The following is a 54034-nucleotide window of genomic DNA, read 5'->3' on the forward strand; positions in this document are numbered from 1 at the left end:
GCGACCGCGAGGCCGCCCGCTTCCGCCGGGTCACCGAGGCCGCCGTCGACATCCTCGGCCTCCAGCTGCCCGAGGACATCGCCGCGATGGTCCACGACCAGAAGCGCTGCGAAGAGGCCTTCGTGCTCTGGGACATGGTCCACGACCGCACCCACAGCCACGGCGACCTGCCGTTCGACCCGTTCATGATCAAGCAGCGCCAGCCGTTCTGGATGTACGGCCTGGAGGAGCTGCGCTGCGACCTCACCGCCTTCAAGGAGGCCGTGAAGCTCCAGGCGGACGGCGTCCCGCAGGCCCGTGACGTGCAGTACGCGGTGCTCTTCGACCGGATGTTCCGCTTCCCGGTCACCGGCGACCGCAACCGCAACTACGACGGCCTCGGCGGCCAGCTGCTCTTCGCCTACCTGCACAAGCACGACGTCGTCCGCTGGACCGACAACAAGCTCTCCATCGACTGGGAGCGCGCCCCGCAGGTCACCAACGAGCTGTGCGCCGAGATCGAGAAGCTCTACAAGGACGGCATCGACCGCCCGAAGCTGGTGCACTGGTTCGCCGGCTACGAGCTGGTCTCCACCTACCTCGCTCCGCACCCCGGCTCCACGTGGGCCAAGGGCCCGGACGCCCTGGACCTGACCCAGCCGCCGCGCAAGCTCGTGGACGACGTGCTTCCGGACGAGTTTCCGCTCAGCATGTTCTACGAGGCCCTGTCCAAGAAACTGAAGAATGTGATCGCCTCCACCAAGGGCATCACGGCGGACAGCGCCGAGCCGGTCGCCGCGTGAGCGACCACCTCATCCAGAACACTGCCTCAGAGGGGAAGAACGTGGGGAACAACGGGTCTCTCAGCGGTGCGGTGATCGCGGTGGCCGGCGCGGGCGGACCGGCCGGGCACGCGACGCTGGTCCGGCTCGCCGAGGCCGGCGCGGTCGTCGTCGGAGCCGACAACAACCCCGAGCGCCTGGCGGAGGCCGTGGACGCGGCCCGCTATGCGCGCGGCGGTGCCACGGTCACCGGGGAGACGGTCGACCTGCTCGACCTGGACGACACCCGGGCCTGGGCCGACCGCATCGAGAAGGAGCACGGCCGGGTCGACGGTCTGGTCCATCTCGTCGGCGGCTGGCGCGGCAGCGCGACCTTCGCCGAGACCAGCCTCGCGGACTGGGAGCTGCTGGAGAAGCTGCTGATCCGTACCGTCCAGCACACCTCCCTGGCCTTCTACGACGCCCTGCAGCGCAGCGACCGCGGCCGCTATCTGCTGATCAGCGCCGCCGGCGCGTCGAATCCCACCGCGGGCAACGCGGCGTACTCCGCGGCCAAGGCCGCCGCGGAGGCGTGGACGCTGGCCATGGCCGACGGCTTCCGCAAGGCGGGGGGCGAGACCGGCCCGCGTTCGGCTGCTGCCATCCTGGTGGTGAAGGCGCTGGTGCACGACGCGATGCGCGCCGAACGCCCCAACGCGAAGTTCGCGGGCTTCACGGACGTCAAGGACCTCGCCGAGGAGATCGAGGGCGTCTGGGGCAAGTCCGCCGCGGAAGTGAACGGAAACCGTCTGTGGCTGACCGAGAAGCCGTGAACCCTCCGAAGACCGACGCGCGTCGCCATCACGACCCCGAGGTCCGCGGTTTCGCCAGTGACAACTACGCCGGGGCCCACCCCGAGGTGCTGGCCGCCCTGGCCCTTGCCAACGGCGGCCACCAGGTGGCGTACGGCGAGGACGCGTACACCGAGAACCTCCAGCGGATCATCCGCAGCCACTTCGGGGCCACCGCGGAGGCCTTCCCGGTCTTCAATGGCACCGGCGCGAACGTGGTCGCGCTCCAGGCGGTCACCGACCGCTGGGGCGCGGTGATCTGCGCCGAGAGCGCCCACATCAACGTGGACGAGGGCGGTGCGCCCGAGCGCATGGGCGGACTGAAGCTGCTCACCGTACCCACGCCGGACGGCAAGCTCACGCCCGAGCTGATCGACCGGCAGGCGTACGGCTGGGAGGACGAGCACCGTGCCATGCCGCAGGTCGTCTCGATCACCCAGAGCACCGAGCTGGGCACCCTCTACACGCCGGACGAGATCCGCGCCATCTGCGAGCACGCCCATGCGCACGGCATGAGGGTGCACCTGGACGGCTCCCGGATAGCCAACGCGGCCGCCTCGCTGAACGTGCCGCTGCGGACGTTCACCAACGCGGTCGGCGTCGACATCCTCTCGCTGGGCGGGACCAAGAACGGCGCCGTCTTCGGCGAGGCGGTCGTGGTCCTCAACCAGGACGCGGTGCGGAAGATGAAGCACCTGCGGAAGATGTCGATGCAGCTGGCCTCGAAGATGCGCTTCGTCTCGGTGCAGCTGGAGGCGCTGCTGGCGAAGGACCTGTGGCTGCGCAACGCCCGGCACGCCAACGAGATGGCCCAACGGCTCGCCGAGGGCGTGCGCGCGGTGCACGGTGTGGAGATCCTCTACCCGGTGCAGGCCAACGGCGTCTTCGCGCGGCTCCCGCACGACGTGTCCGAGCGCCTGCAGAAGCGGTTCCGCTTCTACTTCTGGGACGAGGCCGCCGGGGTGGTGCGCTGGATGTGCTCCTTCGACACCACCGAGGAGGACGTCGACACCTTCGTGGCGGCGCTCAAGGAGGAGATGGCGCGCTAGACCCCAAGGATGCATAGGTATGCGGTCACCCGAAAAGTCATTGACTGTCGGGTGATCGCTTTCCTATGCTCTGCGGGCATGGAGCTGATCCAGAACACCGCCGATCTGTCCGCGTACTTGGCCGCGGACGAGGTCATCGACCATCACCACCCCGTGGTCCGGGAGACGGCCGGAAGGCTGGCCTCCGGGGCTGCCGACTCGTATGCCTATGCGCGTGCCGCCTTTGAATTCGTGCGGGACACCATCCCGCACTCCCAGGACTCCGGCGACCTGCGCGTCACCTGGCGCGCCTCCGACGTGCTCGCTCTCGGCACCGGCATCTGCTACGCCAAGGCCCACGCCCTGGCCGCCCTGCTGCGCGCCGAGGACATCCCGACGGCCCTGTGCTACCAGCGGCTGACGCACGACGAGGGCAGCGGGCACTGCGTGCACGGACTGGTCGCCGTCCGCTTCCACGGCGCCTGGCACCGGCAGGACCCGCGCGGCAACAAGCCGGGTGTGGACGCCCGGTTCTCCCTGGACGGCGAGCGGCTGGCCTGGATCCCCGACCCCGCGGCCGGTGAGCTGGACCATCCGGTGCTGTACGCCGAACCGCATCCGGTCGTCCTCGGCGCACTGAAGGCGGCCCCGGACCGGCCGCAGTTGTGGAAGACGCTGCCCGACGCACTCTGAGGGCAGGGGGCACCCCCGCCAGAACGGTCTCGGTCGCACTCGCTGAGGAAGACGCATCCGCCGGTCCGCGGAAGGCAGGTGCCGGCGGTTCTCCGGGCGAGCAGGTGGCCTCGGGTCCGGCGGCCGGTTCGCCCGGCTGCGGAAGCACAGCGTGCTCGCCTCGGCCGTGGCGCCGGCGCTCGTCGCGGGTGCCGTCGCGGTGCCGCTCGCGCTCGGCGCGTGGGACGACCCGTGCAAGGAACTGCCCGCCGCCACCCGCAAGTCGGCGGAGGACCCGGCGGCGGCGCCCCACGCCCTCGACCCCGGCACGACCTGTCCCGCTACGACTCCGTCGCCACGCTCCTGCCGTCCGGCACCCGAACAGACCGCTCAGGCGCCCCTGGCCCGTCCGGCCGAAGCGCCGCAGGCTACCGCGCTTCGGCCGCCCGCAGCTGCTCCACCGTAGGTGCCGTACCTCCCAGATGGGCGGGCAGCCACCAGGAGTCCTCGGGGCCCTTGGGGCGGCCCGGGTAGGCGCGCTGGGCGGCGTCCAGCAGTTCCTGGACGGCCTCGCGCAGCCGGCGCGTTATGGCGCCCGCGTACTGGTCGCGGGGTGCCTCGACCATCTCGCCGACGCGGATGGTGACGGGCAGGTGGCTGCGCTTGAAGTTGCGCGGCTGGCCCTTCGTCCACAGCCGCTGGGTGCCCCACACGGCCATCGGGACCAGCGGGACGCCCGCGTCCTGGGCGAGCCGGGCCGCACCGGACTTGAAGCTCTTCAGCGTGAACGACTGCGAGATGGTGGCCTCCGGGAAGACCCCGACGACCTCACCGGAGCGCAGCGAGTCCAGCGCGTGCGCGTAGGCCGCCTCGCCCTGCTTGCGGTCCACCGGGATGTGCTTCATGCCGCGCATCAGCGGACCGGAGATCCGGTGGCGGAAGACGGACTCCTTCGCCATGAAGCGCACCAGACGCTTCTGCGGCAGGGCCGCCAGGCCGTTGAAGACGAAGTCCAGATAGCTGATGTGATTGCTCACCAGCACGGCGCCGCCCGAGCGCGGGATGTTCTCCGACCCCTGGCAGTCGATCTTCAGATCCCAGACCTTGAACAACGTCTTGGCGAAACCGATGACGGGACGGTAGACCAGCTCTGCCATGGGCGGGGCGGACCCTTTCTGCTCTGCTCGGGAAAGGGGCTCCCGGCGGGAAGTTACGCAGCCGTAGGTTTACGGCGTCTCGCAGATCGTGCCCCAAGAACGGACGGGTAGCCAGTCCTGGTGCCCCGCGGCGGCGAGATCCTCGTCACGTCGGCCTACATCCCACCTCGGATCTTTGATTCCCCTTTACTCCACCCGTACGGTGGCCCTCTTCAGAAGCAGGAACATCTCGCACCCCAGGCAGTAGCCGAACGCCGCGTTCAGGAACGCCGCGGCGAGCGCGGCCCCGGTCGCGGCCAGTCCCAGCCACTGCGGTCCCACGGTGAACCCGACGAGCCCGAGCCCCGCGAACACCAGCCCCACGGCCTGCGCGAACCGCGGCGGCTCCGGCGCCTCGAACTCCCTCGGCGGCCCGAGCCGCGGCCGTACGGCCGTGCGGAACGCCCAGCCGTACGGCGAGCGCTGCACACCGGCGGCCGCGCCCACCGCGAACGCCAGCGTCTGCCAGCCCAGCACCCAGGGGCTCCGCAGGATCAGTGCCAGGGCCAGCACGGCCGTCGTCACGGCCGCACCGAAGCGCGGCCCCCTCACGTCGATGTCCATGAACCCAGCATTCCGCAACGGAAACTCCGGGGGGAGGCGGGAATCTTTGCAGTCTGATGAATGCTTGTGCAGGTGATGACCGGAGTGGTGGTGTGCGTGGCGGTGCTCGTCGTGGCGAGCGCCTTCGGAGTACTGCACAAGCGGCGGAGCGGGAGAGTGCGGGTGCGCGGGCGGGACGAGGGCAAGCGGCTGGGAGCCGTGGAGTTGGGCGGCGAGCTCGGTGAGCGGGCCACGCTGGTCCAGTTCTCGAGCGCCTTCTGCGCGCCCTGCCGGGCCACCCGGCGGGTCCTCGCCGAGGTCGCCGGAATGGTCCCCGGGGTGGCCCACATGGAGATCGACGCCGAGGCCCGTCTGGACCTCGTACGCGAACTGGACATCCTCAAGACGCCCACCGTGCTGGTGCTCGACGCCGACGGACGGGTCGTACGCCGTGCCACGGGACAGCCCCGCAAGGCGGACGTCATCGCGGCACTGGGCGAGGCCGTGTGAGGGGGCCTCAGGTGAGGGTGCGGTGCCTTCCGCATCCCGGACCGTGCTTGACTGGGCGCACCAACTATCGTCAGCCTGACCGTATGCCGACCGAACTCCTTCTCCACGGGCGGGTCCACGTCGACCTCGCCCACACCGCGAGCGCCATCTGTCCGGGCTGTTGAGCACCGACGCCCCGGCTCGTGACCTCCAGCAGAAGGACAACTCCATGACGGCCTCGCCCGACCTCGGCACCGTTCAGCTCGCCTCGCCCGACCTGTTGCGCTCCACCTTCCGCCGGCACGCCGCCGGCGTGGCCGTGATCACCGCGCGCGGCGCCTCCGGGCCGGTGGGCTTCACCGCCACCTCCCTCACCTCGGTCTCCGCCGAGCCCCCGCTGGTCTCCTTCGCCATCGGCACGGGTGCCTCCAGCTGGCCCGCGATCGCCGAGACGGAGCACATAGGCGTCCACATACTCGGTGAGCACCAGCGCGATCTGGCTGCGACCTTCGCCCGCAGTGGCGCCGACCGCTTCGGCGCGCCGACCGCCTGGCGTGAAGGCCCGGAAGGCGTACCGGTGCTCGACGATGTGCCGGCCTGGCTGGTCTGCCGGATCGTCGGCCGGGTTCCCGCCGGTGATCACCGCATCGTGCTGGCCGAGGTCGTCCTGGGCGACCCCACGGGTGCCGGCCGCCCTCTCCTCTACCACCAGGGCCGCTTCAACGGTCTGCGGGATTGATCACGCTTCCCGGTCCTGCGAAGCCGTCGAGTTCCGGTTACGCTGCGTTGCGAAGGTCACAGTTCAAAGCGCTTGCTTAGCGGGCATGAACTGGGTGTACTGACGAGTAATATTCCGGTCGGAGCGCGCGGACGCCCCGACCGGGATCGGCCGCTTGAGGCGCCTATGCTGCCTGCAAGAGGCAGCCCGGAAATGACGATGCAGTAGGAGAGCCGGCGTGAGCTTGAGGATCGTTGTCACTGTGAAGTACGTGCCCGACGCCACTGGCGACCGGCACTTCGCCGATGACCTGACCGTCGACCGCGACGACGTGGACGGTCTGCTCTCCGAGCTGGACGAGTACGCGGTCGAGCAGGCCCTCCAGATCGCGGAGGACGCGGACGACGCCGAGGTCACCGTTCTGACGGTCGGCCCCGAGGACGCCAAGGACGCGCTCCGCAAGGCCCTGTCGATGGGTGCCGACAAGGCCATCCACGTCGAGGACGACGACCTGCACGGCACCGACGCCATCGGCACCTCCCTGGTCCTGGCCAAGGCGATCGAGAAGGCCGGTTTCGACCTGGTCGTCTCCGGCATGGCCTCCACCGACGGCACCATGGGCGTCGTACCGGCCCTGGTGGCCGAGCGCCTGGGCGTCCCGCAGGTCACCCTGCTGTCCGAGGTCTCCGTCGAGGACGGCGTGGTCAAGGGCCGCCGTGACGGCGACGCCGCCTCCGAGCAGCTTCAGGCCTCGCTCCCGGCGATCGTGTCGGTCACCGACCAGTCGGGTGAGGCGCGTTACCCGTCCTTCAAGGGCATCATGGCGGCCAAGAAGAAGCCGGTGGAGTCCTGGGACCTGTCCGACCTGGACATCGAGGCCGAAGAGGTCGGTCTCGAGGGTGCGTTCACCAAGGTCGAGGCCGCGAACGAGCGCCCGGCGCGCACGGCCGGCACCATCGTCAAGGACGAGGGCGAGGGCGGCAAGCAGTTGGCCGAGTTCCTGGCGAGCCAGAAGTTCATCTAGGGGTCGGTGGCGCGGGCCGGTTGCAACACGACCCGCGCCCCGGTGGATTGCTGCTTCGCAGGAGAGCAATCCCGTGACTCCGCCCGAAGGGGCTTCTCGCTCGGCCGAGACGGCCTCACGACGGACAAGCCCTGCCCGATGCCGAATGGCATGAGCGGAGCGTAGCAGTCAACGTGTCTTCCCCCGACCGAAGTTCGGGGTATTCGCCCAGGAGTAGTAATGGCTGAAGTTCTCGTCTACGTCGACCACGTGGACGGCGCCGTCCGCAAGCCCACCCTCGAGCTGCTGACCCTGGCCCGCCGCATCGGCGAGCCCGTCGCCGTCGCCCTCGGTGCCGGCGCCGCCGACACCGCCGCCACGCTCGCCGAGCACGGCGCGGTGAAGGTCCTCACCCACGACGCCTCCGAGTACGCCGATTACCTGGTCGTGCCGAAGGTGGACGCCCTGCAGGCCGCCTACGAGGCCGTCTCCCCGGCCGCCGTGCTGGTCCCGTCCTCCGCCGAGGGCAAGGAGATCGCCGCCCGTCTGGCGCTGCGCATCGGCTCCGGCATCATCACCGACGCCGTCGACCTGGAGGCCGGCGACGAGGGCCCGGTGGCCACCCAGTCGGTGTTCGCCGCGTCCTTCACCACCAAGTCCCGTGTCATCAAGGGCACGCCGGTCATCACGGTCAAGCCGAACTCGGCCGCCGTGGAGGCCGCCCCGGCCGCCGGCGCGGTCGAGGCCCTCGCCGTCTCCTTCTCCGAGAAGGCGACCGGCACGAAGGTCACCGCGCGTACGCCGCGTGAGTCGACGGGCCGTCCGGAGCTGACCGAGGCCGCGATCGTGGTCTCCGGCGGCCGTGGGGTCAACGGCGCCGAGAACTTCTCGATCATCGAGGCGCTGGCCGACTCCCTCGGTGCGGCCGTCGGTGCCTCGCGTGCCGCCGTCGACGCCGGCTGGTACCCGCACACCAACCAGGTCGGCCAGACCGGCAAGAGCGTGTCCCCGCAGCTGTACATCGCCAACGGCATCTCCGGCGCGATCCAGCACCGCGCCGGTATGCAGACCTCCAAGACGATCGTGGCCGTCAACAAGGACGCCGAGGCCCCGATCTTCGAGCTGGTCGACTTCGGTGTGGTCGGCGACCTCTTCGACGTCGTCCCGCAGCTGACCGAGGAGATCAAGACCCGCAAGGGCTGAGCCCCGGCTCCTCCACGAGGCCCCCGTGACCTGCGCGGTCATGGGGGCCTCGGTGCATTCTGGTGACGTGCCCACGGCCGCTGTTCCACTGTCCGAGCGGGTGTTGACCAGTGGGAACCTCCCGGATAACTTCATTCTACGGATTGTTGATTCCGTACAGTGGAAAATTGGAGGGTGTGGGATGGGTCAGCAGGAGAAGGTGGCGACGAGCCTCGCGGGCGCCATGAGCGAGGAGATCAGCGCCTCCCTCGCACCGGTCGACGCGGAGCTGGAGCGCCGCTACCCCGGGGACCCCGGCACCCGGCAGCCCGTCCACACCGTCTACGTCCCCGGTGACGCCTTCGCCGCCGACACCATCCGCTCCTGGGGCGACCAGGCCCTCGCGGCACTCGACGCACACGCCCCGGACGCCGCCTCCTTCGCCGCCGTCCTCGGCCTGTCCGACGAACTCGCCGAGCCGGTCCACTCCCGTGTCCGCGCCAAGCTGGAACGCGAGCCGATCGAAGACCTGCGCGTCGACTTCGAGGACGGCTACGGCCCCCGCCCCGACGCCGAGGAGGACGCCACGGCGGCCCGCGCGGCCCGGCTGATCGCCCAGGCGTACCGGGACGGCACGGCGGCGCCGTACATGGGCATCCGCATGAAGTGCATGGAGGCCGCGGTACGCGACCGGGGCATCCGCACCCTCGACGTCTTCCTCACCGGCCTGATGGAGAACGGTGGCCTGCCCGAGGGGCTGGTGCTCACCCTGCCGAAGGTGACGTACCCCGAGCAGGTCACCGCCTTCGTCCGGCTCCTGGAGGCCTTCGAGAAGGTGCACGGCCTGGACGCCGGCCGGCTCGGCTTCGAGATCCAGATCGAGACCAGCCAGTCCATCCTCGCCACCGACGGCACCGCCACCGTCGCCCGGATGATCCAGGCCGCCGAGGGCCGTGCCACCGGGCTGCACTACGGCACCTTCGACTACAGCGCCTGCCTCGGCGTCTCGGCCGCCTATCAGGCCAGCGACCACCCGGCCGCCGACCATGCCAAGGCGGTCATGCAGGTCGCGGCGGCCGGCACCGGGGTGCGCGTCTCCGACGGCTCGACCAACGTCCTGCCCGTCGGCCCCACCGAGAAGGTCCACGACGCCTGGCGCCTGCACTACGGTCTCACCCGCCGCGCCCTGGCCCGCGCCTACTACCAGGGCTGGGACATGCACCCCGGCCACATCCCGACCCGCTACGCCGCCGTCTTCGCCTTCTACCGCGAAGGCTTCGAGCAGGCCGCCGGCCGCCTCGCCCGCTACGCCAACCGGGCCGGTGGCGACGTCATGGACGAGCCCGCCACCGCCAAGGCCCTCAGCGGCTATCTGCTGCGCGGCCTGGACTGCGGTGCCCTCGACATCGCCGAGGTCGCCCGCCTCGCCGGCCTGACCCGAGCCGACCTGGAGGGCTTCGCCGCCCCCCGGCGCGGCGACCTGACGGCCTCCGCGCAGCAGAAGTAGCGGACCGGTCACAGCCCGCGGCCCAGGCAGTGGGCCCACGCCGCCGCCCCGTACGCTGGACGTCACGCATCGACCGGGCGCACGCGACAGACGACGACAGGAACGGGGCGGCGGTGTCTTCGGGGGAGCAGGGACCGGAGGAGTACGGGCACACGGACGACGGGACCGGCCGGCTCCTGGCCGGGCGCTACCGCGTCACCGCGCGGCTCGGGCGCGGCGGCATGGGCGTGGTCTGGCGGGCGGTGGACGAGGTCCTCGGCCGCGAGGTCGCCGTCAAGGAGCTGCGGACGTACACGGACGCGGCCGGACCGGAACTGTCCGAGCAGCGGCTGCGCATGCAGCGCGAGGCCCGGGCCGCCGCCCGGGTCCGTCACCAGGGCGTCGTCGCCGTGCACGACGTCGCCGAGGTCGACGGGCGCCCACTGATCGTCATGGAGCTGATCGACGGGCCCTCCCTCGACGACGTGCTGCGCGAGCGCGGCACCCTGGACCCGTACGAGGCCGCGCGCGTCGGTGCCGAGGTCCTCGACGCGCTGGCCGCCGCCCATCGCGCCGGCGTCCTGCACCGCGACGTCAAACCCGGCAACATCCTCCTGGACCGCTCCGGCCGCGTCGTCCTGACCGACTTCGGCATCGCCACCATGGACGACCCCGGCGACGGCTCGGCCACCCGCCTCACCCGCAGCGGCGAACTCGTCGGCAGCCTGGACTACCTGGCCCCCGAGCGCGCCCAGGGCGCCGAGCCGGGCGCACCCGCCGACGTGTGGGCCGTGGGCGCCACCCTCTACGCGGCCGTCGAAGGTGCCTCGCCGTTCCGCCGTACGTCCACCTACTCGACGCTCACCGCGATCGTCTCCGAGCCGCTGCCGGAGCCGCACCGGGCGGGGCCGCTGGCGCCGGTGCTGCGGCGCCTGATGGACAAACGCCCGGACGCCCGACCGGACGCCGAGGAGGCCCGCGAGGCGCTGCGCGAGGCGGCTCGGGCGCGGCTCCCGGACGTGCAGACGACCACCCTGCGCCCGGCGCCGCCGGTGCACCCCACCCCGCCGGGGCCCGGCGCGCCGTCCCCACCGCCGCACTTCGGCCCGGTGCAGCCGGGGACGGGCGGTCCTGTACGGCCGGGCCCGACCGGTCCGGCCGAGCAGGCGGCCGACTTCGGCCCGGCTTCTCCAGTCGGGCAGGGAGACGTACATGGGCCTGGTTCTCCGGCCGGGGCGCACCCGAGGCCGGCTCCCTCCTTCGCCCAGGGTCCTGGCGCTCCCACCGGACCGACACCCGCTCACCCGCCCGGTGCTGCCACCGGTCCCATGACTACGGCGACGGGCTCGCCCCGCCGCAGGGGCCGCGCGCTGCTCGCCGCCGGTGCCGTCGCCGTCGTCCTCGCCACGGCCGGGGTCACCGCCGCCCTGGTGCGCGACCGGGGAGCGCCGAGGACCGACTCGGCGTCGGCCGCGTCCCGCTCCGGGGACGTGACCACGAAACCGGCCGGCACCGAGCGGTCCGCACAGCCGAGGAAGTCGCGTGGGGACGGCGGGAAGAGCGCCGAACCCAGCGCGACGGCGAGCGGCGCGGGCCACACCGAGCCGTCCTCGCGTGCCTCCGCCGCCGCGCCCGGCAAGCCCTCCGACAGCCCTGGTCCGACCGGTGGTTCGAGCCCCGGCTCCGGTCCGGCGACTGCCTGTCGGTCCGTCGGCGGCGGCAAGTACGACTGCCAGGTCTGGCGGACCGCCACGTCCTACACGGCCGCCGGCACGCAGGCCGGGACCCTGAACGCGGGCACCGACTACTTCTACTGCCAGGCGCATCTCGGCCGCCGGGAGACCTACGGCCGGTGGACGAACGTGTGGTGGGCGAAGACCGACGACGACAGCGGCAACACCGGCGTCTACGTCAGCGACGTCTACCTCAAGGGCGGCAACAACGACGAACCGGTGCCCGGGCTGCCGGCCTGCTGACCGTCGGCGTACGGTTCGAAGCCCGACTTCGTCACCCACTTCTGCTCGGCGAACAGCAGGGTGCCTCGCACACACAGCCCGGGGTCGCGGCGCGCCCGCGCGCAGAACTCCTCCGGCGTGACCCCGAACAGCTCGCGCAACCGAGCCGATCCCACGAGGAGTTCGCCGATCAGGGCGCGCTGGTCGCCGGGATGGCGGCGTGGCGCACCGGTGCCGTCCAGCAGTACGCCGTGCCGGTTGACATAGGCGAACGCCCCGGTGAGCCCGGAGCCGTCCGGCAACTCGATCCGCACCTCGGGCGCGGGCAGCCAGGCCCGCCGGAAGTGCGGCTCGCTGGCGTCGATCACCTCCAGCTGGCGCCGGTCCAGCCAGATGACGAACAACTCCCGTAACGCCTGGGGGGACTTGACCGGAGACGCGGAGACATACCCCAGGATGCTGACGTGTGCCGAGACGCCCACGTCGAGCCCGGACACCCGCGACCGCACCATCGGCACGGGGGAGTCGATCCCGAACTCGTCCATCTTGTAGCGCAGTTGACCTGGGCAGGCGTTGGACCCGACGGCGAGCACCGGCACCCGGTCGTCGTACACCAGGCGCTCCAGCGGGAACATCCGGTCGCCGTGCAGCAGCCCGGAGTCGTCGGGCCAGGCGCCGGGATAGGTCAGCGGATGGTCGCGGGGAGTGTCGGCGAGACCGAGCTCCGCCAGGGTGCGGCCGGTCACGGGCGGCTCAGTCGGCCGGCGGCAGCTCGCCCGAGCCGCGCGTGATCAGCCGGGTGGGCAGCTCGATGCGCTCCGGCGCGACGAGACCACCGTCCAGCCGGCGGAACAGGCGCTCGGCGGCGGTGCGGCCGAGGGCGGCCGCGTCCTGGGCGACGACCGTGACGCCCGGCTGGAGCAGATCGGCCAGCTCGATGTCGTCGAAGCCGACGAGGGCGACCCGGCGGGAGTGTTCGGCCAGCACCCGGATCACGGTGACCGTCACCCGGTTGTTGCCCGCGAAGATCGCGGTGACGGGGTCGGGTCCGCAGAGCATCTCCTCCGCCGCCCGGCGTACCCGTTCCGGATTCGTCTGCCCGAGGGACATCCAGGCGTCCTCGACCGGTATCCCCGCGTCCTCCATGGCCGCCCGGTAGCCGCGCAGCCGCTCGGCGGCGGTGTGGATGCGCGGCATGTCGCCGATGAAGCCGATCCGGCGGTGGCCGTGTGCGATGAGGTGGGCGACGCCGTCCCGGGCACCGCCGTAGTTGTCGGAGAGGACCACGTCGGCGTCGATGCGCCCGGCCGGACGGTCCACGAACACGGTCGCCACGCCGGCCCTGATCTCCGGTTCGAGATAGCGGTGGTCGTCCCCGGCCGGGATCACCACCAGACCGTCAACCCGCCGCGCGCACAGGGCCAGCGCCAGCTCCTGCTCGCGCTCCGGGTCCTCGGCGCTGGAGCCGTTGATCAGCAGGGCGCCATGGGCCCGGGCCACCTCCTCGACGGCGCGGCTGAGCGGACCGTAGAAGGGGTCGGCGAGGTCCTCCAGGACGAGCCCGATGCTTGCCGTACGGCCCTTGCGCAGCACCCGGGCGCTGTCGTTGCGGCGGAAGCCCAGCGCGTTGATCGCCTCCTGCACCCGGCGTTCGGTGTCCGGGGTGACGCCGGGCTCGCCGTTGACCACCCGGGAGACCGTCTTCAGGCCGACCCCGGCCCGCGCCGCCACGTCCTTCATGGTCGGGCGGTTGCCGTACCTGGTGCCGGAAAGGCTGTCTGTGCGGCGGGTGGTGTCGGGCACGATGCGGTGTCCTGTCCTGTCGTACGACTTGTCCACGAGGTGGTGCGTCGATCCTCGGTTTGTATGAGGATGTGGCGTCGAGCATAGAGCCTGGACAACGTTGTCAGATGCGAGAGACACTGTCCAACGCTGTCTGTCGGCCTGCGCCCCCACCGCTTGACCGGCCTGCTTTCCTTGGTTTGCGAGCTTCAACGGGGAGTCTGACTCTGATGCACACCGACCTCGTGGCGGCCCTGGACATCGGCGGTACCAAGATCGCCGGCGGTCTCGTGGACGGCCACGGACGGATACTGGCCCGAGCCCAGCGCGCCACTCCCGCCCAGCAGGACGGCGAAACGGTCATGCGGGCCGTGGAGGAGGTGCTCGACGACCTCGCCGGTTCGCCGCTGTGGGAACGCGCCGGCGCCCTCGGCATCGGCAGCGCCGGCCCCGTGGACGCCTCGGCGGGTACGGTCAGTCCGGTGAACGTGCCGGGCTGGCGGGACTTTCCGCTGGTCGAGCGGGTGTGTGCGGCCACCGGCGGGCTCCCGGTGGAGCTGATCGGCGACGGCGTCGCGATCACGGCGGCCGAGCACTGGCAGGGCGCCGCGCGCGGCCACGACAACGCGCTGTGCATGGTGGTGTCGACCGGCGTCGGGGGCGGCCTGGTCCTCAACGGCCGGCTGCACCCAGGGCCGACCGGCAACGCCGGGCACATCGGTCACATCAGCGTCGACCTCGACGGCGACCCGTGCCCGTGCGGCTCGCGCGGCTGCGTGGAGCGGATCGCGAGCGGGCCGAACATCGCCCGCCGCGCGCTGGAGGAGGGCTGGCGTCCCGGGTCCGACGGCGACACCTCGGCCGCCGCCGTGGCCGCCGCCGCTCGCGAGGGCGATCCGGTCGCCGTGGGCTCCTTCGAGCGTGCGGCACAGGCGCTGGCCGCCGGGATCGCGGCCACCGCGACCCTGGTCGAGATCGACATCGCCGTGATCGGCGGCGGCGTCGGCAAGGCGGGCGACATCCTTTTCACCCCGCTGCGCAAGGCGCTCACCGACTACGCGACCCTCTCCTTCGTCCAGCGACTGACGGTCGTCCCCGCGCAGATGGGCACGGACGCCGGGCTGGTCGGCGCGGCTGCCGCTGCGCTGGTGCGGCGGCCGGACGCTACGGCGGGGGTCTGAACCGGCGGTTGGAGCGCAGTTGCGAGCGCCCCGAAGGGGCGCGGGGAACTGTGCGATCAGCCCCCGCGCACCCGCGGGCGCGTACGGTCTCAACCGCCCGGCGGGCGGGCGCCCTCAGCAAGTCAGCCTGGCGTCGGCCCAGTCCGCATGGTCGGAGTCGTTGCCGTCTCCCGCGTCGGTGACGACCAGGTCGATCACCTGGGCGCCGGTGATGTCGGCGGTGAGGGGCTGGGCGGGCATCGCGTTGGTCAGGACGCCGGTCGAGGCGACCTTCGTGCCGTCGGCCCAGATCTCGAAGGTGACGGTGCCCTTCGTGCCCTTCTCGTCGTCGACGCCGACGTCCGCGGTGACCCTGGCGCAGGCCTTGCCGGTGTAGAAGGAGACGTCGCTGGGGGCGTGGGCGCCGAGGCCCTTGGCGTACACGGTGCCGCCGATGGTGATCGGGTGGCCGTCGCCCGCGTCGCTCTCCCCGTTGCTCGTGTCGCGCTCCACCGGGCCCCAGCCGCTGGTCGCCGACAGCCACGGCAGGTCGCTGAGGTACGACGTCCCGGCGGGCGGCCGGACGACGACGGACGCGGTCGACGGCAGGGTGCTGGTGACGCGTTGTCCGCGCGGTGAGAGATAGCGGGCCTGGAGGGTGAGGCCGTAGGAGCCGGTCGGTGTTCCGGCCGGTGCGGTGACGGTCCAGCGGGTGCGCAGGGTGCCGCCGGTGGCCAGGCTGCCGGCCGTGGCCGGCGATACGGGCCGTACGGTCCACCCGTCGGGGCCGGTGAGGGACACGGACACCCGCCGCGCCGGGGTGCGGCCGAGGTCGGTGACGGTGCCGGTCAGCGTGGCCGGGGTGCCCGCCTCCAGCAACGGACTGCCGTCCAGGCCCAGTTCGGTGGCGGGCGGGTACGCGGCCCAGTGCGGGTCGGCCGAGACGCGCAGCAGGACCGTGCCGTGGGCGGGGACGGTCGCCGCGAGGGTGCCGGCGGAGTTGTAGCTCCTGTGCTGCCACAGGTCCCGCAGCGTGTACGCGGAGGCGTCGGGGAGGCCGACCGCGGCCGCGGTGGTGGCGATCCGCCGCGCGGTGCCGGACTCGTTGAACAGGGCCACCGCGCGGCTGCCGTCCTTCATCTCCTTGGCGATCACCCAGCGTCCGCCCGCCGAGGAGACGACCGTGCCCTGCTTGCCCAGGGGGTCCTGGTCGACGGCGATGACCTCCTTGTTGTCGAGGATGCCGAAGGTGGCAGGTGAGGCCTTGCGCAGGTCGGTGCCGATCAGCAGCGGCGCGGCCATGACCGACCAGAGGGAGAAGTGCGAGCGGTACTCGGTGTCCGTCATGCCGCCGTTGCCGACCTCCAGCATGTCGGGGTCGTTCCAGTGGCCGGGTCCGGCGTACGGCGCCAGCGGCAGGTTCTGCTTCAGGATCGACACCATCGAGGACCAGCTGTCGCTGATGTCACCGGTGGTCCGCCACAGATGCCCGACGCCCGAGGCCCACTCCCAGGGCTTGTTCTCGCCCCACTCGCAGATGCTGTAGACGATGGGTCGCCCGGTCGCCTTGAGCGCGTCCCGCATGGTCGTGTACCGCTGCTTCGCGTCCACGCCCTGGTTGTTGCAGTTGTCGTACTTCAGATAGTCCACACCCCAGTCGGCGAACTGCTGCGCGTCGCTGTACTCGTGGCCGAGCGCGCCGGGGAACCCCGCGCTGTTGCAGGTCTTGGTACCGGCACTGGTGTAGATGCCGAGTTTGAGGCCCTTGGAGTGGACGTAGTCGGCGACGGCCTTGATGCCGTTCGGGAAGCGGGCCGGGTCGGGCACCAGCTTGCCGGCGGCGTCGCGCTGCGGCAGGGCCCAGCAGTCGTCCAGGTTGACGTACTGGTAGCCGGCGTCCTTCAGGCCCTTCGCCACGAAGAGGTCGGCGATGCCCTTGACCATGGTCTCGTTGAAGTCCGCGCGGCAGTGCGTGGAGTTCCAGTTGTTGAAGCCCATGGGCGGCGTGAGGGCGAGACCGTCGGCCAGGGCGGGGGCGGCCGGTTCCTGGGCGGGGGCGGCGAGCGCGGGGCCGGCGAGGCCGGCCGCGCCCAGCAGGCCTGCGGTGAGTGCTCCGAGGACTCTTCGGCGGGTGGTGCGGGTGTGAGGGTGACGCATCGTTGACGTTCCTCCGACTCGCGAAAGGTGGCTGACGACAGGGCGGCGCCAGGGCGTCATGTATGGGTCAGCTGTGCGCGATTACGGTAGGACCTGTCGGACTCTGTTGGAAGAGGTGTGGCTCGACTGTCCGATATCCCGTCAGACGGGTTGACGACAGCAGGGTTTGACTCCTTGACTGCTGTCCGGCGTTCGGATGTGTTCGCTTCCGGAGCTCACGCCTCGTCGTCGACGCGGCCCCAGCCGGGCAACGGCGGCTGCGGCCACGCGGGCGGGGCGGGGAGCGGAGGGGCCGGGCCGTCGACCGTCAGCGCATCGGCCGGAGTCCGTCCGCCGAGCCAGCCGAGCACCTGGTGCCCGGCCCCGGCGAGGGTCCCCCCGACGTCATGGACCAGCGCCGGCCGAGATCCACGGCCTCCACCGAGGCGAGTGGAAAACCCTGGGCGCGCAGCGTGGTGAGGGTGTCGTCCAGCGCCCAGGAGACATAGCCGTCGGGCCACTGCTCCGTGCCGTGGCCGACGCCCAGGTCGAGGTGGTGCGTCTCCAGCTCCCGCAGGCAGCGCAGCAGGAGGTACCAGGCCGGGTGCCGCCAGCCCGCCAGCGCGGGGACCAGCTGGTCCCAGGCGGCACCGGGCAGCGCACGTGCCTGCGCCGCGAAACGGTCCAGGCTCTCGCGCAGCCGGGTCGCGAGCCGCCCGGCGGACAGCGCAGCGTCCCGCTCGACCGCCGCGGCCAGCATCGCCGCGTCCGCGCGGGGGCCGGGTGCGCGGCCGGTCCGCGCGAGCCGCAGCAGCCAGACGTAGGCGTCGACGCTGTGGGCGACGTGGGCGAGCACATGACCCCGCGTCCACCTGGGCAGCCCTGACGGCGCGCGGAGTTCGGTGCCGGACAGGTCGGCCGCGGCCCGCACGAGGCCGTCGCCGGAGCGCACGACCTCCTCGATGCGACCGGCTCCGGCGCGGAAGACCGGGAGCCCGTTCACCGGAACTCCCCTACGACCTCGATCCGGCCGACGACATGGGCGTTGAACTCGTCCAACTCCTCCGCCGGAACCCGCAGTTCGAGCATCGTCTCGCCGCCGGCCTGCCGGACCGGATACCGGCTGAGGAACTCCGTGTCGACCTCGAACCGGGTCACGAAACCGGCGCCGTCGTGCTGGACGTTCCAGTCCCGGGCGATACGGATCGCGTGGTCCTTGTTGAGAACCGGGTAGAAGACCGGCTGTTCGGGGAGCCGGGGCGGCCAGGACCGCCAGTCCAGCTCGCGGACCAGCTCCAGTTCCTCGGGGCCCGTGGGGCGCCAGAGGGTCGTCGTCAGGGGCGGGCTGGTCATGATCGCGTATCTCCGGTCGGGGCCCGCGGAGCCGGCGGGCAGGTCGGAACGTCGACGGACGTTACCGGCCCCGCACGGGAGCGGGCCAGCGGATTTCGGCAGGAAGCGTGCCGGCCAGGCCGGACGCGGCGGACAACATGCTGTGCACCGCCGCGGCGTTGCCCTGCGCCTCGCCGTGGACGTCACCGGCGGACTCGTCCACGCGCCCTGCCACCGGGTCGGTGACCTGGTCCGCCCACCGGGATGGTGATCCGGTCCACCCACCGGGACGGTGACCCTCCCTCGCCCCACCGGGACGGTGCCCCGCCCCCTCCAGGACGGTAACCCCGGTCGCCCACTCGCAGGTATCCGCGTGACCCTCGGCCCGGTTCGTAGTTGATCAGCGCATGAAGAAGCGCAGCATGCTCGCCATCGCCACCCTGGCCACCGGATTCGTCGTGGCCGCCGTCACGCCCTCCCACGCGGCGGACAAGAGCCCCACCGGGATGTCCCTCGACGGCCTCGACGTCTCGAACACGCTCGACTCGGCCGCCGGCCACCCGGTCTCCCTGGACAGCTTCACCGTCGACGACCACGCCCCCAGGGCTCAGCACTAGCCCCGACGGCCGACGGCGTGTGTGCCGGTGCCCTCGACGCCCGGGGGCGCCGGCACTGCCGTTCCGGCGCCCTCACCGGGGCGGGGTTTCCGTGGCAGGGTGGAGCGGGCAAGCCTCAGGGGGCCAACACAAGAGGGGGAGTCCGTGACCGTCGTCTGGATCAACGGCGCGTTCGGTGCGGGGAAGACCACCACCGCACGGGAGCTGATCGAGCTGATCCCGAACAGCACGCTCTTCGACCCCGAGGTCATCGGCGCGGGGCTCACGCACCTTCTGCCGGCCAAGCGCCTCGCCGAGGTCGGTGACTTCCAGGACCTGCCGATCTGGCGCCGGCTCGTGGTCGACACGGCGGCCGCGATGCTCGCCGAACTCGGCGGGACCCTCGTGGTGCCGATGACACTGCTCCGCCAGGAGTACCGCGACGAGATCTTCGGCGGCCTCGCCGCCCGCAGGATCCCCGTGCACCATTTCCTGCTCGCCCCGGCGGAAACGATCCTGCGCGAGCGGATAGCCGGGCGGGAGGTCCCGCCGGACCTCCCCGACGGCGAGATACGGGTGCGGCAGTGGGCCTACGACCACATCGAGCCCTACCGCGCCGCCCTCGCCGCCTGGCTCACCGCCGACGCCCACCTGCTGGACACCGGCGACCTCACCCCGTACGCCACCGCCGTCCGCGTCGCCGATGCCGTCGGCAGCGGTGCCGTACCGCCCTGCGACATCGTGCAGACCCCCGAGCCGACCGCCGAGACCCTCGCCGCCGGGGTGCTGCTCTTCGACGAGCACGACCGGGTGCTGCTGGTTGACCCCACCTACAAGCCCGGCTGGGAGTTCCCGGGGGGCGTGGTGGAGCGCGGCGAGGCGCCGGCCCGCGCCGGGATGCGTGAGGTCGCCGAGGAGACCGGGATACGGCTCACGGAGGTGCCCCGGCTGCTCGTCGTGGACTGGGAACGGCCCGTACCGCCCGGCTTCGGCGGACTGCGGCTGCTGTTCGACGGCGGCCGGCTGGAGTCCGGCGAGTCGTCCCGGGTGCTGCTGCCGGGCCCGGAGCTGCGCGACTGGCGCTTCGCCACCGAGCAGGAGGCGGCCGAGATGCTGCCCCCGGTCCGCTACGAGCGCCTGCGCTGGGCCCTGCGCGCCCGCGAGCGCGGGACCGCGCTGTATCTGGAGGCGGGGGTGCCGGTCGGCTGAGCCGCCGGCCGGCGCCGTACGGTCAGCGGGCGCTCGCCACCCTGCGCAGGGCCGCGGCGGCGCCGCCCACGACCGGATCTCCGTGCCCGAAGCACGCCACCTCGGCATCCAGCTCGGCCAACGTGCCCAGTGAGACGAGGAGTTGAGCGCGGTCGAGGTTCAGAACCCCGGGCATGACCGTGCCGTCGACCGGCGAGGCGGCCACCGTGTCGCCGGTGAACAGCACGCCGTGCTCGGGCAGGAACAGGGCGATGCTGCCGTCGGTGTGCCCCGGGACGTGCAGCACCCGGGCGCCGCCGCCGACGTCCAGGACATCGCCCTCCGACACGGTGGTCAGCGCGGCCGGCGGCACCGGCCTGCCCTTGGGCAGCTGTCGGAGCGCCGCCGCGTGGATCGGCAGTTCCCACTCCTCGAACCGCGGGGGCGGGCCGGGGAGTTCACCCCGGACGAACGGCGCCTCACGGGGGTGCGCCAGCACCTCGGCACCGCTCAGCGCGGCGAACTCGCCCGCCCCGCCCACGTGGTCCTCGTGGAAGTGGGTCAGCACGATCCGTCGTACGTCGCCCGGCGCGTGCCCCAGCGCCGTGACCGCGCCGGCGATCTCGTCGCCCGCCCCGATCGGGCCTGCGTCGATCAGGGTCGACTCCGCCCCGTCGCGCCAGAGATAGGCCTGGCCGACGGGGAAACGCAGGAGGTGGAGCCGGGGGAGCAGTTCGATGACGTCCATGCGCCGACCGTAGGCGGCGCCCCCGCGCGTGGGCGAGGGCGCTCTGCCGTGGGCAGAAGGGCTCAGCCCGCCGCGTAGTTGCGCAGGAACAGCGCCTCGGCGACCGAAAGCCGCTCCAGCTCCTGCGGGTGGACGCTCTCGTTGAGCGCGTGGATCTGCGCCTCCGGCTCGCTCAGGCCGATGAGCAGGATCTCCGCCTGCGGGTAGAGCCCGGCGAGGGTGTTGCACAGCGGGATGGAGCCGCCCTCCCCGGCGTACTGCATGGTCTCGCCCGGGTAGGCGACCGCCATCGCGTCGGCCATCGCCTGGTAGGCCGGGCTGGCGGCGTCGGCGCGGAAGGCCTGGCCCTGGCCGATCTGCTCGGTGGTGACCCGGGCGCCCCACGGGGTGTGCGCCTGGAGGTGCGCCTGGAGCAGCTTGGTCGCCTCGGCCGCGTCCACGCCCGGCGGCACCCGCAGGCTGACCAGCGCCCGGGCGTTCGCGTGCACGGACGGGGTGGCGCCGACCACCGGCGGGCAGTCGATGCCGAGGACGGTCACGGCCGGGCGGGCCCAGAGGCGGTCGGCGACCGAGCCGTCACCGATCAGCCCGACCCCGTCCAGCACCTTGGCGTCCGCGCGGAACTGCTCCTCGGTGTACTCCAGGCCGTCCCACGTCCCCGTGGCGTCCAGCCCGTCGACCGTGGTCGAGCCGTTCTCGGCGCGCAGCGAGTCCAGCACGCGGATCAGGGCGGCGAGCGCGTCCGGAGCGGCACCGCCGAACTGGCCGGAGTGCAGGTTGCCCGCGAGGGTGTCGATCCGTACCCGGACCAGGGTCATGCCGCGCAGGGTGGTGGTGACCGTCGGCAGGCCGACGCGGAAGTTCCCCGCGTCGCCGATCACGATGGTGTCGGCCTCCAGCAGCTCCGGGTGCTGCTCGGCGTACCGCTCCAGGCCGCCCGTGCCCTGCTCCTCCGAGCCCTCGACGATCACCTTGACGTTCACCGGGACGCCGCCGTCGGCCTTCAGGGCGCGCAGGGCGAGCAGGTGCATGATCACGCCGCCCTTGCAGTCGGCGGCCCCGCGGCCGTACCAGCGGCCGTCGCGCTCGGTCAGCTCGAACGGCGGGCTGGTCCAGCCGGCCTCGTCCAGCGGGGGCTGGACGTCGTAGTGCGCGTAGAGAAGAACCGTTTTAGCACCCTCCGGGCCCGGCAGGTAGCCGTAGACCGACTGCGTGCCGTCCGGGGTGTCGAGCAGGGCCACGTCAACGAATCCCTCGCCGCGCAGCGCGTCGGCGACCCAGTTCGCGGCGGCCTCGCTCTCGCTCTTCGGGAACTGCGTGAAGTCCGCCACCGACTTGAAGGCGACCAGCTCGGCCAGCTCCGCCTTCGCCCTGGGCATGAGCGAGGCGACGGTCTCGGCGACCGGATTCGACGACATGGGCACGCTCCTCGTGGGTGCGACGTTGAACAGCTCGAACAGGGTATGTGCCCCGATACTCCCACAGTGGCCTGCGACGACGGCCGCCGTAGGATGCCAGGGACACCACGGCAGCGGCTTGATCGGAGCGGTAGACCAACGTGAGCGGCGAGAACTCTTCGGCGGACGACGTGCAGCGGGTGTGGGACGTCGTCGTGGTGGGCGCGGGACCCGCCGGGGCTTCGGCGGCCTACGCGGCCGCGGTCGCGGGCCGGCGCGTGCTGTTGCTTGAGAAGGCCGGCTTGCCGCGCTACAAGACGTGCGGCGGAGGCATCATCGGGCCCTCCCGCGACGCGCTGCCGCCCGGCTTCGAGCTGCCCTTCCGCGACCGGGTGCACGCGGTCACCTTCTCGAACAACGGCCGCTTCACCCGCACCCGCCGCTCCAAGCAGATGCTCTTCGGTCTGATCAACCGGCCCGAGTTCGACCAGCAGCTGGTCGAGCACGCCCAGAAGGCGGGCGCCGAGCTGCGTACGGGCGTCACGGTGCAGCGGGTCGAGCAGCACGGCTCGGCGGTCCCCGACCGGCGCACGGTCGCCGTGGTCCTCCAGGGCGGCGAGACGGTGCTGGCCCGCGCGGTCGTCGGCGCGGACGGCAGCGCCAGCCGCATAGGAGCGCACGTCGGGGTGAAGCTGGACCAGGTGGACCTCGGCCTGGAGGCGGAGATCCCGGTCCCGGAGTCCGTCGCCGACGACTGGAGGGGACGGGTGCTCATCGACTGGGGGCCGCTGCCGGGCAGTTACGGCTGGGTGTTCCCCAAGGGAGACACCCTGACGGTCGGCGTGATCTCCGCACGCGGTGAAGGCGCTGCCACCAAGCGGTACTTGGAGGACTTCACCGCCCGCCTCGGCCTGTCCGGCTTCGAGCCGTCGATCTCCTCCGGCCATCTGACCCGCTGCCGCGCCGACGACTCGCCGCTGTCCCGGGGCCGGGTGCTGGTCTGCGGTGACGCGGCCGGGCTGCTGGAGCCGTGGACCCGTGAGGGCATCTCCTTCGCGCTGCGCTCGGGCCGGCTCGCGGGGGAGTGGGCGGTGCGCATCGCCGAGGCGCACGACGCGGTCGACACCCGCCGCCAGGCCCTGAACTACGCGTTCGCGATCAAGGCCGGGCTCGGCGTCGAGATGAGCGTCGGCAAGCGCCTGCTGACCGTGTTCGAGAGGCGCCCCGGTCTCTTCCACGCGGCCCTCACCGGCTTCCGCCCCGCATGGCGGGCCTTCCGCGACATCACCCAGGGTTCGACCTCCCTGGGCGACATCGTCCGCACCCATCCCTTCGCCCAGCGCGCCCTGACCGCGCTGGACCGGGGACCGGCGGTCCCGGTGGAGGATCCGGCGGCTTCCTGACCGCGCCGGACGGAGCCCGTGCGGACCGGGCCGGTGGGGGGACGGCACCGGTCCGCGCCGAGCCGCGACGGGCTCCGGTCAGTTCGCGACCGTGATGTGGAAGACCGGGTGGTCGGGGGCGATGCGCCGCAGGTCCTCGTCCGGTGAGTCCGGGCCGACGCCGTTGAAGAAGACCCCGACCTCCGCCTTCCAGCGCTTGAGGTAGGCCCGCAGCAGCGGGACCTTGTCGTCGTCGGCGACCTCGACGGCGGTGAAGACGTCCACGCTGTTGCCGAGCCGCAGCTCGCCGCCGCCGGCCGCCCGCATGTTGTGGGTCCACTGGACATGGCCGCGCGGGGCGAGCAGGTACTGCTGTCCGTCCACCGTCAGCAGGTTCACCGGAGTGGTGCGCCACTCTCCGCTCTTGCGCCCGCGCACCGCCAGGACCCGGGAACCCCAGACACTGACGCCGCGCCGGGTGAGCCAGGCGACCGCCCGGTTGAAGACGTTCACGGTGAACCAGCCGGGCTTCTTGACGTGTGTCGACATGGTGACCCCCACGATTGGGAGAGCGGTGCTCTCGGTTGACTCCAGTGTGGGGGAGGCAGGCGCCCTGGCGCAAGAGCACTGCTCTCTTTTCTGTTCGGCGCTCTCTGTTGTGTGCACTGCTCTCCGGTCGTGGCACACTGCTGGCATGAGCACCGCACAGGGCGCCCGCGCACGGGCCAGGATGGAAGTCACGGCGGCCATCAAGGAAGAGGCGCGCAGACAACTGGCGGAGGAAGGCGCGGCCAAGCTCTCGCTGCGGGCCGTCGCCCGCGAGCTGGGCATGGTCTCCTCGGCGCTCTACCGCTACTTCCCCAGCCGTGACGAGCTGCTCACCGCCCTGATCATCGATGCCTACGACTCCCTCGGCGAGGCGGCGGAGACGGCCCACGCGGCGGTCGCGGGCGCGGATCACGTGCGGCGCTGGACGACCGTGTGCGAGGCGGTGCGGACGTGGGCCCTCGCTCATCCGCACGAGTACGCCCTGATCTACGGGTCCCCGGTGCCCGGTTACTCCGCCCCGGAGACGACGGTCCCGGCCGCCGCGCGCGTGGGCCTGCTCCTCATCGGCATCGTCCGTGACGCCTTCCAGGGGCCCGGCCTCGCCGATCTCCCCCTTCCCGCCGAGCTGCGTCCCGAGGCCGAGCGCATGGCGGCGGACTTCGCACCCGACCTGCCCCCCGAGGCGGCCGTGGCGCTGGTGGCAGCCTGGTCCCAGCTGTTCGGGCTGGTCGGCTTCGAGCTGTTCGGGCAGTACCACCGGCTGGTGGAGGACCGCGAGGCCTTCTTCCGTCATGCGGCGGCCCGGCTCGCCCAGGGGGTGGGGCTGATCGGCACGTGACGCCGGGCGGCCGGGCACCTGGTGATCGAGTTGGCGGAGCCCGTCCTCCTCCGTGCGCTGCGGGGGTTCCGGGCGTCGATGGGGGGCGACGGACGGCCGATGGTGCCGGGTGCGGCGCAGCTCCCGGGCGCAGCCTAGGCACCGGGAATCAGGACGACCTTCCCGGTCACCGTGCCGGACTCGGCCAGCCGCATCGCCTCCGCGACCTCGGTGAGCGGCAGCCGGGCGGCGATCCGTGCGGTGACCTCGCCGCGTTGCAGGGCGTGGAACACCTGGGTGAGGTCGGTGCGCAGCCGGCTCCGGAAGCGGTCCTTGGCCAGGGCGCGACCGGCCCACACGTTGAAGAAGTACGCGCGGCGACCGTTGGGCAGCGCGTTCCACCACCACACCCGGCCCAGGATCTTCAGCACGGGCCACTGCTTGGAGCCCGAGTCGTCCCGGGTGGTCGCGCTGCCGTAGGCGACGAGGGTCCCGCCCGGGGCGAGCAGCCGCCAGGAGTCGGTGACGCTCCGCCCGCCGAGATGGTCGAAGACGGCGTCGACCCCGCCGGGGGCGAGTTCCCTGACCCGGGCCGGGATGTTCTCGGTGCGGTAGTCGACGGGCGTGACGCCCAGTTCGCGCAGGGCCTCGTGATGGCGCGCGGACGCCGTGCCGATCACCTTCAGGTCGGCGGCACGCGCGAGTTGGACCAGGACCGTGCCGACACCGCCGTTCGCGCCGTGGACCAGGACCGTTCCGCCGCTGCGCACCCGGGCCCTGCGATGCAGCATCTGCCACGCGGTGATCCCGTTGACCACCAGCGTCTCCGCCTCCGCCGCGCCGATCCCGGCGGGCACCTCCACCGCGTCGGCCGCGTCGAGCACCACATGGCTCGCCCATCCGCCGACCTTCACCAGCGCCGCCACCCGCTTTCCGGCGAGGCCGGGTGAGACGCCCGCACCGGCCGTGAGAACCGTACCGACCAGGTCGTAGCCGGGCACGAACGGGAACGGCGGCTGGTCGTAGTAGCGGCCGCGGCGCATCTGCTGCTCGGCGAAGGACACCCCGGTGGCCTCCACCCGCACCACGATCTGCCCGGCACCGGGCAGCGGCACGTCCCGGTGCCGCAGCTGCAGCCCTTCCGGCTCGACCGTGCCCGGCAGGACGACCTCCACGAGTTTCCTGTTCTCCATGACGACCTCCAGGTCGGAAAGGGGTGGCTGATGCGCCGCGCACAGCTAGGCGGCATCGCTTGAGTTACAAGCTATAACTAAAGTGACTTCATCTAGTTCTGATGTCAAGCCCTCTCTGTCCGGTCTGTTACGCCCTCTTTCGCAGGTGATAGGTTGAAACACACGACGGCCAGGAGGGCGAAGGCGATGACGGCAGGCGCGGCAACTCCCCGCGAGCGGTATCGGAGTCAGGTGCGGGCGGAGATCAAGGCGAAGGCCTGGGAGCAGATCGCCGCCTCGGGTGCGTCGGGACTGTCCCTCAACGCCATCGCCAAGGAGCTGGGCATGAGCGGCCCGGCGCTCTACCGGTACTTCGGCGGCCGGGACGACCTGATCACCGAGCTGGTCCGGGACGCCTACCGCAGCCTCGCGGACACCTTTCGCGCCGCGGCCGACGCCGGCTCGGGGCTGTCCGGCCTGGCCCGGGCGATGCGCCGGTGGGCCCTGGAGGACCCCCAGCGCTACTTCCTGGTCTACGGCACCCCGGTTCCCGGCTACCGGGCACCGGACGACACCACCACGATCGCCCGGGAGATCATGGCCGCCCTGCTGGACGTCTGCGCGGCCGGGGAGCCCCGGGCCGCGTCACCCGACGCTCTCGAGACCCACCTCGCGGATCATCGCGGCTGGGCGGGCGACCACTCCGCCCCACCGCCCGTGCTGCGCCGGGCGCTGGCGTTCTGGACCCGCCTTCACGGGGTGCTCTCCCTGGAACTGGCCGGCCACTTCACGGGCATGGGCTTCGACCCGGAGGTGCTGTTCACAGCCGAGGCGGATGCGGTGGCGGACGGAGACTGAGCGGAGGAGGCTGCCGTGCTTCCCCGGCCGTACTTCCCGGCCGTACTTCCCCGGAAGTACACGTGATCACCTCGTCCGGCTGACGTCCGTGTCGCCCGGCGGCGTCTACCGTGGCCTGCATGGAAGAGCAGCGCGCCCCGGGGCAGTGGGGGCGGTACCGGCCGCCGTGGCGGAGCGCCCCCGGCGAGACGGAGCCGCACCGGGCCCACTGGCCCTGGCGCACCACCGTGCTGCTCACCGTGTTCGTCCTCGTCGGCACCCACTTCGCGGCCCACAGCCAGCCCCTCCGCGTACCCCTGGACGGGTACGCGCGCGTGCTGCTGCTCGTCGACTCGGTCCTGCTGCTGTGGCGGCACCGGTATCCGGTGGCCGTGGCCTACGGCACCGCGACGGTGACCCTCGTCTACCTGGCCGCGGGCTACCCCTACGGACCGGTCTTCCTGACCGTCGCCGTCGGCTGCTTCAGCGCGGTCGTCGCCGGGCACCGGCGGGCGGCCTGGGGAGCCGTCGGCCTGCTGTGGGCCGGCCACGCGCTGATCGCCCTGTGGCTCTACCGCTGGCTCCCGCCCTCGGGCGACAAGGGCGGCAGCGTCTACCAGGAGATCGGCATCGCCGCCTGGGTGCTGGCGATCGTCGCCCTCGCGGAACTGGTCCGGGTGCGGCGTGAACAGTGGGCGCGGGAGCGCGCCGACCGGGCGGAGGCGGCGCGGCGCCGCGCGGACGAGGAACGGCTGCGGATCGCCCGCGAGTTGCACGATGTGCTCGCGCACAGCATCTCCGTCATCAACGTCCAGGCCGGCATGGGGCTCGCCCTGCTCGACAGCGACCCCGAGCAGGCGCGCACGGCACTCACCACCATCAAGGCCGCCAGCAAGGAGGCGCTCGGCGAGGTGCGGCAGGTCCTCGACACCCTGCGCGCCCCCGGCGCCGCCCCGCGCGCCCCCGCCCCCGGCCTCGACCGGCTGCCCGAGCTGGTGCAGCAGGCGGCCGCGGCCGGACTCACCGTGGAGATCGAGGGCGAGCCGCCGCGGCTGCCGCCCGGCGCCGACCTCGCGGCCTTCCGTATCGTGCAGGAGGCCCTGACCAACGTCGTACGGCACTCCGGATCGCGGCACGCGCGCGTGCGGGTCGCCCATGACGGCGACACGCTGCGGCTGCGCATCGACGACGACGGGCCGGCCACCGGCGCCGACGCCGGAGGCAGCGGAAAGGGGCTGGCCGGCATGCGGGAGAGGGCCGCCGCGCTCGGTGGCACCATCGAGGCGGGCTCGCGCCCCGACGGCGGCTTCAGGGTGCTCGCCGTACTGCCGTCGCACACCAGGGAGGACCGGTGATCCGGGTACTGCTCGCCGACGACCAGTCGCTCGTACGGGCCGGCTTCAGGGCGTTGCTCGACGCCCAGCCGGACATCGAGGTGGCCGGGGAGGCCTCCGACGGCGAGGAGGCGTTGCGCCTGGTGCGCGAACTGCGGCCGGACGTGGTCCTGATGGACATCCGCATGCCCCTGCTGGACGGTCTCGCCGCCACCCGGCGCATCACCGGCGACGCGGAGCTGACGGACGTGAAGGTGGTCATGCTCACCACCTTCGAGCTGGACGAGTACGTCTTCGAGGCGATCCGCTCCGGCGCCTCCGGTTTCCTGGTGAAGGACACCGAACCGGACGAACTCCTGCGTGCGGTACGGGCGGTGGTGCAGGGGGACGCGCTGCTGTCACCGGGTGTCACGCGCCGGCTGATCGCGGAGTTCGCGGCCCGCTCCAAGGAGCCCGCGACGGCGGACACGCTCGGCCGGCTCACCGAGCGGGAGCGGGAGGTGATGGCGCTGGTCGGCATCGGCCTGTCCAACGAGGAGATCGCCCGCCGGCTGGTGGTCAGCCCGCTCACCGCCAAGACCCATGTGAGCCGCACGATGGTGAAGCTGGGCGCGCGGGACCGCGCCCAACTCGTCGTGCTGGCCTACGAGTCGGGGCTGGTACGGCCCGGCTGGCTGGGCTGAGCCGCCCGCCGGAAGCGCACCAGCACGCTCACCACCCGGGCCACGAACACCACCGGCGCGACCGTCATGCCGAGCCGCAGCAGGCCCAGGGACAGCGGGCGCGGCAGGTCGAAGAGCAGCGCGGGCCCGGCCACGGCCCCGAACAGCACCGCCGCCGCGAAGGCCGCGCTCACCAGCGCGTAACCGATCTCGACCGTCGCCGCGTCCTGTTGGGCCTTGGTGCGGCGTCCCCCGTATGCGTACATTCCCCCAGCTTCACAGACGTGCGCCCGGCGGGGCAATCGCCCCGCCGGGCGCACGGTGGGAGGCTTCCCCCTAGTCACGGACCGCCACGCGCTCCGCTTCCGCCTCCGCCACGGTGGACCTGGCGACCACGAGGGACTGCTGGGTACGCCTGCCGCGCAGGCCGGTGAGGGTGATCAGCAGACCTGCCGCCGCGACACCGGTGACGACCATGAAGCCCGGCCGGTAGCTGTCCAGGACGGCCTGCGCGGTGGCGTGCGCGGGGGCGTTCGCGGTCACCACGGCGGTGACCACCGCCAGGAAGATCGCGCCGCCCACCTGCACCGAGGTGTTGAGCAGACCGGAGACCATGCCCTGCTCATGGTCCTCGACCCCGTTGGTGGCCTGGATGTTGAGCGAGGGGAAGACCAGTGCACAGGCCGCGCCGATCAGCAGCATGGACGGCAGGACCACGGCCGCGTACACCGGGTCGAGGTCGACGCGCAGGAACAGCGCGTAGCCGAGGACCATGAGGGCGAAGCCGGTCGCGATCAGGCGCGGAGTGCCGAACCGGTCGACGATCGCACCGACCTTGGTGGAGGACACCGCCACCAGCGCGCCCGCCGGCAGGAACGCCAGCGCCGTGTGCAGCGCCGACCAGCCCAGCAGGGACTGCATGTACAGCGTGGTCAGGAACTGGAAGCCCACGTACGAGCCGAAGAAGGCGATCGCGCCGAGCTGGGCGCGCACCTGGCTGCCCGAGCGCAGCACGCCCAGCCGGATGAGCGGGCTCGGCGAGCGCCGTTCGACCAGGACGAAGGCGGTGAGCAGCACCGCGACGGCGAGGAAGGACAGCAGCGTGCGGGCCGAGGCCCAGCCGGCGGCGGGTGCCTGGACGACGGTGAAGACCAGCAGCAGCATCGCCGCGGTGCCGAGGACGGCGCCGGGGATGTCGTAGCCGTCGTGGGTCTCCTCGCGGGCGCTGCGCGGCAGCAGCCGGAGGCCGGCGAGCAGCGCGAGGAGGGCGATGGGCGCGGGCAGCAGCATGGTGAAGCGCCAGCTGGCCTCGGTGAGCAGGCCCGAGAGCACCAGGCCCATGGAGAAGCCGGTGGCGGCGCAGGTGGTGTAGATGGACAGGGCGCGGTTGCGCAGCGGGCCCTCGGGGAACGTCGTGGTGATGATCGACAGGCCGGCCGGAGCCGTGAAGGCCGCGCTCAGCCCCTTGACGAACCGGCTGGCGATCAGCAGCGGACCCGAGTCCACGAGCCCGCCGAGCAGCGAGGCGAGCGCGAAGACACCGAGGGCGACGAGGAACACCTGACGCCGGCCGAGCAGGTCGGCGGTGCGGCCGCCGAGGAGGAGCAGGCCGCCGTAGCCCAGGATGTAGCCGCTGACGATCCATTGGAGCGTCGAGGTGGACAGGTGCAGGTCGGAGCCGATGGACGGCAGCGCGACGCCGACCATCGACACGTCCAGCGCGTCCAGGAACATCGCCGCGCAGAGCACCAGCAGGGTGCCCCACAGCCGGGGGGTCCAGCGAACCGCCGGGGACGGTGCGGTGGAGTGGGTGAGCGGAGAGGTCATGCCGACGAGACTACATGCGCATGCATCGAATGCAAATGCATTTAATTCCGATGCAATAATCTTGCTTCTCTGCTACGGTGCGCCCATGGCGTCGAACAGGGCCGAGCAGGCGCTCGTGGAGCAGTGGCGGGACATCCTGGGACTGCATGCCCGCACCCAGTGCGAGCTGGACCGGGCCCTGCACGGACACGGCCTGTGCGCCAGCGATTTCGAGGTCCTCGACCTGCTGGCCGAGGGCGCGGCGGCGGACGGCGGCTGCGCCTACCGCGTGCAGGAGATCTCCGAGCGCGTCCATCTCAGCCAGAGCGCGCTGTCCCGGCTGATCGGACGCCTGGAGAAGGACGGCCTGGTCGAGCGCGCCATGTGCGCCGAGGACCGGCGCGGGGTCCGGGTGGCGCTCACGCCGAAGGGGCGCGCGCTGCACGGCGAGGTACGGCCGGTGCAGCGCGCGGTGCTGACCCGGATGCTGACCGAGGGCGACTGACCGGACGTCAGATCCCGCTCTTCTCCTGCCAGAGGGCGGCGAGGGAGCGGTCACCGGACACGTTCGGCACGGGCCTGCGGTTCCACAGCGCGAGGTACAACTCGTCGGCCGGACCGGACAGTTCGGCCTCGGCCTCCCCGCTCTCCGCCCGCACGGTCACCGGTGGCTCGGCCGTCAGCCGTACGGTCCACACCGCGTCCGTCCCCGCGTCCAGCGCCCGGACGCGCAGCAGGCGCGGCCTGTCGGTACGGACGCGGCTCCTGGGGCGGGCGTGGAAACCGCGCAGCAGCTCGTCGATGCCGTCCACCGCGAAGTTCGTTGCGACCGGCGACGCCGTACCGCCCTGCGCGGCCTCGGCGTCGTACCGGTGAACGGTCGTCTCGTGCGCCTGCCGCCGGGTCCAGAAGGCCAGCGGTGAGGGGTTGGGTGCCGGGTGGAAGGTCCAGCACTCGAGGTCGGCGGGCGCGGCGGCCAGCGTGTCGACCAGCAGGCGGTGACTGTCCCGGTACCAGTCCACCAGTTCGTCACCGTCCAGGTCCGGGGGGTCGCCGAAGGGGCGGGGCTCCATGTGCCCCTCGGCGACGAGGGCCGCGGCCCACCGGTGCACCGCGCCGGTGTGCCGCAGCAGGTCGCGCACCTGCCACTCCGGGCAGGTCGGTACCTTGGCATCGGTCCCCGCCGCGGCGGCGGCCGCCGCGAGCAACCGGCCCTCCCGGTCCAGGGTCTGAAGGAAGTCGGCAGTGTTCATGGGGGTGAGTGTGCCGGATGGGCGTGCTCGCGGGACCGGCAATTCTCGGCGCCGGGCCGACCGGGCTTCCGGGGAGACGCCGGCCGGGCGTTTTCGTGGCCGGGGCGAGCGGGGGGTTTCGGTGCGGGGCCGACCCGGTTCACCGTTGCAGCGGACCGGAAGTCTGCCGTGTGGGGCCGGTCAAGTGCTCATGTGTGGAGCGGAGCCGGGCTTTCCGGGCGCGGCGGTCCGGGCGGTCTCCTGACGGCGAGCCGACCGTGTGCCGGTCGGCGCGGACCTCCGGACGCTCGTCGGCGCTGCGGCCGGCCGGTCGTGGCCCTGCGTGCGGAGCCGACCGGGTGCCTGCGGCGCGGTCGAGGTCGGCCGCCTCGGGCCGCCCCCGCAGGTGCCCATCGTCCCCGCATGCACACCCCGCTCAGGTGCCCATCGTCCGCCGTGTGCACACCCCGATGGCCGTGGCGACGGCGGCGAGTGCCGCGACGCTGGTGAGTGCGGCCGGCAGGGAGAACCAGTCGGCCATGAAGCCGATCGCGGGCGGCCCGAGCAGCATGCCGCCGTAGCCGAACGTCGAGGCGACGGCCACGCCGGACGGGCCGGTCAGCGCGCCCGCCCGCTCCACGGCGACCGGGAACAGGTTGGCGAGGCCGAGCCCGGTGACGGCGAAGCCGATCAGTGCGGCCCAGACGGACGGCGCCAGTGAGCCGAGCAGCATGCCCACCGCCGCCACGGTGCCGCCGGTGATCACCGTGCGGGCACGGCCGAGGCGCTCCAGGAGGGTCGTGCCGGTCGCCCGGCCCGCGGTCATGGCCAGCGCGAAGCACGCGTACCCGGCCGCCGCCACGCCGGACGACGCCGCGAGGTCCTGCTGCAGGTGGAGCGCGCCCCAGTCGGCCATGGCCCCTTCGCCGTAGGCGGTGCACAGCGCGATCAGCCCGAAGACGGCGACCAGTCCGCGGCCGCCCGTCCGGCGCGCCGCGGGACGGTGCGCCTCCGGCAGCGAGGGAGCGCGGTCCGCCGGGACGGGCGGCTCCTGCAGCAGCAGGACGCGCCCGGCGACGGCCGTGACGAGGAGCCCGATCAGGGTGAGGCCGAACAGATGCCGCGTGGGGGAGAGGTCGCCGGCGACCAGTCCACCGAGACCGGCGCCGATCATGCCGCCGAGGCTGAACGCGGCATGGAACGACGGCATGATCGGCCTCCGCAACGCGGCCACCAGATCGACGGCGGCGCTGTTGAAGGCGACGTTGATACCGCCGTAGGCCGCGCCGAAGACGAGGAGTACGGCGCCGAGGGCGGGTGCGGAGTGGGTCAGCGGGGGCAGGCTGACGCTGAGGGAGAGCAGGACGGCGCAGACCACGGTGACCGGATGACTGCCGTAGCGGCGGCACAGCCGTCCGGTCAGCGTCATCGTGATGACGGCGCCCGCGGAGACGCCCAGGAGGGCGAGGCCGAGGGCGCCGGCCGAGGAGTCGGTCTGCTGCTTGATGGCGGGGATGCGGACCACCCAGCCCGCGAAGACGAAGCCGTCGAGGGCGAAGAAGGCGGTGAGCGCGATGCGGAGCCGGGCGAGATCGCGGCTGCCACCCGGCACGACACTGTGCGTTCGGGGTTTGTTTATTTGCGGCACAAAGTCAGGCTAGGTGGGACGCGGGGATGGGGCAAGCGATATGCCGGAGGGGTGCGGCAGCCCGGCGGCGTGGTGGAGGCGAGGGTGCGAGGGAGGCGTACACCGGACGCGTTCGCGCCGGTGTCCTGCACGGTGGGCGGGGCCCGGCGGGTGGGACACGGTGGGTGGGGCATGGCGGCTGCCGTGCCCTCCCGCCTGCGTGCGCCTCGGCTCGGCGGACTCCGCACCCACCCCGGACCCGGCAGGCTCATTGACCCAGGACTGGAGCCTGACTGTCCATGAACCGGCCGATGTGTCCTTGACCTGCACCTACTTGTGCTCGCTCCGGCAGGCGGCGGCGTCAACGCGACGGAAAGGCATGCCCCGTTCGGTGTCCTCCGCGGGTGTCCGCGCGCGTTCCGCGGTCGGATACAGGTCGGTTAATGCTTGCTCACGATCTGGTTGCCGACGGGTGAGCGGGCCATGATGGGCCCATGACGTTGGCCTCGCGCGCGCTCGCGCAACTGGCGACCTGGCCCGACCTGAGCCAGGCGGTCCCGAGCTGCGGCCTGGGACAGGCGGTGAGTTCGGCCCAGGGGGAGATCGCCCACTTCCACTCGGACCGCGATGTGGATCTGCGGCTGACCGACCGGGCGATCCGGCGGTTCGCCAAGGACCTCAGGGGCTCGGGCGCGATCAGGATCGTGCCCGGTTCCCAGTGGGTGACCCTGCGCCTCGACGCGGCGAGCGACGTCGACCTGCTGCTGACCCTGGTGAGCATGGCGCTCCAGGCCCAGCAGACCTGGCCCGACCCGCTCGACCGCCCTCCGGTGGGCTGCAACGACCAGCGGGGCGCGGGCTTCGTGAAGGCCGACCTCGGCGGCCTCTGAGCCCACTCCTGCGACGAGTTGCCCCTCACACGGTGACGACCCGGACGCCCGCCTCCTCGAAGCGGCGTACCGTCTCCTGCCCCACCGCCGTGTCGGTCACGAGCGTGTCCACCAGCTCCGCCCCGCAGATCCGGGCGAACGCCCGCTGGCCCAGCTTGCTGGAGTCCGCGGCGACCACCACCCGCTCGGCGCGCTCGCACAGCAGCCGGTTGATCGCGGCCTCCGCCTCGTCATGGGCCGCCGCGCCGTGCGTGACGTCGAAGGCGACGACTCCGAGCACCGCCACGTCGAGCGTGATCTGACCGAGCACCCCGTCCGCGAGCGGGCCGATCAGCTCGTAGGACTGCGGGCGCGCCACACCACCCGTCACCACGATCTTGAACTGGGGCCGTACGGCGAGCTCGTTGGCGATGTTGAGCGCGTTGGTGACGATGGTCAGCGCGGGCGATCCGGTGGACAGATCACCGCGTACGGCCAGGGCGCGGGCCACCTCCGTGGTGGTCGTGCCGCCGGTCAGCCCCACCGCCTCGCCCGGCGCGACGAGTTCGGCCACAGCCTTGGCGATGCGCTGCTTCTCCGAGGCGCGACGGGCCGTCTTGTAGCGCAGCGGGAGTTCGTACGACACCCCGTGCACCACCGCGCCGCCCCGGGTGCGCACCAGCATCTGCTGCTCGGCGAGCTGGTCGAAGTCCCGGCGGATCGTCGCCGCCGAAACCCCCAGCTCGGCCGCCGCCTCCTCCACCTCCAGCCGGCCGCGCTCGACGAGCAGTTCCAGCAGCGCCTTCCAGCGGGCGTCCCGGGACATCCGCAGCCTCCGTTCCGAAGTGTTCCCGGTGACCCTAACGCACCTCGCTCTGCGCACGAATGCTTGATTGTGCTCGAAAGCTCGCTATATCTTGCAGGAACAATCAGCAAGGGGAGGGTGTGGGCATGACCCATGTCGAGGACGAGCTGAACAGCCAGCCCGAGTGCTGGATACGGGCGGCCGAGAAGGCGGGGCGGCACCGGGACGCGCTGCCGGGGCCGGGGGAACGGGTCGCGATCGTGGGGTGCGGGACCTCGTACTTCATGGCGCAGGCGGCGGCCGGCCTGCGCGAGGCGGCCGGCCGGGGCGAGACCGACGCGTTCGCGGCCTCCGAGTTCCCGTACGGGCGCTCGTACGACCGGGTGGTGGCCCTCACCCGCTCCGGCACGACCACCGAAGTGCTGGAACTGCTGGGCGAGTTGAGGGGGAAGACCCGAACCACCGCCGTCACCGGCGACCCGGACACCCCGGTGGCGTCGGCCGCCGACGACCTCGTGGTGCTGGACTTCGCCGACGAACGCTCCGTCGTCCAGACCCGGTTCGCCACCACCGCCCTCACCCTCCTGCGCGCCCATCTCGGCCTGCACACCGACTCCGTCGTCACCGACGCGCGTACGGCCCTGTCCACTCCTCTTCCCGAAGAGCTGGTCGCCTGCACCCAGTTCACCTTCCTCGGACGCGGTTGGACCGTCGGGCTCGCGAGCGAGGCCGGGCTGAAGATGCGCGAGGCCTCGCTGTCCTGGACCGAGGCGTATCCGGCGATGGAGTACCGGCACGGCCCGATCAGCATCACCGCCGAGGGCAGGGCGACCTGGATGCTCGGCGAGGCACCCGCCGGCCTCGACCGACAGGTCCGGGCCACCGGCGGACTGTGGGTCGGCGGCGGACTCGATCCGCTCGCCGAACTCGTCCGCGTCCAGCGGCTCGCCGTCGCCGTCGCCGCCGCCCGCGGCCTCGACCCCGACCAGCCGCGTCATCTCACCCGCTCGGTGATCCTCGCCCCCTGAGCCCGACCCGCGCCCGGAAGGACACCGCACGTGCCCCTCACGTCCACCGGTGAGCTGGTCACCGCCGCCGCCGGAACCAGATCCGCCGTCGCCGCCTTCAACGTCATCACCCTCGAGCACGTCGAGGCCGTCATCGCCGGCGCCGAGGCGGCCGGCGCGCCCGTCGTGCTCCAGGTCAGCGAGAACGCCGTCAAGTTCCGCTACGGGCGGCTGCTGCCCCTGGCCAGGGCCGCCGTCGCCGCGGCCGAACGCGCCACCGTGCCCGTCGCGTTGCACCTCGACCATGTGCAGAGCGACCACCTGCTGCGCCAGGCGACCGACGCCGGGTTCAGCTCGGTGATGTACGACGCGGCCCGGCTGCCGTACGCCGACAACCTCTCCGCCACCCGGGCCGCCGCCGACTGGGCGCACGCCCAGGGCCTGTGGATCGAGGCCGAGTTGGGGCAGATCGGCGGCAAGGACGGCCGGCTCCCGCTGGACGCCCACGCGCCCGGCGCCCGCACCGACCCGGACCAGGCCCGCGACTTCGTGGCCCGCACCGGTGTCGACGCCCTCGCCGTCGCCGTCGGCAGTGTGCACGCGATGACCACCCGCACCGCCGCGCTCGACCACGGCCTGCTCAAACGCCTGTCCGCCGCGCTGTCCGTCCCCCTGGTCCTGCACGGCTCCTCCGGGGTCCCGGACGACGGCCTGATCGAGGCGGTGGCCGGCGGCATCGCCAAGGTCAACGTCGGCACGGCGCTGAACGCCGCCATGACCGGCGCGATCCGCGAGTTCCTCGCGGCGCATCCGGAAGCCGTCGACTCCCGTACGTACCTGAGTGTGGGACGGGAGGCCATGGCGGGGGAGGTGCGGCGGATCATCGGGGTCCTGTCCGGGAGGCACTAGCCCCTCTTGACGGCCCTCAGGACCACGAACTTCGGGTCGGAGGCGACCAGTTCACTGTTCCCGAACAGTCGCCTCAGCTTCACGTGATACCCCAGATGCCGGTTCCCGATCACCCACAGCTCACCCCCTGGCCGGAGCGCGCGCCGCGCCCCCGTGAACATCCGCCACGCCGTCGCGTCGCTCGTGGCCTGGTGGGAATGGAACGGCGGGTTGTTCAGGACGAGGTCCACACTGCAGGGCGCCACCCCGGCCAGCCCGTCGCCGACCCGGAACTCCGCGTGTCCGGGCACCCCGTTGGCCTTGTAGGTCGCCTCCGCCGAGGCCACCGCCTGGAAGGACTCGTCCACGAACAGCACCTCGGCCGCCGGATCGGCGAGCGCCGTCGCCGTACCGACGACGCCGTTGCCGCACCCGAGGTCCACCACGCGGCCCGCGCCCGGTCCGGGCAGGTGCTGCAGGAAGAAGCGGGTGCCGATGTCGAGGCGGTCGGCGCAGAACACCCCGGCGTGGTTGACGACCGTGCGCCCGGAGACGGCGCCGATGCCGTCCGGGAGCGCGTAGCTGTACGGCCACGGGTTCGCCGGCCGCTCCAGCGCCGGGTCCGGGGTGCAGAAGATCAGCCGGGCCTTCTGCTGCGCGTGCGAGGTCCGGGTCGGGCCGAGGATCCGCTCGAACAACTGCAGCGTGGAGGTGTGGATCTCCTTCACCATCCCGGTGCCGACGACCACCGTGCCGGCGTGCACGGCGGGCGCCAGCCGCAGCAGCTGGTCCTCCAGCAGCGCCAGGCTCTTGGGCACCCGCACCAGCAGGACGTCCACCCGCTCCGGCGGCGGGTCCTGGGTGGTCAGCAACTGGACGCAACCGGGCTCGACACCGGCCCGCCCCAGATTCGCCCGGGTCGCCTCCTGGCCCAGGAAGGAGTCGGTGATCTGCGCCGGCCGGTGCTCGGCGAGCGCCGTGGCCAGCGCCCCCCAGCGGTCGCCGAGCACCACGACCGAGCCCGTGAGCGGCACCCCCTCCTCGGCCAGGTGGCGCAGAAGGTACGCGTCGGAGGCGTCCCAGGCGCGCAGCCGGTCGCGGGGATCCTCGGGGAAGCGGGACAGCTCTGCCTCGCCCCACGGTGTCGTCATACGGTCGCTCATCGTGCCTCCCAGGCTAGCGGAGCCGCAGCTCAGCAGCGGTGGGGCAGGATGGGTGCATGGAGGACGAGCTGTTTGCCCGGGAGCGCGCGGAGGTCGCGCCGGGCGCCGTGCACGTCCCGGACTGGCTGGGCGCCGACGGACAGCGCGAGCTGCTCGCCGCCTGCCGCCGGTGGGCGCGGCCGCCCGCCGGACTGCGCACCGTCCGCACCCCGGGCGGCGGCACGATGACCGCCCGGCAGGTCTGCCTCGGCCGGCACTGGTACCCGTACGGCTACGCCCGCACGGCCGTCGACGGCGACGGCGCGCCGGTGAAGCCGTTCCCGGCCTGGCTCGGCGAGCTGGGCCGCCGCGCCGCCGCCACCGCGCTCGGCCCGCAGGAGCCGCACGCGTACGACATCGCCCTGATCAACTTCTACGACGGCGACGCCCGCATGGGCATGCACCGCGACAGCGACGAGAAGGCGGACGCGCCGGTGGTTTCGCTGAGCCTGGGCGACAGCTGCGTCTTCCGGTTCGGGAACACCCGGACACGGGCCAGGCCCTACACGGACGTCGAACTGCGCAGCGGCGACCTGTTCGTGTTCGGCGGCCCGTCGAGGCTCGCCTACCACGGGGTTCCGCGGGTGTACGGGGGCACCGCACCGTCCGAGTTGGGCCTGTCCGGTCGGCTGAACATCACACTTCGGGTCAGCGGCCTGTAGGCCGCCGCACCTGCGGATCATGGGAGACTCGCCCTCATGAGCGGCAAGGCGGAGCCCCGGACGGCAGGGGAGAGGACCACCTCGAGGGCGCGACTGGACCGGGGGCGCGGAGCGCTCGGACCCGCGCTGGAGCTGGTGCACACCGGACGGGCGCCGACCCGGGCCGTGCTCACCGCGGAACTCGGGGTGACCCGGGCGACGGCCGGGGCGGTGGCCGCCGAGCTGGAGGCGCTCGGGCTGATCCGGGTGGACGCCCGGCCGGGCGCCGCGGCCGGCTCCCAGGGCCGCCCCTCGCACCGGCTCCAGGTCGCCGAGGACGGCCCGGTGGCGCTCGCCGCGCAGGTCCACGCCGACGGCTTCCGGGCCGCGCTGGTCGGCCTCGGCGGGCGGATCGTGGCGACCGCGCCCGGCTGCGAGACCGTCGACGCCGACCCCGCGAAGGTGCTCGGCTCGGTCGTCGAGGCGGGCGCGGAACTGCTGCGCACGACCGGCCGCCGGTGTGTCGGCGCCGGGCTCGCCGTACCGTCCGCCGTGGCCGAACCCGACGGCCTCGCCCTCAACCCGCTGCACCTGGCCTGGCCGGTCGGCGCCCCCGTACGGCGGATCTTCGCGGAGTGCGTGCGCGCGGCGGGCCTCACCGGCCCGGCCTTCGCGGGCAACGACGTCAACCTCGCCGCCCTCGCCGAACACCGGCACGGCGCCGGCCGGGGCGCCCGGGACCTGCTGTGCGTGGCCACCGGGCACCGCGGTGTCGGCGGCGCCCTGGTCCTGGACGGCCGCCTGCACACCGGGAGTTCGGGCCTCGCGCTGGAGGTCGGACACCTCACGGTCAACCCGGAGGGCCGCCCCTGCCACTGCGGCAGCCGCGGCTGTCTGGACGTCGAGGCCGACCCGCTGGCGCTGCTCGTCGAGGCGGGCCGCGAGCCGGGCCCCGAGGTGTCGTTGCTCCAGCAGGCCAACGACCTGCTGCGCACCCAGTACGACGACCCGGCCGTCCGCACGGCCGCCGAGGCCCTGATCGACCGCCTGGGCCTGGGCCTGGCCGGACTGGTCAACATCCTCAACCCCGACCGCATCATCCTCGGCGGCCTCCACCGCACCCTCCTGGACGCCGACCCCGGCCGGCTCCGCGCGGTGGTCGCCGACCGCAGCCTGTGGGGCCAGAGCGGCGGCGTGCCCATCCTGCCCTGCACGCTGGACCACAACAGCCTGGTGGGAGCGGCCGAACTGGCCTGGCAGCCGGTCCTGGACGACCCGCTGGGGGCGCTGCGTTGACGGCGGTCCCGGCGTCCCCGGTGGGACCGCGCGCACGTGAAGGCCGCCGGAGAACCCCGGGCCGGGCCGGCCGGGGGACAGGACGTCACCGCCAGTCGACCGCGAAGGCCCTCCTCGGATGCTCGGTGAGGATCCGGTCCGCCGACTCCGCACCCAGCTCCGCCGCAAGCCGCGGCCGGACCCTGTCCAGCAGATGGCGCATACCGGGACCGCCGTCGACCGAGCGGGCCCCGGAGACCACCGTGTCGCCGCCGAGCAGGAGCCGGTCACCGAAGCCGGCGTCCGCCAGGGCCCGTACCGCCTCCGGCATCCGCCAGTCGGTGGCGTGATGCGCGCGGGAGGGGCCGTCGAAGGCGAGCCAGCAGCCCGAGGCGGCGGCCTGCCGCTGCACCACCGGGTCGGGGAAGCGGTTCAGATGACCCAGGATCACCCGGTCGCCGGGTACCCCCAACTCGCCGCACAACAGGTCGATCACGTCCAGCGCGGCGGTGCCCAGCTCCAGGTGGACGGCGATGGGCGCACCGGTGGCGTGGTGGGCCTCGGCCGCCGCGGCCATGGTCCGGCGGGCGTGCGCGTCGAGCGCGTGGAAACCGCCCGCCACCTTGATCAGACCGGCGCGCACCCCGGTCGTGCCGATGCCCTCGGTCAGCTCGGACACGAACAGCTCGGCGAGGCCACCGCCGCGCAGCCTGTCGAGCAACTGAGGGTCGTAGTGCGCGGCTTGGTGCAGCCCGGTGGCGCAGACCAGCCGCACACCGGTGGCCCGGGACAACTCCGGCAGGTCCGCCGCCCGCCGTCCCATGCCGTACGGCGTCCACTGCACGACGGCCGCTCCGCCCGCCGCCCGGAACGCGGCCAGTTCGGCCCGGGCGGCCGACAGGTCGTTCAGCTCCTGGCCCGGCAACTGCGGGCTGCTCAGGAAGAGATGGTCGTGCGCGTCGCACACGCCCAGCTCCTCGGGCCGGATGTCGCCGAGGACCGTACGGACGTGGCTCACCACTGCCGCCCGCGCGGGAGCCGGTCCCGGCCGGGCGCGGACAGGTGCAGCACCCGGTAGAGATCCCCGTCGGCCTTGGGCGCGTCGTGCTCCCAGAGCGAGAAGTGCACCAGCTCCCACGCGCGCGTGTCCACGGCCGCCGCCGCGAGGACCGCGCCGTCCTCCGCCGCCAGCCGCCCGGCCTCGGCCGCCGCGTCCGCCATGAACGCGGCCAACTCCACACCCTCCGGCACCGGTTGGCGTCGCCGCACGGCGAACGCGGGCGCGGACCCGGCCGCGGCGCCCTCCTCGAACGCCAGGCCCGTCCACTGCCGTATCGCCGGCCGGCCGAAGTCGTTCACGGGCCCCTGGAACGCCCCGCCCCACAGGAAGCTGTTCATGCCCTCCACGGTGTTCCAGAGGTAGAACGGCCCGTACTGGTTCACCGGCGAGCCGTGCGCCCCGCGCTCGCGCAGCACGTACGTCTTGATGCCGAGGCCGTCCCAGTCGTCCAGCAGGTGCGCGACGCGGGCGACGCGGGAGCGGATGATGCCCATGTCGTAGTCCGCGGGCAGGGTGAACTCGTACTGCATGGCGTGCATGTCCTGCATCCCTTCTCAGGCGGGGTGGTCGTCCACGTGCGGGTGCCACTCGGTCGTCGTGCCGTCCTCGGCGGCCTCCACGGTCGCGAGGCGGGTCATGAAGGTGCGGGGTGTGGCGCCGTGCCGGTGCCAGGCCGTGCGGGCGCCCGGGGCGAAGTGCACGTTGAACATGCGCGGCCGGGACGGAGCCGAGGGCGCGGCTGTCCCGTCCAGCCGGACCGTGCCGGTGAAGTTCGCCGGGCCCTGCCGGGTGCCGGGACGCCGTCCGGTGATGTGCACGTGACTCAGTTCCCCTGTCCGGGAGTTCGGGGTGCGAGCAGGGAGAGCAGACCGCGCACCCCGGCGTCGAAGGCGGCGGGGGAGCCGGAGGCACGGGCGAGGACGTAGCCGCCCTGTACGGTGGCGAGGACGGCCGCGCCGATGTCCTCGCCGTCCAGCGAGGAGGCGAACTGCCCCTGCCGCTTGCCCTCTTCGACGATTCCGGCGATCCGCTGCCGGATCCACGCGATCGTCTCGTCCACCGGTGCGCGCAGTTCGTCGCTGGCGACGATGTCCGGGTCCATGGTCAGCCGCCCGATCGGGCAGCCGCGCAGCACGTCGCGCTCGCGCAGCAGGTACGCCTCGATGCGCTCGTACGGCGTGCCCGGACCGTCCAGAACCCGCTCAGCGGTGGTCCGCAACTCCTGTGCGGTCCGCCGGATCGCCGCCAGGGCGAGGTCCGGCTTGCCCTTGAAGTGGTGGTACATGCTGCCCTGGCCGGCGCCCGCGCGCTCCAGGATCGCCTTGGGGCTCGTGCCCACGTACCCGCGCTCCCACAGCAGCTCACGGGTGGACTCGATCAGTCGTTCCGAGGTGCTCATGCGCTCACTGTACATACTAGTAGTTACAGAACGCCAGTCCCGCGGAAGCAGCGGCGCGGCCCACCCGTACTCCCGTGGAGGTACGCGCGCTGCCGCCGCCCGCACGACGACCCGGACCCCCTGCCGGAGGGAGTCTCGTGGCATCCCCGAAGACCGAGACGAACAACGGAGATGACCCGAGATGCAGACCCTGGCGAACTGGGACGGCGGACCCGGTCCGTGGATCCTGTTCTTCCCGCTGATCTGGGCGGCCGTGGTGGTCGGCGCCGTCACCTTCCTGCGCCGCACCGGCCTGCGCGGCCGCGGCGGCCCCTGGCGGCGCATGGACGGCGGACGTCCCGCGGGCGACTCACCGCTCGCGGTCCTCGGCCGCCGCTTCGCCTCTGGCGAGATCGACGAGGACGAGTACTGGCGCCGCCTGTCCGTCCTGGAGGAGCACTTCGGCCGCGCGGGCAAGGGAGGCACGGCATGACCACGACCGCACTGCGGGCCGCGGCCCGCGTGGTGGACGCGGTGAAGGTGTACGGCGGTGGCGACACCGCCGTACGCGCCCTGGACGGCGTCGACGTCTCCTTTCCCGCCGGGCGCTTCACGGCGATCATGGGTCCCTCGGGCTCCGGCAAGTCCACCCTCATGCACTGCGCGGCCGGCCTCGACACGCTCACCTCCGGCGCCGCCTGGATCGGCGACACCGAACTCGGCGCGCTGGACGACCGGCGCCTGACCCTGCTGCGCCGCGACCGGGTCGGCTTCGTGTTCCAGGCGTTCAACCTGGTGCCGACGCTGACGGTCGCGGAGAACATCACCCTGCCCCTGGACCTGGCGGGCCGGCGCGGCGACCGGGACTGGATCGATGCGCTCGTCGACGTCGTCGGCCTGCGCGACCGGCTGCACCACCGTCCCTCGGAGCTCTCCGGCGGCCAGCAGCAACGCGTCGCCGTGGCCCGGGCGTTCGCCGGGCGGCCCGATGTGGTCTTCGCCGACGAGCCGACCGGAAACCTCGACTCCCGCTCCGGCGCGGAGGTCCTCGGGCTCCTCGGCCGGGCCGTACGACAGATGGGCCGTACGGTCGTGATGGTCACGCACGACCCGGTGGCCGCCGCACACGCCGACGAGGTGCTCTTCCTCGCCGACGGACGGCTGGTCGACCGGATGGAGTCGCCGACCGCGGACCGCGTCCTGGACCGCATGAAGGCCTTCGAGGTGCGGTCATGAACGCCTCGCTCCGGCTCAGCGTCACGTCCCTGCGTGCCCACCGGCGCCGGTTCGCGGGCACCTTCCTCGCCGTGTTCCTCGGGGTCGCCTTCCTCACCGGCACGCTCGTCATGGGCGACACGCTGCGCGCGAGCTTCGGCAGCATGTTCGGCGAGGCCACCAGCGGCACGGACGCCGTCGTACGCGGAGCCGACGCCGTCACCACACCGGGCGAGGCCCGGGGCGTACGGCGGCCGGTGGACATCTCGCTGGTCAAGACCGTCGAGCGGGTCCCCGGCGTGGCCGCGGCGGCCCCGGACATCCAGGGCGCCGGGCAGCTCGTCGGCTCCGACGGCAAACCGGTCGGCGGCCAGGGACCGCCCACGATCGCCGGCAACTGGATCACCGACCCGCACCTCAACCCGTACCGGCTCGCCGAAGGCCGGGCTCCCGCCGGGCCGGGCGAGGTCGTGGTCAACCGGGGTGCCGCGAAGAAGGGCGGTCTGAAGATCGGTGACACCACGACCCTGCGCACCCCGGACCCCGTGAAGGTCACCGTCGTCGGGCTCGCCACCTTCGGCGGCCAGGACGGCATGGCCCAGGTGACGTTCACCGGCATGACCCGGGCCGACGCCGAGAAGTACCTCACCGCGCGGCCCGGCCAGGCGGCGTCCATCGCGGTGCGGGCCGAACCCGGCGTCAGCCAGCAGGACCTGGTCCGGCGGCTGACCCCCGTGCTGCCCGAGGGAGTCGAGGCCATCACGGGTCAGCAGTCGGCGCAGGAGAACACCGACATGATCTCCAGCCAGTTCCTGACCATCTTCACCACGTTCCTTCTGGTCTTCTCCGGCGTAGCCCTGCTCGTCGCCACCTTCTCCATCCACAACACGTTCGCCATCGTGGTCGCCCAACGCACCCGGGAGAACGCCCTGTTGCGTGCCCTCGGCGCGGCACGCCGCCAGGTGACCGCCGCCGCCCTCGTCGAGGCCTGCCTCGTCGCGGTCACCGCCTCCCTCACCGGACTCGCGGGCGGCATCGGCATCGCCGCGGGCCTCCAGGCGCTGTTCCCGGCGATCGGATTCCCGTTCCCCGACGGCGACCTGGTCATCAAGGCGCTGTCGATGGTGCTGCCGCTCGCGGTGGGGGTCGTGGTCTGCCTGGGCTCCGCGCTCCTGCCGGCCCGGCGCGCCGGACGGACGGCGCCGCTCGCCGCCCTGCGCGAGACGGCCGTCGACACCTCCGGTGCCTCCCGCGTCCGCGCGATCGCCGGGAGCGGCCTCGGCGCGCTGGCGCTCGCCACGACCCTGACCGGCGTCCTCGTCGCCCCGTCCGTGTGGCTGGCGGGAGTCGGCGCGCTGCTCGCCCTGGTGGCGTTCGTCGTCCTCGGCCCGGTCGCGGCCACGACGGCGGTACGACTGCTCGGCGGGCCCCTGGACCGACTGCGCGGGGTCACCGGCTCCCTCGCCCGGCGCAACGCCCTGCGCAGCCCGAAGCGGACGGCGGCCACCGCGAGCGCGCTGATGATCGGCGTGGCCGTGGTGTCGCTGTTCACCGTCTTCGGCGCCTCGCTGAAGGCCACGATGGACCGCACGGTGTCCCGGTCCTTCGCCGGCGACGTGGCCGTCAGCAGCCCGTCCTTCGGCGCGGGCGGCAGCGGACTCAGCCCCCGGCTCGCCCCCGCACTCCAGCGGCTGCCCCAAGTGGACACGGCCGTCGGACTCGGCCGCGGGGTCGCCGAAGTCGACGGCAGGGGCAGGGCCTTGACCGTCACCGACCCGGCCGCGCTCGCCCGCACCTTCGACCTCGGCACGGTCACCGGCTCCCTGCGGAGCCTCGGCACCGACGGCATCGCCATCACCCGCAAGGAGGCCGACCGGCAGCACCTGCGCACCGGCGACAGGGCCCGGCTGACCTTCACCGACGGAAAGACGGACGACTTCACCGTCCGTGCCGTGTACGGCCAGTCGGAACTCGCCGGCGACTACGTCATCACCCGTGCCGCCTGGGCCCCGCACCGCACCCAGGACGCGGACACCCTGATCGCCGTCACCTTCAGGCACGGAGTGGGCGCCGACGCGGGCAGGGCGGCAGTGCAGAAGGTCGCCGCAGAGTACGGCAACCCGTCCGTGCAGACCCGGGACGAGTACGCGCAGTCGTCGGCGGGCGGCATCGACATGATGCTCACCCTCGTCTACGCGCTGCTCGCCCTCGCGGTGGTCATCGCCCTGCTCGGCATCGCCAACACGCTGACCCTCGCGGTGCACGAACGCACCCGGGAACTCGGCCTGCTGCGGGCCGTCGGCCAGACCCGCGCCCAGTTGCGGGCCATGGTCCGCTGGGAGTCGGTGCTGGTCGCCGCGTTCGGCACGGCCGGGGGCCTCGGGCTCGGCGCCTTCCTGGGCTGGGTGCTGGTGAAGGCCTCCGACGGCGCGAGCGACACCGCGTTCGCCTTCGCCCTCCCGCCCGCACGCCTCGCGGTCGTCGCCCTCGTCGGCCTCACCGCCGGCGCCCTGGCGGGCCTCCGCCCGGCCACGCGTGCGGCCCGGCTGGACGTCCTGCGGGCCATCGCGACGGAGTGACTGCGTCGCGTCGGCCGGCGCCCCCCATCGGGTCGCGTGAGACCGGCTGCGGCTGCGGGTGCGTGGGGGCTGGTCGCGCAGTTCGTGTCTCTGGGGGGTCGCAGTCGCCGCACCCGCATTCGCACCGCAGCCTGTGGGCGGGCCGCATGCCGCCGTAGCTGCGCTCGGCCGACGGGGCAAGCGTCACCCGCCTCCGCCCGGCGCCGGCGGGTGGTTGGCGGGACCTGCTCGTGAGCATCCCCCTCCGCGCCGGGGGATGCTCACCGCCCGGTCAGCCGGGAACGGCCGACCGGGCGGGAGCCCGGGTGCTGGGGCCGGCGGGAGCGGCGGACGCGCTCGCCACGGTCGTCGCGCTCGCCACCGGCGCCGCCGCAACGGGGGCTTCGGCGGTCAGGGCGACCCCGGCACCGACACGACTCCCCGCCGGTGCCCTGGCCGCCGTGCCGACACGCACCGGCTCCGGCGCGGGCCGTACCTCGGCGGCGCGGCGCGGCGCCCGGGCCGGCCCAGGCCGTACCACCGCGGGGGCGGACAGCGTGAACCAGACGACCTTGCCGTTCTCTCCGTCCGGCCGCGCACCCCAGCTCTCGCTCACCGCCGCCACCATCGCCAGCCCCCGGCCGCAGGTGGCCAGGGGGCCGCCGTCCGGCAGGTCCGCGACGTCGGCCGGCACCGGAAGGCGTGGGTCGTTGTCGCGCACCGAGACCGTGAGCCGGTCCGGCGCCAGCTCCAGCTCGACCGTGCACGACTTGTCGGGTCTGGCATGCCGGTGCACGTTGCTGAGCAGCTCCGTCACACCGAGCGCGGCCCGGTCTATCAACGCGTCCATGTGCCAGTAGCGCAACTGCGCAGATACGATTCTGCGGACCTGGCCGATCCGCGACGGCAGGGCTTGGAGCTCCACCGTGCAGTGCCTGCTTGGGTGACTGATCACGGCTGCGACTCCCCGATGTAGAGGTCCGAAGGGACCGGAAGAACACGGAGAACAACGGATCCAGCAGGGTGCTTGCGTCCAAACGTCCGCCTGCTGTCGTGGCCGGCGGGCTGGTTCGCAGCGTTATCGCCGGTAAACCCAGAGTGACGTGAGACCAGCGTGACGCAGCGGATGCGGGACCGCAACTCGCCGCGACGGACCGCTGCTCGGAGTAACGCGACCGGCCTGTTCCCCGGCCGGCGGCCGTACGGCGGTCAGCCGCCGCGGCCGGCGGCCCGGCGCACCGCCTCGATGAACCGCCGCGCCGCGGGCGGACCCGGTTCGCCCGGAGCGGGGTCGTGCTCGCCCAGCGTCAGCAGGTACCGCTTGCCGTTGAGGTCGGCCAGCGCCTTGTCGTCCGGCCGGAACCACGGCCGGGACGCGCGCACCGCCTGCACCGGGGCACTGTCGATCTCGCTGCCGTAGCTGGTGAGCAACTCCAGCCTGCCGTCGTTGATCCGGACCTGACCGGCCCGGGTGAGCGAACGCAGCCGCTTGCCGATCCGCACGCCCGTGGCTGTGAACTCCGGCTCCGCCATCGTCGACCGCCCCCTTGCCCGTGTGCTTCCGCGATCCAGTGTGCGCCCGCGTCCGATCCGTTGTGCTCCCGACGCCCGATCCCGTGTGCGCCTGCCTCCGGGACGATCGCCCCGTCGCGTGCAGTCTGCCCCGATGCGGCCGGGAACACCAGTACACGCGGGACGCCCGCGGCAGCCGTCCGGAGCACTCCCGCCAATGCGCCCCCGCGTGCCTCGCGGCCATGTGCCCCAGAGCGGCTTTGGGTGGCTCAAAGATGCGTTTATGCAGGTGGGAAGCGGTGTGAAAGATGCCTATGCTCGAGTTGCCGACCGCGCGAGGCGTCGTCGGCGCCCAGCCTAAGGAGCACCGCCGTGAGCACCACCCACCAGACCCGGACCGGCGCCACCCTCGACGTCGACCGCAGTGACGCCGCCTACCGCGACTGGCTGAAAGAGGCCGTCCGCAAGGTCCAGGCCGACGCCAACCGGTCGGCGGACACGCACCTGCTGCGCTTCCCCCTCCCCGAGCACTGGGGCATCGACCTCTACCTCAAGGACGAGTCGACGCACCCCACCGGAAGCCTCAAGCACCGCCTCGCCCGCTCGCTCTTCCTCTACGGCCTCTGCAATGGCTGGATCCGACCCGGCCGCCCGGTCATCGAGGCCTCCAGCGGCTCCACCGCCGTCTCCGAGGCCTACTTCGCCAAGCTGATCGGCGTGCCCTTCATCGCGGTCATGCCGCGCACGACCAGCGCCGAGAAGTGCCGCCTCATCGAATTCCACGGCGGACAGTGCCACTTCGTGGACGACTCCCGGAAGATGTACGAGGAGTCCGCCCGGCTGGCGGTGGAGACCGGCGGCCACTACATGGACCAGTTCACCTACGCCGAGCGGGCCACCGACTGGCGCGGCAACAACAACATCGCCGAATCGATCTTCCGTCAGCTGGAGTTGGAGCGCTTCCCGGAGCCGGCCTGGATCGTCGCCACGGCGGGCACCGGCGGTACCTCCGCGACCCTCGCGCGCTATGTCCACTACATGCAGTACGACACCCGTATCTGCGTCGCCGACCCGGACAACTCCTGCTTCTTCGAGGGCTGGACCTCCGGCGACCCGGACGTCACCTGCGACTGCGGTTCCCGGATCGAGGGCATCGGCCGGCCGCGCATGGAGCCCAGCTTCGTGCCCGGGGCGATCGACCGGATGATGAAGGTCCCGGACGCGGCCAGTGTCGCCGCCGTACGCGCCCTGGAGCGGGCCATCGGCCGCAAGGCGGGCGGCTCCACCGGGACCGGGCTGTGGAGCGCGCTGAAGATCGTCTCCGAGATGGTGGCCGAGGGCCGCCGGGGCAGTGTCGTCACCCTGCTCTGCGACCCGGGCGACCGCTACCTCGACAAGTACTACTCCGACGCCTGGCTGGCCGAGCAGGGCCTGGACATCGCGCCGTACACAGCGGCGATCGAGACCCTGCTGACGACGGGGGTGTGGCCGGACTGAGCCCGCCCCGCCCGCTGCGCGGCCGGCGCCCAACGGGCGGGTGACGCGGTTGTGAGGGTTTAATGACGTCTCAATTGGGGTTCTGGGCAAGCCGGTTGCGCCTGTGTGACTGATAAGATCATCCCACTTTTCGGTGGGCTGACGGCGTGCCAAGAACGCGTCAACGGGGGGACAGTCTCAAAGGCACCATCGCGCTCGAACGCTCCTGGCGCGATGCGACTTGAAGAGAGTCTCATGACGTCATTGACCACGGATCCACTGCTGTGGATCTTGCTGGTGGTGCTCGTCGCTGCGGTCGTCGCAGTGATGCGCGCCCGGAGAACCAACATGGCTCTCCGAAGAACGAGAAAGGAACTCGAGGCAGGACTGGGGGCGGCCCGCGGTGACGTCGGTCAGCTGCACACGCACATCGCCGCGCTGACCGCACAGCATCAGCGTGACCTCGCGGACGTGCGCGCCGACGCCGAGGCGTCGACCAAGGCGGTGCTGAAGTCCGCGATGGGAACGCTCCAGTCGCTCGCCGAGGAACAGCAGGTCCTCCTGGACAGCCTGCTGAGGAAGTACGGCGACACCACGGAGGTGCTGGCCGACCTGATGACGGTCGACCACACCGGCAGCCAGTTCGGCCGCCGCGCCAAGGGCATCTCCGTGCTCTGCGGCGGATGGCTCGGCCGGCGTGAGGGCGCCGCCACCGTCTACGACGTCGCCCGCAGCGCCCAGGGCAGGATCAAGGACTTCGACCGGGTCGGCGTCCACTCGCAGGTCAACGTCTCCCTCCTCGGCAAGGCGGTCGAGCCGGTGGCCGTCGTACTGGCCGAACTGCTGGACAACGCGACGACCTACAGCGCCCCCGGAACACCGGTCGAGGTCAACATCCAGACCGTGCCGACCGGTGTGTGCTTCATCGTCGACGACGCCGGACTGGGCATGGACCAGGAGACCAAGGACCGGGCGGCGGCTCTGCTGTCCGTGGACGGTCCCGTCGACATCACCGGTCTCGGCGATCCGCCGCGGTTCGGCTTCGCCGTGTGCGGCATGCTCGCCGCCCGCTACGGCTTCGCCGTCTCCGTCGGCTCCGTGTCCCCCTACGGCGGAGTGCGTGCAGTGATTCGTGTGCCCGAAAGTCTCCTCTCGGCCGACACTCCCTCCCCGGCGGCCGGCGCCCAGGGCGATCAGGACGCCGTGGCCCCTCAGGCCGCGCCCCAGCGGCTGGCGCCGGTCCCCGTCGTGGGCCCTTCGCACGTGGTGGGAACGACCTCGGGAGGTCTGCCCAAGCGCCGGCGGCGCAGCGGCCCCGTCACCGTGGTCCCGGCCCCCGACACCGCAGACCAGGAAGGGACTTTCGAGCCGGCCAGTGAGGTGACGGCGTCGCGGATCGGGGCGTTCGCGCGCGGAACCCACCTCGGGCGGACCACGAACACCACGGAAGGACCTGACAACCAGTGAAGATCGACCTGTCCTGGGTGCTGAACGACGTGCTCGAGGTACGCGGAGCCCGGCACGCGATCCTCGTCTCGGGAGACGGCCTGCTGCTGCAGCGTTCGGACGACATCGCACGCGACGACGCCGAGACGAACGCCGCCGCGATGAGCTCGATGCAGTCGCTGAGCCGCGCCGTCGCGGGGTTCGTGGGAGCGGGGCACGGCATCTGGAAGCAGACGCTGCTGGAGTACGACGGCGGCTGGATCTTCCTGATCGCCGCCGGCCAGGGCTCGTACCTCGCCGTCTCGGCCGCGCTGGACGTCGACATGGAGGCCATGTCCTTCCGCATGCAGAAGACGGTGGCCGCCCTGAGCAAGGCGATGAGTGTGGCACCGCGCTCGGAGAACGGTGCCGGGGTATGACCACGCCCGGCGAGGAGGCCTCCGTCACCAGCGAGTTCGTCCGCTCCTATGTCATCACCGGCGGCCGGACCCTGCCGGCCGCGGACGACCTGGCGCTGCACACCCTCGTCACCCTGGCTCCCGAGCGGACCCCTCCGCTGGGGGCCGGCCCCGAGGTGATGGCGATCTGGCAGCTGTGCGCGGGCGGCTACCTGTCGGTCGCCGAGGTCGCGGGCCACGTGGGCCTGCCCGTGGGGGTGGCCCGGCTGCTGCTGACCGATTTATTCGAGCAGGGCCACCTCCTGCGCCGCGCCGAGCCACCCCGGGCTCAGAACGTTGACAGAGCGACCCTCGAGAAGGTTCTGAATGGACTCCAATCCCTCATCGGCTGAGACGGCCCCGGGATCCATCTACGTCTCCAGCGCGGTGACCAACGCTGCCAAGATCCTGGTCGTCGGGCATTTCGCCGTGGGCAAGACGACCTTCATCGGCTCGCTGTCGGAGATCACCCCGCTGCGCACCGAGGAGAAGATGACGCAGGCGTCCCTCCACGTGGACGACCTCAGGGGCGTGACGGACAAGACCACGACCACGGTGGCCCTGGACTTCGGCCGCCTGACGCTCAGCGACGACCTGGTGCTGTACCTGTTCGGCACCCCGGGACAGCAGCGTTTCATGCAGCTGTGGGAGGACATGGCCCGCGGCGCGCTGGGCGCCCTGCTCCTGGTCGACCCGGCCCGGCTGGAGGAGACCTTCCCCGTCATCGACCTCGTCGAGCGGTACGGCCTCGAGTACGCCATCGCGGTCAACGGCTTCGACCCGGGCACGGTCTACGAGGAGGCCGAGGTGCGCGAGGCCCTCGATCTGCTCCCGGACACCCCCGTCGTCTACTGCGACGCCCGCGACCGGCGGTCCTCCGCCCACGCGTTGATCGCGCTCGTCCGACACCTGCTCACCCGAGCCGCCTGACCCGCCCATCCGCCCGGACCGTCTCCCCCCGGACCACCGGCCCGGAGCCAGCAGAAGGAACCCCATGGACCGCCAGTCAGTTTCCGCCCCCACCGGCACCAGATGCCCCATGCACGACGCCGCGTTCGCCGCCGACCCCCATCAGGTCTACGACCGGTTGCGCGCCCACGGTCCGGCCGGACCGGTCGAACTCGCCCCCGGCATCGACGCCACGCTGGTCGTCGGGCACGAGACGGCCCTGCGCGTGCTGCAGAACACCACCCTCTTCGCCCGTGACTCCCGCCGCTGGACGGCGCTGAACGAAGGGCACATACCGCTGGACCATCCGGTCCTGCCGATGATGGCGTACCGGCCCAACTGCCTGTTCACCGACGGCGCCGTGCACCTCAGGCTGCGCAAGGCCGTCACGGACAGCCTGGCCCGGCTCAACATCACCCGGATCCGCCGGGACGTGGAGCCCATCGCCGGTTACCTCATCGACCGGTTCAGCGAGCGCGGCCGGGCCGACCTCCTCAACGACTACGCCAAACTGCTGCCGCTGCTGCTGTTCAACAAGCTCTTCGGCTGCCCGGCGGACATCGGTGACACCCTCACCAGCGCCATGTCGGCGATCTTCGACGGCAAGGACGCCCTGCGCGCCAACGAGGAACTCACCGCCTGCCTCATGCAGTTGATCGCCCTCAAGCGCCGGCAGCCCGGTGACGACGTCACGTCCTGGCTGATCCAGCACCCTGCGGGGCTGACCGACGAGGAGCTCAAGGACCAACTGGTCATGCTGATGGGCGCCGGCGTGGAACCCGAGCGCAACCTGATCGGCAACGCCCTGCTCCTGCTGCTGTCGCCCGACGCCGACGGGCGCGACTCCGGGCTGCTGATCGAGGAGGCGATCGATCACGTGCTGTGGAACCAGACGCCCATCGCCAACTACGCCACCCACTACCCGGTCCAGGACGTGGACCTCGGGGGAGTGGTGGCCGAGGCGGGCACGCCGGTCGTCATCAGCTTCGCCGCCGCCAACACCGACCCCGCGCTGGCCGAGGCCCGCCGCAAGCACAGCAGGGGCGCCCACCTGGCCTGGGGAGCCGGTCCGCACGCCTGCCCGGCCAAGGACCCGGCGCAGGTCATCGCCGTCACCGCGATCGAGAAGCTGCTCAACGCCCTGCCCGACCTGATGCTGGCCGTCCCCGAACAGGACCTTCAGTGGCGGCCGGGCCCGTTCCACCGGGCGCTGGTCGCGCTGCCCGTGGCCTTCAGCCCGGCACCGGCCACCCACGTCGCCTCCGCCCTGCAGAGCCGGACCGTCCCCGCCGTGGGGGAGCAGCCGCTTCCGACGGCACCGGCCGTCGCCGCCCGCCCGGAGCCTGCCAGGAAGAAGGGCTTCTGGAGCACCTTCCTGGACATCTTCCGGGTGTGATGCGTGAGGTGTGGTCGTCTCATGTGCGGCATGTGACGGGAGCAACATTGTCGGGCGCATGACTCACACGAGAGGAAGGGTAGGTTCCGGCGGTATCGGTAACGCCCAGCCACAAAGGAGCTTCGCGTGACCGCCGTTGGCGTCATACGCGGTACCACCCCCACCGACCGCCGAGCCGTCATCTCCCTCCTCCGTCGCCTCCGCTCCGCCGAGGGGCAGGCCGACCCCCTGCCCGTCTGGGACGAACTGCGCGCACTGGGTGACGTGGTGCCCGCCCCCTGGGGCGGGTACTTCGTGACCG

General features: G+C 72.5%; 58 protein-coding genes (2 of these 58 cut by a window edge). 34 read left to right on the forward strand and 24 right to left on the reverse strand.

Annotated elements, in window-relative coordinates:
- The 4 genes from ACFYZB_RS00780 to ACFYZB_RS00795 form a co-directional block, all read left to right on the forward strand.
- Positions 1-782, forward strand: the 3' portion of a protein-coding gene (locus ACFYZB_RS00780) for a DUF6421 family protein (protein ID WP_388752637.1). The gene continues 616 nt to the left of window position 1, outside the view; 782 of the gene's 1398 nt are visible here — the last part of the coding sequence; the start codon falls outside the window, past its left edge; the stop codon is at positions 780-782.
- 41 nt (positions 783-823) lie between these two features.
- On the forward strand, positions 824-1573 hold the full coding sequence (locus tag ACFYZB_RS00785; protein WP_388752639.1) for an SDR family NAD(P)-dependent oxidoreductase: 750 nt from the start codon (positions 824-826) through the stop codon (positions 1571-1573).
- The gene (locus tag ACFYZB_RS00790; protein ID WP_388752642.1) at positions 1570-2640 is read left to right on the forward strand and encodes a threonine aldolase family protein; all 1071 of its coding nucleotides are present in this window, start codon (positions 1570-1572) and stop codon (positions 2638-2640) included. Before ACFYZB_RS00785 ends, ACFYZB_RS00790 begins: the two co-directional genes overlap by 4 nt.
- Before the next feature lie 78 nt (positions 2641-2718).
- Positions 2719-3312 carry a transglutaminase domain-containing protein gene (locus tag ACFYZB_RS00795; RefSeq protein WP_388752645.1) on the forward strand — a complete coding sequence of 198 codons (594 nt, stop codon included), beginning with the start codon at positions 2719-2721 and terminating at the stop codon, positions 3310-3312.
- Between the two features lie 407 nt (positions 3313-3719).
- Here ACFYZB_RS00795 and ACFYZB_RS00800 read toward each other — a convergent pair whose 3' ends face one another.
- Positions 3720-4448, reverse strand: a complete 729-nt coding sequence (locus tag ACFYZB_RS00800) for a lysophospholipid acyltransferase family protein (RefSeq protein WP_388752648.1) — start codon at positions 4446-4448, stop codon at positions 3720-3722.
- Positions 4449-4634: 186 nt separating this feature from the next.
- Positions 4635-5051 (reverse strand): DUF4395 domain-containing protein, encoded by a 417-nt coding sequence (locus ACFYZB_RS00805; RefSeq protein WP_388752651.1) that lies wholly within the window; start codon positions 5049-5051, stop codon positions 4635-4637.
- 75 nt (positions 5052-5126) lie between these two features.
- Here ACFYZB_RS00805 and ACFYZB_RS00810 point away from each other — a divergent pair, with 75 nt between their 5' ends.
- The 6 genes from ACFYZB_RS00810 to ACFYZB_RS00835 all read left to right on the forward strand — a co-directional run bounded on the left by ACFYZB_RS00810 (position 5127) and on the right by ACFYZB_RS00835 (position 11884).
- Positions 5127-5540 (forward strand): TlpA family protein disulfide reductase, encoded by a 414-nt coding sequence (locus tag ACFYZB_RS00810; RefSeq protein WP_388753465.1) that lies wholly within the window; start codon positions 5127-5129, stop codon positions 5538-5540.
- Between the two features lie 208 nt (positions 5541-5748).
- Entirely contained in the window at positions 5749-6258 is a 510-nt protein-coding gene (locus tag ACFYZB_RS00815) for a flavin reductase family protein (RefSeq protein ID WP_351205386.1), read from the forward strand.
- A gap of 217 nt (positions 6259-6475) precedes the next feature.
- Positions 6476-7261, forward strand: coding sequence for an electron transfer flavoprotein subunit beta/FixA family protein (locus tag ACFYZB_RS00820; RefSeq protein ID WP_351205388.1), 786 nt, complete (start codon positions 6476-6478; stop codon positions 7259-7261).
- A 219-nt stretch (positions 7262-7480) separates the two neighbouring features.
- Entirely contained in the window at positions 7481-8443 is a 963-nt protein-coding gene (locus ACFYZB_RS00825; RefSeq protein ID WP_351205390.1) for an electron transfer flavoprotein subunit alpha/FixB family protein, read from the forward strand.
- A 181-nt stretch (positions 8444-8624) separates the two neighbouring features.
- Positions 8625-9929 carry a DUF6986 family protein gene (locus ACFYZB_RS00830; protein ID WP_388752656.1) on the forward strand — a complete coding sequence of 435 codons (1305 nt, stop codon included), beginning with the start codon at positions 8625-8627 and terminating at the stop codon, positions 9927-9929.
- A gap of 113 nt (positions 9930-10042) precedes the next feature.
- A complete protein-coding gene (locus ACFYZB_RS00835; protein WP_388752659.1) occupies positions 10043-11884 on the forward strand; it encodes a protein kinase in 1842 nt (613 codons plus the stop codon).
- Here the strand turns inward: ACFYZB_RS00835 and ACFYZB_RS00840 are convergent.
- On the reverse strand, positions 11830-12609 hold the full coding sequence (locus tag ACFYZB_RS00840) for a hypothetical protein (RefSeq protein WP_388752662.1): 780 nt from the start codon (positions 12607-12609) through the stop codon (positions 11830-11832). The two genes, ACFYZB_RS00835 and ACFYZB_RS00840, sit on opposite strands and share 55 nt — an antisense overlap.
- 7 nt (positions 12610-12616) lie before the next feature.
- Positions 12617-13666, reverse strand: a complete 1050-nt coding sequence (locus ACFYZB_RS00845) for a LacI family DNA-binding transcriptional regulator (RefSeq protein ID WP_351205397.1) — start codon at positions 13664-13666, stop codon at positions 12617-12619.
- 209 nt (positions 13667-13875) lie between these two features.
- On the opposite strand from ACFYZB_RS00845, the gene ACFYZB_RS00850 reads away from it, so the two are divergent.
- On the forward strand, positions 13876-14826 hold the full coding sequence (locus tag ACFYZB_RS00850; RefSeq protein ID WP_351205399.1) for an ROK family protein: 951 nt from the start codon (positions 13876-13878) through the stop codon (positions 14824-14826).
- Positions 14827-14940: 114 nt separating this feature from the next.
- Here the strand turns inward: ACFYZB_RS00850 and ACFYZB_RS00855 are convergent, their stop codons facing one another.
- The 4 genes from ACFYZB_RS00855 to ACFYZB_RS00870 all read right to left on the reverse strand — a co-directional run bounded on the left by ACFYZB_RS00855 (position 14941) and on the right by ACFYZB_RS00870 (position 18508).
- On the reverse strand, positions 14941-16962 hold the full coding sequence (locus ACFYZB_RS00855) for an NPCBM/NEW2 domain-containing protein (RefSeq protein ID WP_388752665.1): 2022 nt from the start codon (positions 16960-16962) through the stop codon (positions 14941-14943).
- A gap of 307 nt (positions 16963-17269) precedes the next feature.
- Positions 17270-17944 (reverse strand): maleylpyruvate isomerase family mycothiol-dependent enzyme, encoded by a 675-nt coding sequence (locus tag ACFYZB_RS00860; protein ID WP_388752669.1) that lies wholly within the window; start codon positions 17942-17944, stop codon positions 17270-17272.
- On the reverse strand, positions 17941-18294 hold the full coding sequence (locus ACFYZB_RS00865; RefSeq protein ID WP_388752671.1) for a hypothetical protein: 354 nt from the start codon (positions 18292-18294) through the stop codon (positions 17941-17943). The genes ACFYZB_RS00860 and ACFYZB_RS00865 overlap by 4 nt, the downstream gene beginning before the upstream one ends.
- A gap of 61 nt (positions 18295-18355) precedes the next feature.
- Entirely contained in the window at positions 18356-18508 is a 153-nt protein-coding gene (locus ACFYZB_RS00870; protein ID WP_388752674.1) for a hypothetical protein, read from the reverse strand.
- Between the two features lie 172 nt (positions 18509-18680).
- On the opposite strand from ACFYZB_RS00870, the gene ACFYZB_RS00875 reads away from it, so the two are divergent.
- Both ACFYZB_RS00875 and ACFYZB_RS00880 read left to right on the forward strand, forming a co-directional pair.
- Complete coding sequence (locus tag ACFYZB_RS00875; protein ID WP_388752677.1) at positions 18681-18890, forward strand: hypothetical protein; 210 nt, start codon at positions 18681-18683, stop codon at positions 18888-18890.
- A 144-nt stretch (positions 18891-19034) separates the two neighbouring features.
- The gene (locus ACFYZB_RS00880; protein ID WP_388752680.1) at positions 19035-20078 is read left to right on the forward strand and encodes an NUDIX domain-containing protein; all 1044 of its coding nucleotides are present in this window, start codon (positions 19035-19037) and stop codon (positions 20076-20078) included.
- Between the two features lie 22 nt (positions 20079-20100).
- Here the strand turns inward: ACFYZB_RS00880 and ACFYZB_RS00885 are convergent, their stop codons facing one another.
- On the reverse strand, positions 20101-20805 hold the full coding sequence (locus tag ACFYZB_RS00885; RefSeq protein WP_388752683.1) for an MBL fold metallo-hydrolase: 705 nt from the start codon (positions 20803-20805) through the stop codon (positions 20101-20103).
- Between the two features lie 62 nt (positions 20806-20867).
- Positions 20868-22223, reverse strand: coding sequence for a dipeptidase (locus ACFYZB_RS00890; RefSeq protein WP_388752686.1), 1356 nt, complete (start codon positions 22221-22223; stop codon positions 20868-20870).
- Positions 22224-22363: 140 nt separating this feature from the next.
- Between ACFYZB_RS00890 and ACFYZB_RS00895 the strand changes: the two genes are divergently transcribed.
- Entirely contained in the window at positions 22364-23605 is a 1242-nt protein-coding gene (locus ACFYZB_RS00895; RefSeq protein WP_351205415.1) for a geranylgeranyl reductase family protein, read from the forward strand.
- Positions 23606-23683: 78 nt separating this feature from the next.
- Here the strand turns inward: ACFYZB_RS00895 and ACFYZB_RS00900 are convergent, their stop codons facing one another.
- Complete coding sequence (locus tag ACFYZB_RS00900) at positions 23684-24133, reverse strand: nitroreductase family deazaflavin-dependent oxidoreductase (protein ID WP_351205417.1); 450 nt, start codon at positions 24131-24133, stop codon at positions 23684-23686.
- Between the two features lie 145 nt (positions 24134-24278).
- Between ACFYZB_RS00900 and ACFYZB_RS00905 the strand changes: the two genes are divergently transcribed.
- Positions 24279-24971, forward strand: coding sequence for a TetR/AcrR family transcriptional regulator (locus ACFYZB_RS00905; protein ID WP_388752690.1), 693 nt, complete (start codon positions 24279-24281; stop codon positions 24969-24971).
- 134 nt (positions 24972-25105) lie between these two features.
- Here the strand turns inward: ACFYZB_RS00905 and ACFYZB_RS00910 are convergent, their stop codons facing one another.
- Entirely contained in the window at positions 25106-26143 is a 1038-nt protein-coding gene (locus ACFYZB_RS00910; RefSeq protein ID WP_388752693.1) for a medium chain dehydrogenase/reductase family protein, read from the reverse strand.
- 186 nt (positions 26144-26329) lie between these two features.
- On the opposite strand from ACFYZB_RS00910, the gene ACFYZB_RS00915 reads away from it, so the two are divergent.
- The 3 genes from ACFYZB_RS00915 to ACFYZB_RS00925 all read left to right on the forward strand — a co-directional run bounded on the left by ACFYZB_RS00915 (position 26330) and on the right by ACFYZB_RS00925 (position 28976).
- Complete coding sequence (locus ACFYZB_RS00915) at positions 26330-26980, forward strand: TetR/AcrR family transcriptional regulator (protein ID WP_388752695.1); 651 nt, start codon at positions 26330-26332, stop codon at positions 26978-26980.
- Between the two features lie 110 nt (positions 26981-27090).
- Positions 27091-28314, forward strand: coding sequence for a sensor histidine kinase (locus ACFYZB_RS00920; RefSeq protein ID WP_388752698.1), 1224 nt, complete (start codon positions 27091-27093; stop codon positions 28312-28314).
- Positions 28311-28976, forward strand: coding sequence for a response regulator (locus tag ACFYZB_RS00925; RefSeq protein ID WP_388752701.1), 666 nt, complete (start codon positions 28311-28313; stop codon positions 28974-28976). The genes ACFYZB_RS00920 and ACFYZB_RS00925 overlap by 4 nt, the downstream gene beginning before the upstream one ends.
- Here the strand turns inward: ACFYZB_RS00925 and ACFYZB_RS00930 are convergent.
- Together ACFYZB_RS00930 and ACFYZB_RS00935 are read right to left on the reverse strand one after the other, a co-directional pair.
- A complete protein-coding gene (locus ACFYZB_RS00930) occupies positions 28937-29221 on the reverse strand; it encodes a DUF6332 family protein (protein ID WP_351205431.1) in 285 nt (94 codons plus the stop codon). The genes ACFYZB_RS00925 and ACFYZB_RS00930 overlap by 40 nt on opposite strands.
- A gap of 70 nt (positions 29222-29291) precedes the next feature.
- Positions 29292-30782, reverse strand: a complete 1491-nt coding sequence (locus ACFYZB_RS00935) for an MFS transporter (protein ID WP_351205433.1) — start codon at positions 30780-30782, stop codon at positions 29292-29294.
- Between the two features lie 85 nt (positions 30783-30867).
- On the opposite strand from ACFYZB_RS00935, the gene ACFYZB_RS00940 reads away from it, so the two are divergent.
- On the forward strand, positions 30868-31266 hold the full coding sequence (locus ACFYZB_RS00940) for a MarR family transcriptional regulator (RefSeq protein WP_351205435.1): 399 nt from the start codon (positions 30868-30870) through the stop codon (positions 31264-31266).
- A gap of 7 nt (positions 31267-31273) precedes the next feature.
- On the opposite strand, the gene ACFYZB_RS00945 is transcribed toward ACFYZB_RS00940, so the two are convergent.
- A complete protein-coding gene (locus ACFYZB_RS00945; RefSeq protein WP_388752706.1) occupies positions 31274-32014 on the reverse strand; it encodes a maleylpyruvate isomerase family mycothiol-dependent enzyme in 741 nt (246 codons plus the stop codon).
- A gap of 415 nt (positions 32015-32429) precedes the next feature.
- On the reverse strand, positions 32430-33605 hold the full coding sequence (locus ACFYZB_RS00950; RefSeq protein WP_388752709.1) for an MFS transporter: 1176 nt from the start codon (positions 33603-33605) through the stop codon (positions 32430-32432).
- Between the two features lie 509 nt (positions 33606-34114).
- Between ACFYZB_RS00950 and ACFYZB_RS00955 the strand changes: the two genes are divergently transcribed.
- On the forward strand, positions 34115-34510 hold the full coding sequence (locus tag ACFYZB_RS00955) for a luciferase family protein (RefSeq protein WP_351205441.1): 396 nt from the start codon (positions 34115-34117) through the stop codon (positions 34508-34510).
- 25 nt (positions 34511-34535) lie between these two features.
- Here ACFYZB_RS00955 and ACFYZB_RS00960 read toward each other — a convergent pair whose 3' ends face one another.
- The gene (locus ACFYZB_RS00960; RefSeq protein WP_351205443.1) at positions 34536-35315 is read right to left on the reverse strand and encodes a DeoR/GlpR family DNA-binding transcription regulator; all 780 of its coding nucleotides are present in this window, start codon (positions 35313-35315) and stop codon (positions 34536-34538) included.
- Between the two features lie 125 nt (positions 35316-35440).
- Between ACFYZB_RS00960 and ACFYZB_RS00965 the strand changes: the two genes are divergently transcribed.
- Together ACFYZB_RS00965 and ACFYZB_RS00970 are read left to right on the forward strand one after the other, a co-directional pair.
- Positions 35441-36322 (forward strand): SIS domain-containing protein, encoded by an 882-nt coding sequence (locus tag ACFYZB_RS00965; protein WP_388752713.1) that lies wholly within the window; start codon positions 35441-35443, stop codon positions 36320-36322.
- A 30-nt stretch (positions 36323-36352) separates the two neighbouring features.
- Positions 36353-37210, forward strand: coding sequence for a ketose-bisphosphate aldolase (locus tag ACFYZB_RS00970; protein ID WP_388752716.1), 858 nt, complete (start codon positions 36353-36355; stop codon positions 37208-37210).
- Here ACFYZB_RS00970 and ACFYZB_RS00975 read toward each other — a convergent pair.
- A complete protein-coding gene (locus tag ACFYZB_RS00975) occupies positions 37207-38340 on the reverse strand; it encodes a methyltransferase (RefSeq protein WP_388753468.1) in 1134 nt (377 codons plus the stop codon). The two genes, ACFYZB_RS00970 and ACFYZB_RS00975, sit on opposite strands and share 4 nt — an antisense overlap.
- A gap of 68 nt (positions 38341-38408) precedes the next feature.
- Here ACFYZB_RS00975 and ACFYZB_RS00980 point away from each other — a divergent pair, with 68 nt between their 5' ends.
- Complete coding sequence (locus ACFYZB_RS00980) at positions 38409-39053, forward strand: alpha-ketoglutarate-dependent dioxygenase AlkB family protein (RefSeq protein ID WP_388752718.1); 645 nt, start codon at positions 38409-38411, stop codon at positions 39051-39053.
- A gap of 36 nt (positions 39054-39089) precedes the next feature.
- Complete coding sequence (locus ACFYZB_RS00985; RefSeq protein ID WP_388752721.1) at positions 39090-40328, forward strand: ROK family protein; 1239 nt, start codon at positions 39090-39092, stop codon at positions 40326-40328.
- A gap of 85 nt (positions 40329-40413) precedes the next feature.
- On the opposite strand, the gene ACFYZB_RS00990 is transcribed toward ACFYZB_RS00985, so the two are convergent.
- The 4 genes from ACFYZB_RS00990 to ACFYZB_RS01005 are packed head-to-tail and all read right to left on the reverse strand — an operon-like array spanning position 40414 to position 42766.
- Positions 40414-41325 carry a phosphotriesterase gene (locus tag ACFYZB_RS00990; RefSeq protein WP_388752723.1) on the reverse strand — a complete coding sequence of 304 codons (912 nt, stop codon included), beginning with the start codon at positions 41323-41325 and terminating at the stop codon, positions 40414-40416.
- A complete protein-coding gene (locus ACFYZB_RS00995; RefSeq protein ID WP_388752725.1) occupies positions 41322-41906 on the reverse strand; it encodes a DUF4865 family protein in 585 nt (194 codons plus the stop codon). The genes ACFYZB_RS00990 and ACFYZB_RS00995 overlap by 4 nt, the downstream gene beginning before the upstream one ends.
- 15 nt (positions 41907-41921) lie before the next feature.
- Entirely contained in the window at positions 41922-42185 is a 264-nt protein-coding gene (locus ACFYZB_RS01000) for a hypothetical protein (protein WP_388752728.1), read from the reverse strand.
- A 5-nt stretch (positions 42186-42190) separates the two neighbouring features.
- Entirely contained in the window at positions 42191-42766 is a 576-nt protein-coding gene (locus tag ACFYZB_RS01005) for a TetR/AcrR family transcriptional regulator (RefSeq protein ID WP_388752731.1), read from the reverse strand.
- A gap of 181 nt (positions 42767-42947) precedes the next feature.
- Between ACFYZB_RS01005 and ACFYZB_RS01010 the strand changes: the two genes are divergently transcribed.
- From ACFYZB_RS01010 to ACFYZB_RS01020, 3 genes are read left to right on the forward strand one after another with little or no spacing between them, the layout of a single operon-like run.
- Positions 42948-43238 carry an SHOCT domain-containing protein gene (locus ACFYZB_RS01010; RefSeq protein ID WP_388752733.1) on the forward strand — a complete coding sequence of 97 codons (291 nt, stop codon included), beginning with the start codon at positions 42948-42950 and terminating at the stop codon, positions 43236-43238.
- Positions 43235-43981 (forward strand): ABC transporter ATP-binding protein, encoded by a 747-nt coding sequence (locus ACFYZB_RS01015; RefSeq protein WP_388752736.1) that lies wholly within the window; start codon positions 43235-43237, stop codon positions 43979-43981. The genes ACFYZB_RS01010 and ACFYZB_RS01015 overlap by 4 nt, the downstream gene beginning before the upstream one ends.
- Complete coding sequence (locus ACFYZB_RS01020) at positions 43978-46539, forward strand: ABC transporter permease (RefSeq protein WP_388752738.1); 2562 nt, start codon at positions 43978-43980, stop codon at positions 46537-46539. Before ACFYZB_RS01015 ends, ACFYZB_RS01020 begins: the two co-directional genes overlap by 4 nt.
- A gap of 271 nt (positions 46540-46810) precedes the next feature.
- Here ACFYZB_RS01020 and ACFYZB_RS01025 read toward each other — a convergent pair whose 3' ends face one another.
- A complete protein-coding gene (locus ACFYZB_RS01025; RefSeq protein WP_388752741.1) occupies positions 46811-47473 on the reverse strand; it encodes an ATP-binding protein in 663 nt (220 codons plus the stop codon).
- A gap of 254 nt (positions 47474-47727) precedes the next feature.
- The gene (locus ACFYZB_RS01030) at positions 47728-48051 is read right to left on the reverse strand and encodes a hypothetical protein (protein WP_153542731.1); all 324 of its coding nucleotides are present in this window, start codon (positions 48049-48051) and stop codon (positions 47728-47730) included.
- A gap of 351 nt (positions 48052-48402) precedes the next feature.
- Here ACFYZB_RS01030 and ACFYZB_RS01035 point away from each other — a divergent pair, with 351 nt between their 5' ends.
- The 7 genes from ACFYZB_RS01035 to ACFYZB_RS01065 all read left to right on the forward strand — a co-directional run.
- Positions 48403-49527 carry a PLP-dependent cysteine synthase family protein gene (locus tag ACFYZB_RS01035; RefSeq protein WP_388752744.1) on the forward strand — a complete coding sequence of 375 codons (1125 nt, stop codon included), beginning with the start codon at positions 48403-48405 and terminating at the stop codon, positions 49525-49527.
- A 234-nt stretch (positions 49528-49761) separates the two neighbouring features.
- A complete protein-coding gene (locus tag ACFYZB_RS01040) occupies positions 49762-50973 on the forward strand; it encodes an ATP-binding protein (protein WP_388752747.1) in 1212 nt (403 codons plus the stop codon).
- Positions 50970-51371 (forward strand): roadblock/LC7 domain-containing protein, encoded by a 402-nt coding sequence (locus tag ACFYZB_RS01045; RefSeq protein WP_323376296.1) that lies wholly within the window; start codon positions 50970-50972, stop codon positions 51369-51371. Before ACFYZB_RS01040 ends, ACFYZB_RS01045 begins: the two co-directional genes overlap by 4 nt.
- Positions 51368-51742, forward strand: a complete 375-nt coding sequence (locus tag ACFYZB_RS01050) for a DUF742 domain-containing protein (protein ID WP_351205475.1) — start codon at positions 51368-51370, stop codon at positions 51740-51742. Before ACFYZB_RS01045 ends, ACFYZB_RS01050 begins: the two co-directional genes overlap by 4 nt.
- Positions 51717-52319, forward strand: coding sequence for an ATP/GTP-binding protein (locus ACFYZB_RS01055; RefSeq protein ID WP_351205477.1), 603 nt, complete (start codon positions 51717-51719; stop codon positions 52317-52319). The genes ACFYZB_RS01050 and ACFYZB_RS01055 overlap by 26 nt, the downstream gene beginning before the upstream one ends.
- Positions 52320-52383: 64 nt before the next feature.
- Positions 52384-53733: a cytochrome P450 gene (locus tag ACFYZB_RS01060; RefSeq protein ID WP_388752751.1), complete on the forward strand. Its 1350-nt coding sequence runs from the start codon at positions 52384-52386 to the stop codon at positions 53731-53733.
- Between the two features lie 126 nt (positions 53734-53859).
- A protein-coding gene (locus ACFYZB_RS01065; RefSeq protein WP_388752753.1) for a cytochrome P450 crosses the window boundary here: on the forward strand, positions 53860-54034 show its start. The gene runs 1091 nt beyond the window's last position; the window shows 175 of its 1266 coding nt (coding positions 1-175); it begins with the start codon at positions 53860-53862; its stop codon lies off the right edge, out of view.

The sequence above is a fragment of the Streptomyces sp. NPDC001852 genome (assembly GCF_042891825.1).
GTDB lineage: Bacteria > Actinomycetota > Actinomycetes > Streptomycetales > Streptomycetaceae > Streptomyces.

What these genes read in the sequence shown, in the direction of transcription:
- ACFYZB_RS00810 (WP_388753465.1), top strand. Translation starts at nt 5,127, where the DNA reads ATGACCGGAGTGGTGGTGTGCGTGGCGGTGCTCGTCGTGGCGAGCGCC.
- ACFYZB_RS00945 (WP_388752706.1), bottom strand. Translation starts at nt 32,014, where the DNA reads ATGAACACTGCCGACTTCCTTCAGACCCTGGACCGGGAGGGCCGGTTG.
- ACFYZB_RS01055 (WP_351205477.1), top strand. Translation starts at nt 51,717, where the DNA reads ATGGACTCCAATCCCTCATCGGCTGAGACGGCCCCGGGATCCATCTAC.
- ACFYZB_RS00995 (WP_388752725.1), bottom strand. Translation starts at nt 41,906, where the DNA reads ATGCACGCCATGCAGTACGAGTTCACCCTGCCCGCGGACTACGACATG.
- ACFYZB_RS01040 (WP_388752747.1), top strand. Translation starts at nt 49,762, where the DNA reads ATGACGTCATTGACCACGGATCCACTGCTGTGGATCTTGCTGGTGGTG.
- ACFYZB_RS00980 (WP_388752718.1), top strand. Translation starts at nt 38,409, where the DNA reads ATGGAGGACGAGCTGTTTGCCCGGGAGCGCGCGGAGGTCGCGCCGGGC.
- ACFYZB_RS01020 (WP_388752738.1), top strand. Translation starts at nt 43,978, where the DNA reads ATGAACGCCTCGCTCCGGCTCAGCGTCACGTCCCTGCGTGCCCACCGG.
- ACFYZB_RS00830 (WP_388752656.1), top strand. Translation starts at nt 8,625, where the DNA reads ATGGGTCAGCAGGAGAAGGTGGCGACGAGCCTCGCGGGCGCCATGAGC.
- ACFYZB_RS00905 (WP_388752690.1), top strand. Translation starts at nt 24,279, where the DNA reads ATGAGCACCGCACAGGGCGCCCGCGCACGGGCCAGGATGGAAGTCACG.
- ACFYZB_RS00940 (WP_351205435.1), top strand. Translation starts at nt 30,868, where the DNA reads ATGGCGTCGAACAGGGCCGAGCAGGCGCTCGTGGAGCAGTGGCGGGAC.
- ACFYZB_RS00965 (WP_388752713.1), top strand. Translation starts at nt 35,441, where the DNA reads ATGACCCATGTCGAGGACGAGCTGAACAGCCAGCCCGAGTGCTGGATA.
- ACFYZB_RS01050 (WP_351205475.1), top strand. Translation starts at nt 51,368, where the DNA reads ATGACCACGCCCGGCGAGGAGGCCTCCGTCACCAGCGAGTTCGTCCGC.
- ACFYZB_RS00915 (WP_388752695.1), top strand. Translation starts at nt 26,330, where the DNA reads ATGACGGCAGGCGCGGCAACTCCCCGCGAGCGGTATCGGAGTCAGGTG.
- ACFYZB_RS00855 (WP_388752665.1), bottom strand. Translation starts at nt 16,962, where the DNA reads ATGCGTCACCCTCACACCCGCACCACCCGCCGAAGAGTCCTCGGAGCA.
- ACFYZB_RS01015 (WP_388752736.1), top strand. Translation starts at nt 43,235, where the DNA reads ATGACCACGACCGCACTGCGGGCCGCGGCCCGCGTGGTGGACGCGGTG.
- ACFYZB_RS00795 (WP_388752645.1), top strand. Translation starts at nt 2,719, where the DNA reads ATGGAGCTGATCCAGAACACCGCCGATCTGTCCGCGTACTTGGCCGCG.
- ACFYZB_RS00800 (WP_388752648.1), bottom strand. Translation starts at nt 4,448, where the DNA reads ATGGCAGAGCTGGTCTACCGTCCCGTCATCGGTTTCGCCAAGACGTTG.
- ACFYZB_RS00825 (WP_351205390.1), top strand. Translation starts at nt 7,481, where the DNA reads ATGGCTGAAGTTCTCGTCTACGTCGACCACGTGGACGGCGCCGTCCGC.
- ACFYZB_RS00865 (WP_388752671.1), bottom strand. Translation starts at nt 18,294, where the DNA reads ATGACCAGCCCGCCCCTGACGACGACCCTCTGGCGCCCCACGGGCCCC.
- ACFYZB_RS00935 (WP_351205433.1), bottom strand. Translation starts at nt 30,782, where the DNA reads ATGACCTCTCCGCTCACCCACTCCACCGCACCGTCCCCGGCGGTTCGC.
- ACFYZB_RS00900 (WP_351205417.1), bottom strand. Translation starts at nt 24,133, where the DNA reads ATGTCGACACACGTCAAGAAGCCCGGCTGGTTCACCGTGAACGTCTTC.
- ACFYZB_RS01010 (WP_388752733.1), top strand. Translation starts at nt 42,948, where the DNA reads ATGCAGACCCTGGCGAACTGGGACGGCGGACCCGGTCCGTGGATCCTG.
- ACFYZB_RS00890 (WP_388752686.1), bottom strand. Translation starts at nt 22,223, where the DNA reads ATGTCGTCGAATCCGGTCGCCGAGACCGTCGCCTCGCTCATGCCCAGG.
- ACFYZB_RS00975 (WP_388753468.1), bottom strand. Translation starts at nt 38,340, where the DNA reads ATGACGACACCGTGGGGCGAGGCAGAGCTGTCCCGCTTCCCCGAGGAT.
- ACFYZB_RS00805 (WP_388752651.1), bottom strand. Translation starts at nt 5,051, where the DNA reads ATGGACATCGACGTGAGGGGGCCGCGCTTCGGTGCGGCCGTGACGACG.
- ACFYZB_RS00875 (WP_388752677.1), top strand. Translation starts at nt 18,681, where the DNA reads ATGAAGAAGCGCAGCATGCTCGCCATCGCCACCCTGGCCACCGGATTC.
- ACFYZB_RS00985 (WP_388752721.1), top strand. Translation starts at nt 39,090, where the DNA reads ATGAGCGGCAAGGCGGAGCCCCGGACGGCAGGGGAGAGGACCACCTCG.
- ACFYZB_RS00960 (WP_351205443.1), bottom strand. Translation starts at nt 35,315, where the DNA reads ATGTCCCGGGACGCCCGCTGGAAGGCGCTGCTGGAACTGCTCGTCGAG.
- ACFYZB_RS01060 (WP_388752751.1), top strand. Translation starts at nt 52,384, where the DNA reads ATGGACCGCCAGTCAGTTTCCGCCCCCACCGGCACCAGATGCCCCATG.
- ACFYZB_RS00955 (WP_351205441.1), top strand. Translation starts at nt 34,115, where the DNA reads ATGACGTTGGCCTCGCGCGCGCTCGCGCAACTGGCGACCTGGCCCGAC.
- ACFYZB_RS00910 (WP_388752693.1), bottom strand. Translation starts at nt 26,143, where the DNA reads ATGGAGAACAGGAAACTCGTGGAGGTCGTCCTGCCGGGCACGGTCGAG.
- ACFYZB_RS00850 (WP_351205399.1), top strand. Translation starts at nt 13,876, where the DNA reads ATGCACACCGACCTCGTGGCGGCCCTGGACATCGGCGGTACCAAGATC.
- ACFYZB_RS00815 (WP_351205386.1), top strand. Translation starts at nt 5,749, where the DNA reads ATGACGGCCTCGCCCGACCTCGGCACCGTTCAGCTCGCCTCGCCCGAC.
- ACFYZB_RS01030 (WP_153542731.1), bottom strand. Translation starts at nt 48,051, where the DNA reads ATGGCGGAGCCGGAGTTCACAGCCACGGGCGTGCGGATCGGCAAGCGG.
- ACFYZB_RS00930 (WP_351205431.1), bottom strand. Translation starts at nt 29,221, where the DNA reads ATGTACGCATACGGGGGACGCCGCACCAAGGCCCAACAGGACGCGGCG.
- ACFYZB_RS01005 (WP_388752731.1), bottom strand. Translation starts at nt 42,766, where the DNA reads ATGAGCACCTCGGAACGACTGATCGAGTCCACCCGTGAGCTGCTGTGG.
- ACFYZB_RS00885 (WP_388752683.1), bottom strand. Translation starts at nt 20,805, where the DNA reads ATGGACGTCATCGAACTGCTCCCCCGGCTCCACCTCCTGCGTTTCCCC.